Source organism: Rhizobium sp. BK212 (assembly GCF_014197475.1).
GTDB lineage: Bacteria > Pseudomonadota > Alphaproteobacteria > Rhizobiales > Rhizobiaceae > Rhizobium > Rhizobium anhuiense.
Genome location: NZ_JACIFS010000010.1, coordinates 113,251 through 168,493, shown reverse-complemented (window position 1 = coordinate 168,493; position 55,243 = coordinate 113,251). Strand labels below are relative to the sequence as shown.

Annotated in this window: 60 protein-coding genes and 1 tRNA gene (1 of these 61 cut by a window edge); 31 read left to right on the top strand and 30 right to left on the bottom strand. The window is 61.7% G+C overall.

The window, feature by feature from the left end; translation table 11 throughout:
- Positions 1–70 precede the first annotated feature (70 nt).
- The 3 genes from FHT79_RS26720 to FHT79_RS26710 form a co-directional block, all read right to left on the bottom strand.
- Positions 71–802, bottom strand: coding sequence for a FadR/GntR family transcriptional regulator (locus FHT79_RS26720; protein WP_047615671.1), 732 nt, complete (start codon positions 800–802; stop codon positions 71–73).
- A gap of 210 nt (positions 803–1,012) precedes the next feature.
- Positions 1,013–2,455, bottom strand: a complete 1,443-nt coding sequence (locus tag FHT79_RS26715; protein ID WP_028757767.1) for a M81 family metallopeptidase — start codon at positions 2,453–2,455, stop codon at positions 1,013–1,015.
- Positions 2,456–2,727: 272 nt separating this feature from the next.
- Positions 2,728–3,456, bottom strand: a complete 729-nt coding sequence (locus FHT79_RS26710) for an NIPSNAP family protein (RefSeq protein ID WP_183904487.1) — start codon at positions 3,454–3,456, stop codon at positions 2,728–2,730.
- 96 nt (positions 3,457–3,552) lie between these two features.
- On the opposite strand from FHT79_RS26710, the gene FHT79_RS26705 reads away from it, so the two are divergent.
- The gene (locus FHT79_RS26705) at positions 3,553–4,167 is read left to right on the top strand and encodes a TetR/AcrR family transcriptional regulator (RefSeq protein ID WP_028757769.1); all 615 of its coding nucleotides are present in this window, start codon (positions 3,553–3,555) and stop codon (positions 4,165–4,167) included.
- A 95-nt stretch (positions 4,168–4,262) separates the two neighbouring features.
- On the opposite strand, the gene FHT79_RS26700 is transcribed toward FHT79_RS26705, so the two are convergent.
- Positions 4,263–4,337 (bottom strand) — tRNA-Gly (locus tag FHT79_RS26700).
- Positions 4,338–4,593: 256 nt separating this feature from the next.
- Between FHT79_RS26700 and FHT79_RS26695 the strand changes: the two genes are divergently transcribed.
- From FHT79_RS26695 to FHT79_RS26680, 4 genes are all read left to right on the top strand, one after another.
- Positions 4,594–5,103, top strand: coding sequence for a prolyl-tRNA synthetase associated domain-containing protein (locus FHT79_RS26695; protein WP_028757771.1), 510 nt, complete (start codon positions 4,594–4,596; stop codon positions 5,101–5,103).
- 160 nt (positions 5,104–5,263) lie between these two features.
- The gene (trxA, locus tag FHT79_RS26690; protein ID WP_028757772.1) at positions 5,264–6,238 is read left to right on the top strand and encodes a thioredoxin; all 975 of its coding nucleotides are present in this window, start codon (positions 5,264–5,266) and stop codon (positions 6,236–6,238) included.
- A 169-nt stretch (positions 6,239–6,407) separates the two neighbouring features.
- The gene (locus FHT79_RS26685; protein ID WP_025554693.1) at positions 6,408–7,094 is read left to right on the top strand and encodes an LON peptidase substrate-binding domain-containing protein; all 687 of its coding nucleotides are present in this window, start codon (positions 6,408–6,410) and stop codon (positions 7,092–7,094) included.
- A gap of 9 nt (positions 7,095–7,103) precedes the next feature.
- Complete coding sequence (locus FHT79_RS26680; RefSeq protein WP_017962471.1) at positions 7,104–7,292, top strand: Trm112 family protein; 189 nt, start codon at positions 7,104–7,106, stop codon at positions 7,290–7,292.
- 15 nt (positions 7,293–7,307) lie between these two features.
- Here the strand turns inward: FHT79_RS26680 and FHT79_RS26675 are convergent, their stop codons facing one another.
- A complete protein-coding gene (locus FHT79_RS26675) occupies positions 7,308–8,522 on the bottom strand; it encodes a ubiquinone biosynthesis hydroxylase (protein ID WP_183904486.1) in 1,215 nt (404 codons plus the stop codon).
- 84 nt (positions 8,523–8,606) lie between these two features.
- Between FHT79_RS26675 and tesB the strand changes: the two genes are divergently transcribed.
- From tesB to FHT79_RS26645, 6 genes are all read left to right on the top strand, one after another.
- A complete protein-coding gene (gene tesB, locus FHT79_RS26670; RefSeq protein WP_183904485.1) occupies positions 8,607–9,491 on the top strand; it encodes an acyl-CoA thioesterase II in 885 nt (294 codons plus the stop codon).
- A gap of 210 nt (positions 9,492–9,701) precedes the next feature.
- Complete coding sequence (locus FHT79_RS26665) at positions 9,702–10,052, top strand: P-II family nitrogen regulator (protein WP_003543684.1); 351 nt, start codon at positions 9,702–9,704, stop codon at positions 10,050–10,052.
- A gap of 27 nt (positions 10,053–10,079) precedes the next feature.
- Positions 10,080–11,507 (top strand): ammonium transporter, encoded by a 1,428-nt coding sequence (locus FHT79_RS26660; RefSeq protein ID WP_028757775.1) that lies wholly within the window; start codon positions 10,080–10,082, stop codon positions 11,505–11,507.
- Positions 11,508–11,787: 280 nt separating this feature from the next.
- Positions 11,788–14,478, top strand: coding sequence for a DNA translocase FtsK (locus FHT79_RS26655; RefSeq protein WP_028757776.1), 2,691 nt, complete (start codon positions 11,788–11,790; stop codon positions 14,476–14,478).
- A gap of 139 nt (positions 14,479–14,617) precedes the next feature.
- A complete protein-coding gene (locus FHT79_RS26650) occupies positions 14,618–15,286 on the top strand; it encodes an outer membrane lipoprotein carrier protein LolA (RefSeq protein WP_028757777.1) in 669 nt (222 codons plus the stop codon).
- Between the two features lie 133 nt (positions 15,287–15,419).
- Positions 15,420–16,223, top strand: coding sequence for an exodeoxyribonuclease III (locus FHT79_RS26645; RefSeq protein ID WP_028757778.1), 804 nt, complete (start codon positions 15,420–15,422; stop codon positions 16,221–16,223).
- Positions 16,224–16,256: 33 nt separating this feature from the next.
- On the opposite strand, the gene FHT79_RS26640 is transcribed toward FHT79_RS26645, so the two are convergent.
- Both FHT79_RS26640 and FHT79_RS26635 read right to left on the bottom strand, forming a co-directional pair.
- On the bottom strand, positions 16,257–16,712 hold the full coding sequence (locus FHT79_RS26640) for a cyclic nucleotide-binding domain-containing protein (RefSeq protein ID WP_028757779.1): 456 nt from the start codon (positions 16,710–16,712) through the stop codon (positions 16,257–16,259).
- A gap of 97 nt (positions 16,713–16,809) precedes the next feature.
- Complete coding sequence (locus FHT79_RS26635) at positions 16,810–17,493, bottom strand: response regulator transcription factor (protein ID WP_003582964.1); 684 nt, start codon at positions 17,491–17,493, stop codon at positions 16,810–16,812.
- A 166-nt stretch (positions 17,494–17,659) separates the two neighbouring features.
- On the opposite strand from FHT79_RS26635, the gene FHT79_RS26630 reads away from it, so the two are divergent.
- Positions 17,660–18,181 (top strand): L,D-transpeptidase family protein, encoded by a 522-nt coding sequence (locus FHT79_RS26630; RefSeq protein ID WP_028757780.1) that lies wholly within the window; start codon positions 17,660–17,662, stop codon positions 18,179–18,181.
- Between the two features lie 131 nt (positions 18,182–18,312).
- Entirely contained in the window at positions 18,313–19,143 is an 831-nt protein-coding gene (locus FHT79_RS26625; protein ID WP_028757781.1) for an aldo/keto reductase, read from the top strand.
- A gap of 81 nt (positions 19,144–19,224) precedes the next feature.
- Here the strand turns inward: FHT79_RS26625 and FHT79_RS26620 are convergent, their stop codons facing one another.
- The 11 genes from FHT79_RS26620 to ffh form a co-directional block, all read right to left on the bottom strand.
- A complete protein-coding gene (locus tag FHT79_RS26620; RefSeq protein ID WP_028757782.1) occupies positions 19,225–19,575 on the bottom strand; it encodes a hypothetical protein in 351 nt (116 codons plus the stop codon).
- Positions 19,576–19,887: 312 nt separating this feature from the next.
- Complete coding sequence (gene leuC / locus FHT79_RS26615) at positions 19,888–21,297, bottom strand: 3-isopropylmalate dehydratase large subunit (protein ID WP_028757783.1); 1,410 nt, start codon at positions 21,295–21,297, stop codon at positions 19,888–19,890.
- A gap of 71 nt (positions 21,298–21,368) precedes the next feature.
- Complete coding sequence (locus FHT79_RS26610) at positions 21,369–21,596, bottom strand: hypothetical protein (RefSeq protein ID WP_168333341.1); 228 nt, start codon at positions 21,594–21,596, stop codon at positions 21,369–21,371.
- The gene (locus tag FHT79_RS26605) at positions 21,578–22,390 is read right to left on the bottom strand and encodes an amino acid ABC transporter permease (RefSeq protein WP_028828302.1); all 813 of its coding nucleotides are present in this window, start codon (positions 22,388–22,390) and stop codon (positions 21,578–21,580) included. Before FHT79_RS26605 ends, FHT79_RS26610 begins: the two co-directional genes overlap by 19 nt.
- A gap of 21 nt (positions 22,391–22,411) precedes the next feature.
- Positions 22,412–23,209, bottom strand: a complete 798-nt coding sequence (locus FHT79_RS26600; protein ID WP_028757785.1) for a basic amino acid ABC transporter substrate-binding protein — start codon at positions 23,207–23,209, stop codon at positions 22,412–22,414.
- 163 nt (positions 23,210–23,372) lie between these two features.
- Positions 23,373–23,927: a 50S ribosomal protein L19 gene (gene rplS, locus FHT79_RS26595; protein ID WP_028758031.1), complete on the bottom strand. Its 555-nt coding sequence runs from the start codon at positions 23,925–23,927 to the stop codon at positions 23,373–23,375.
- Between the two features lie 214 nt (positions 23,928–24,141).
- Positions 24,142–24,843: a tRNA (guanosine(37)-N1)-methyltransferase TrmD gene (trmD, locus tag FHT79_RS26590; RefSeq protein WP_028758032.1), complete on the bottom strand. Its 702-nt coding sequence runs from the start codon at positions 24,841–24,843 to the stop codon at positions 24,142–24,144.
- Between the two features lie 4 nt (positions 24,844–24,847).
- Complete coding sequence (gene rimM / locus FHT79_RS26585; RefSeq protein WP_028758033.1) at positions 24,848–25,417, bottom strand: ribosome maturation factor RimM; 570 nt, start codon at positions 25,415–25,417, stop codon at positions 24,848–24,850.
- Positions 25,418–25,532: 115 nt separating this feature from the next.
- Positions 25,533–25,904: a 30S ribosomal protein S16 gene (gene rpsP / locus FHT79_RS26580; protein WP_028756609.1), complete on the bottom strand. Its 372-nt coding sequence runs from the start codon at positions 25,902–25,904 to the stop codon at positions 25,533–25,535.
- Positions 25,905–25,953: 49 nt separating this feature from the next.
- A complete protein-coding gene (locus tag FHT79_RS26575; protein ID WP_027682490.1) occupies positions 25,954–26,274 on the bottom strand; it encodes a chorismate mutase in 321 nt (106 codons plus the stop codon).
- A 16-nt stretch (positions 26,275–26,290) separates the two neighbouring features.
- A complete protein-coding gene (gene ffh, locus FHT79_RS26570) occupies positions 26,291–27,874 on the bottom strand; it encodes a signal recognition particle protein (RefSeq protein WP_028758034.1) in 1,584 nt (527 codons plus the stop codon).
- Positions 27,875–28,366: 492 nt separating this feature from the next.
- Here ffh and FHT79_RS26565 point away from each other — a divergent pair, with 492 nt between their 5' ends.
- From FHT79_RS26565 to FHT79_RS26540, 6 genes are all read left to right on the top strand, one after another.
- Positions 28,367–28,591, top strand: coding sequence for a hypothetical protein (locus FHT79_RS26565; RefSeq protein ID WP_028756611.1), 225 nt, complete (start codon positions 28,367–28,369; stop codon positions 28,589–28,591).
- A 78-nt stretch (positions 28,592–28,669) separates the two neighbouring features.
- A complete protein-coding gene (dapF, locus tag FHT79_RS26560; protein ID WP_028758035.1) occupies positions 28,670–29,575 on the top strand; it encodes a diaminopimelate epimerase in 906 nt (301 codons plus the stop codon).
- Positions 29,572–30,846 carry a tRNA (N(6)-L-threonylcarbamoyladenosine(37)-C(2))-methylthiotransferase MtaB gene (gene mtaB / locus FHT79_RS26555; RefSeq protein ID WP_028758036.1) on the top strand — a complete coding sequence of 425 codons (1,275 nt, stop codon included), beginning with the start codon at positions 29,572–29,574 and terminating at the stop codon, positions 30,844–30,846. Before dapF ends, mtaB begins: the two co-directional genes overlap by 4 nt.
- A 16-nt stretch (positions 30,847–30,862) precedes the next feature.
- Entirely contained in the window at positions 30,863–32,428 is a 1,566-nt protein-coding gene (gene ftsY / locus FHT79_RS26550; RefSeq protein WP_028758037.1) for a signal recognition particle-docking protein FtsY, read from the top strand.
- A gap of 78 nt (positions 32,429–32,506) precedes the next feature.
- Positions 32,507–33,151, top strand: coding sequence for a septation protein A (locus FHT79_RS26545; protein WP_028758038.1), 645 nt, complete (start codon positions 32,507–32,509; stop codon positions 33,149–33,151).
- A complete protein-coding gene (locus tag FHT79_RS26540; protein WP_028756580.1) occupies positions 33,148–33,735 on the top strand; it encodes a DUF2585 domain-containing protein in 588 nt (195 codons plus the stop codon). The genes FHT79_RS26545 and FHT79_RS26540 overlap by 4 nt, the downstream gene beginning before the upstream one ends.
- A gap of 12 nt (positions 33,736–33,747) precedes the next feature.
- Here the strand turns inward: FHT79_RS26540 and FHT79_RS26535 are convergent, their stop codons facing one another.
- The 5 genes from FHT79_RS26535 to ccmA are packed head-to-tail and all read right to left on the bottom strand — an operon-like array spanning position 33,748 to position 36,693.
- Positions 33,748–34,356 (bottom strand): DsbE family thiol:disulfide interchange protein, encoded by a 609-nt coding sequence (locus tag FHT79_RS26535; protein ID WP_028758039.1) that lies wholly within the window; start codon positions 34,354–34,356, stop codon positions 33,748–33,750.
- Positions 34,353–34,520, bottom strand: a complete 168-nt coding sequence (gene ccmD / locus FHT79_RS26530) for a heme exporter protein CcmD (RefSeq protein ID WP_028758040.1) — start codon at positions 34,518–34,520, stop codon at positions 34,353–34,355. Before ccmD ends, FHT79_RS26535 begins: the two co-directional genes overlap by 4 nt.
- A 3-nt stretch (positions 34,521–34,523) precedes the next feature.
- On the bottom strand, positions 34,524–35,285 hold the full coding sequence (locus FHT79_RS26525) for a heme ABC transporter permease (RefSeq protein ID WP_028756583.1): 762 nt from the start codon (positions 35,283–35,285) through the stop codon (positions 34,524–34,526).
- A gap of 48 nt (positions 35,286–35,333) precedes the next feature.
- Entirely contained in the window at positions 35,334–35,993 is a 660-nt protein-coding gene (gene ccmB, locus FHT79_RS26520) for a heme exporter protein CcmB (protein WP_028756584.1), read from the bottom strand.
- A 52-nt stretch (positions 35,994–36,045) separates the two neighbouring features.
- Positions 36,046–36,693 carry a heme ABC exporter ATP-binding protein CcmA gene (gene ccmA, locus FHT79_RS26515; protein ID WP_028758041.1) on the bottom strand — a complete coding sequence of 216 codons (648 nt, stop codon included), beginning with the start codon at positions 36,691–36,693 and terminating at the stop codon, positions 36,046–36,048.
- 262 nt (positions 36,694–36,955) lie between these two features.
- On the opposite strand from ccmA, the gene acnA reads away from it, so the two are divergent.
- The 3 genes from acnA (at position 36,956) to FHT79_RS26500 (ending at position 41,496) form a co-directional block, all read left to right on the top strand.
- Positions 36,956–39,646: an aconitate hydratase AcnA gene (gene acnA, locus FHT79_RS26510; RefSeq protein ID WP_028756586.1), complete on the top strand. Its 2,691-nt coding sequence runs from the start codon at positions 36,956–36,958 to the stop codon at positions 39,644–39,646.
- Between the two features lie 324 nt (positions 39,647–39,970).
- Positions 39,971–40,711: a thioredoxin family protein gene (locus FHT79_RS26505; RefSeq protein WP_028756587.1), complete on the top strand. Its 741-nt coding sequence runs from the start codon at positions 39,971–39,973 to the stop codon at positions 40,709–40,711.
- Between the two features lie 383 nt (positions 40,712–41,094).
- Positions 41,095–41,496, top strand: coding sequence for a DUF2794 domain-containing protein (locus FHT79_RS26500; RefSeq protein WP_003582910.1), 402 nt, complete (start codon positions 41,095–41,097; stop codon positions 41,494–41,496).
- 6 nt (positions 41,497–41,502) lie between these two features.
- On the opposite strand, the gene FHT79_RS26495 is transcribed toward FHT79_RS26500, so the two are convergent.
- From FHT79_RS26495 to FHT79_RS26480, 4 genes are all read right to left on the bottom strand, one after another.
- Positions 41,503–42,060: a GNAT family N-acetyltransferase gene (locus FHT79_RS26495; RefSeq protein ID WP_028758042.1), complete on the bottom strand. Its 558-nt coding sequence runs from the start codon at positions 42,058–42,060 to the stop codon at positions 41,503–41,505.
- 107 nt (positions 42,061–42,167) lie between these two features.
- Positions 42,168–42,896: a Bax inhibitor-1/YccA family protein gene (locus FHT79_RS26490; protein ID WP_028758043.1), complete on the bottom strand. Its 729-nt coding sequence runs from the start codon at positions 42,894–42,896 to the stop codon at positions 42,168–42,170.
- Positions 42,897–43,076: 180 nt separating this feature from the next.
- Complete coding sequence (locus tag FHT79_RS26485; RefSeq protein ID WP_183904484.1) at positions 43,077–45,620, bottom strand: ABC transporter permease; 2,544 nt, start codon at positions 45,618–45,620, stop codon at positions 43,077–43,079.
- Positions 45,617–46,324, bottom strand: a complete 708-nt coding sequence (locus tag FHT79_RS26480; protein ID WP_028758045.1) for an ABC transporter ATP-binding protein — start codon at positions 46,322–46,324, stop codon at positions 45,617–45,619. The genes FHT79_RS26485 and FHT79_RS26480 overlap by 4 nt, the downstream gene beginning before the upstream one ends.
- A gap of 72 nt (positions 46,325–46,396) precedes the next feature.
- On the opposite strand from FHT79_RS26480, the gene FHT79_RS26475 reads away from it, so the two are divergent.
- Positions 46,397–47,041 (top strand): arylesterase, encoded by a 645-nt coding sequence (locus tag FHT79_RS26475; RefSeq protein ID WP_028758046.1) that lies wholly within the window; start codon positions 46,397–46,399, stop codon positions 47,039–47,041.
- A 68-nt stretch (positions 47,042–47,109) separates the two neighbouring features.
- The gene (gene thpR / locus FHT79_RS26470) at positions 47,110–47,703 is read left to right on the top strand and encodes an RNA 2',3'-cyclic phosphodiesterase (RefSeq protein ID WP_028758047.1); all 594 of its coding nucleotides are present in this window, start codon (positions 47,110–47,112) and stop codon (positions 47,701–47,703) included.
- Here the strand turns inward: thpR and FHT79_RS26465 are convergent.
- Positions 47,610–48,110 carry a low molecular weight protein-tyrosine-phosphatase gene (locus FHT79_RS26465; protein WP_183904483.1) on the bottom strand — a complete coding sequence of 167 codons (501 nt, stop codon included), beginning with the start codon at positions 48,108–48,110 and terminating at the stop codon, positions 47,610–47,612. The genes thpR and FHT79_RS26465 overlap by 94 nt on opposite strands.
- Positions 48,111–48,145: 35 nt before the next feature.
- On the opposite strand from FHT79_RS26465, the gene FHT79_RS26460 reads away from it, so the two are divergent.
- Both FHT79_RS26460 and FHT79_RS26455 read left to right on the top strand, forming a co-directional pair.
- Positions 48,146–48,451: a 4a-hydroxytetrahydrobiopterin dehydratase gene (locus FHT79_RS26460; RefSeq protein WP_028756595.1), complete on the top strand. Its 306-nt coding sequence runs from the start codon at positions 48,146–48,148 to the stop codon at positions 48,449–48,451.
- A 66-nt stretch (positions 48,452–48,517) separates the two neighbouring features.
- Complete coding sequence (locus tag FHT79_RS26455) at positions 48,518–48,910, top strand: YkvA family protein (protein ID WP_018072065.1); 393 nt, start codon at positions 48,518–48,520, stop codon at positions 48,908–48,910.
- A gap of 21 nt (positions 48,911–48,931) precedes the next feature.
- Here FHT79_RS26455 and FHT79_RS26450 read toward each other — a convergent pair whose 3' ends face one another.
- Positions 48,932–49,492: a sigma-70 family RNA polymerase sigma factor gene (locus FHT79_RS26450; RefSeq protein ID WP_028758049.1), complete on the bottom strand. Its 561-nt coding sequence runs from the start codon at positions 49,490–49,492 to the stop codon at positions 48,932–48,934.
- A 336-nt stretch (positions 49,493–49,828) separates the two neighbouring features.
- On the opposite strand from FHT79_RS26450, the gene FHT79_RS26445 reads away from it, so the two are divergent.
- The 5 genes from FHT79_RS26445 to FHT79_RS26425 all read left to right on the top strand — a co-directional run bounded on the left by FHT79_RS26445 (position 49,829) and on the right by FHT79_RS26425 (position 54,753).
- A complete protein-coding gene (locus FHT79_RS26445) occupies positions 49,829–50,338 on the top strand; it encodes an invasion associated locus B family protein (protein WP_028756598.1) in 510 nt (169 codons plus the stop codon).
- A 349-nt stretch (positions 50,339–50,687) separates the two neighbouring features.
- A complete protein-coding gene (gene rlmN / locus FHT79_RS26440; protein ID WP_028758050.1) occupies positions 50,688–51,914 on the top strand; it encodes a 23S rRNA (adenine(2503)-C(2))-methyltransferase RlmN in 1,227 nt (408 codons plus the stop codon).
- Between the two features lie 93 nt (positions 51,915–52,007).
- Positions 52,008–52,961 carry an ABC transporter substrate-binding protein gene (locus FHT79_RS26435; protein ID WP_028758051.1) on the top strand — a complete coding sequence of 318 codons (954 nt, stop codon included), beginning with the start codon at positions 52,008–52,010 and terminating at the stop codon, positions 52,959–52,961.
- Between the two features lie 122 nt (positions 52,962–53,083).
- Positions 53,084–53,962, top strand: coding sequence for an ABC transporter permease (locus FHT79_RS26430; RefSeq protein WP_028758052.1), 879 nt, complete (start codon positions 53,084–53,086; stop codon positions 53,960–53,962).
- A complete protein-coding gene (locus tag FHT79_RS26425) occupies positions 53,959–54,753 on the top strand; it encodes an ABC transporter ATP-binding protein (RefSeq protein WP_028758053.1) in 795 nt (264 codons plus the stop codon). The genes FHT79_RS26430 and FHT79_RS26425 overlap by 4 nt, the downstream gene beginning before the upstream one ends.
- Positions 54,754–54,811: 58 nt before the next feature.
- On the opposite strand, the gene FHT79_RS26420 is transcribed toward FHT79_RS26425, so the two are convergent.
- Positions 54,812–55,243 carry the 3' portion of a LysE family translocator gene (locus FHT79_RS26420; RefSeq protein WP_028756603.1) on the bottom strand. The gene runs 210 nt beyond the window's last position, so only the last 432 of its 642 coding nucleotides appear in the window; its start codon lies beyond the right edge, outside the window; its stop codon occupies positions 54,812–54,814.

The window sequence follows — 55,243 nt, the reverse complement described above, 5'->3', positions numbered from 1 at the left end:
TTTTGCTTGGTTTTTGCTTCCAACCGGCGGTTATGGCCCGCTCTGCTTTTTTCTCTGCTCACCTCCCTGTTCAGGCGAGGGTCTTGTCGACCTCCGTTTCGCTGTGATCGAGCGAGGTGATGCGGATGAGGCTTTCCTGCAGCGTCAGCAGATGCTGGCGCATGGCTTCGCCCGCCCTGGCAGGATCATGGGCGGCGATGGCATCGACGATCGCCGTGTGCTGGCCGAAGGTGACGGACCGCGTCCGGCTGGCGCTGCGGGCGCGCTCGCGGATCGTCTGCCAGGCCTCGTCCTGCCGCACCCGGTTGATGACGTCGAAGATGGTGAGGAAGAAACCGTTGCCGGCGCATTGGGCAATCTGGCGGTGCAGCGCCCCGTCCCAGAGTTCGCGCCCGTCGGCATCGGTGCTTTCGTAGATCTTCTTCACCAGATCATACATGCGCTCGATATCGGCGGCCTTGGCGCGCATGGCGGCAAGCTGGGCGAGCTGCGGCTCGATGCGCAGGCGCACTTCCATGACTTCCATGAGATCGGTGCCGGCGACGATGGAGCCGACATGATCGCTCCAGCCGTCGGGGCGCGGGCCGGCATAGGTGCCGGAGCCCTGGCGGCGCCAGATGCGGCCCTCGGCCTCCAGCACTTCGAGGGCGCGGCGGACGGCGCGACGGCCGACGCCAAGCATTTCCGAAAGGGCGCGCTCGGTCGGCAGCTTGCCGTCGGCGTCGAGACTGTCGGACTGCAGGAGGGCCCGCAGCTTCTCCAGCGCATAATTCGAATTGCCCTGCGTCTCATCCATCGGCATTCGCTAAATGGTCCGTACCAATTTTCTATTGGTTCAGTGCAAACCAAATCGCCCCGACCGTCAAGCGCTTTTTTGTGCAAATCGAAGTATGCCCATTTTTTGCTCAAACACGGCCATTGCCGCGATACGGAAAAACAGTCGCTCGTGGCGACAGGGCGGTGCCGCGATCGACAATATCATCCAGAAAAACGCAATTGGTTCAGGCGAACTTCAGGCCTGCGCTGAGCGTGCGGAGATGAAGACCTGCGGCTCGAAGGCAAAATCCTTGTCGAACGGGTAGGTCGGGTGCTGCTTGCGCAGCCGCGGCAGGCGCTCGACGAACTGGTCGACGACACCGGTCGATAGCGCCATCAGGTTCGGATTGGCGATCGGCGCCAGTTCCGGCGAGAGATAGCCCGATTTGACGACGATGATGCGCGCCAGATGCGGGTCGAGGCCGAGCCGGGTGAAATCGACGATGTTGTGATAGGGCCGGCGCTTGGCGGAAAGCACAAGATCGATGCCACTGACCGAAACCACCGCCTGACGGTCGGCGGCATCCGATGTTTCGTGCAGGAATTTGACCGTGAAGCGGGCGGCAACCGGTTTGCTGCCCTTGGTGTCGAGCGAGGCGCCGACGCTGAGTTCCAGTTCCGCGCCGATGCCGGCGGCATAACAGGCCTCGGTTGCCGCCTTGTCGGCAATGCCGGCGAAGACGACGCCGGTGGCGCCTCTGGCGATCAGTTCGGCCAGCACGTCGGCCCGGTCCCCGACACCGCCACCTGTGGGGTTGTCGCCGGATTCGGCCAGCACCACGGGGGCGGTCGCGCTTGCGATTGCTCTCGCGACGCATTCCTCGAGCGAGCCGGTCTCGCAGCCGAAGACGAAGTCTTCGCGCACATCCCAATAGGCCTTGGCGAGGCGTTTGGCCTCGCGCTCCAGCACGGTGCGGTCGGTGCCAGTCATGATGGCAGCGGCGGTGGCGCGCGGTTCATCGGCCCAGACATAACCGACCATCAGCGATGCATCCCAGACGCCGTCGATCGCATCGATCCCAGGCAGCATATCATAGAGGCTCTTTGCCGGCTCATCGACGGTGCTGGTGCGCTCGCCGGGCAGCACCACCGGGATCGGCGCCCAGAGAACGATCGGCCTCTCGCCGGTTTTCAGGCTCTTGACCAGCATAAAGACCGAGCGGCGCATCGTCTCCTCGACATCGATATGCGGCGCAGTGCGATAGGTGGAATAGATGTCGAGCGCATCGATGATGCGCTGCGTGACGTTGCCGTGCAGGTCATAGCTGGCCGAAACCGTGCAATCCTCGCCGACCAGCGCGCGCGCCGCACTGATCCAGTCGCCTTCGGCATCCTCCATGCCTTCGACATACATGGCGCCATGCATGGCGAGATAGAGACCGTCAAGCGGCAGCAACGGCTTCAATCGCTCGAGGAATTCGCCCTTGAAGGCCTCGTAGGTGGCGCGCGAAACCGGGCCGCCGGCAATGGCGCGCGCATGGATCGTCGGCAGGAACTCGGCATCGTAATCCCTGAGGAAGGCGAAATACGGCGCTTCCAGCAGCGCCGCGCCGCGCAGCACGCGAAAATCCTTCTCCTCGTTCAGGACGGGATTGTATGTGCTGCATTCGATATGAATGCCACCGACGGCGATGCGCATGGGATACCTCAGGAGTTGGGAGCAATCAGGACGTTATGGGCGGCGATGCTGGCGGCGTCCCCTGATCGATGATCCGCAGAAGCTCGCGCTGCGATGAACTGAACATAAAGGGTTTTGATCCGAAGACGCGCCGTCGCTATCTGATCGATGATAGTTCGCAAAATGAATCGATCAACGGCAATAAATTACAAAATCGATCCAGATCGGCCTGGTAGACTATCCGAAAGCAGCCGAGGCGGACATTTTTTGTGTAGACGAGTTGGTAACGTCGCTTACCAAGCGCAAAGCGACCGCGGAGTCGGCGTCAAGTGGGAGACCTCGATCCTACGCCAGCACCGGCTGTCCATCCGTGGATAAATCTCGCGTCCCCAGATGAGACTGCGCCGCAAGCGGCGCTCGTAGTCGGTGGCACGGTCTTGATCTTCGTGACATTCAAACCAGACAAATACGGTTTCTCCCTCGCGAACCGGCAGCCTGGGAAAATCGTTCTTACTTCGCTCCGTCACAAACAGAGCATCGATGCGCGCACCGGCATCCCGCATGGCCGGGAGTGCATCGTCGCGGAAAAACCTGGCAAAATCCTCCTCTGTCCCAGGGGCGAGCGAGCAGATATTCAGCCTGATAAGACCCTGCACCTTGGAGCGGCTCACCTCCTTGTCCCTTGGCGGATTATGCACGAACGGGTGGACGCCTACCGCCGGCTTCAAGAGCAGGACATTATCCGAATTGAGCATCGTCGCGTTGGCTGCCGGCCCATGTTCTTTCCAGGTCGGGCTTGAATAAAAGGATGCGAGAGCCTCCGTTCGAGTTTCCATATCCTTGAAAGAGCGAACCCACACAAAGGAATCAGGATCGTCAAGATCGCGGAACTCCCCTTCGACGCGCATGCCCAGGGCCTCCTGAGGTTCAACAAATTCCCTGTCAAACAGATCGATCAATGATTCTCTGCCTTCCGGGAGAAGCCGATAACGGCGAAGTTCGAATACGGAATGCGGATTCATGGCTTCCTCAACAGGTCAATTGTCCTGTATTCATAACAGGACAATTGACCTGTTATGTCAAGGTGCTAATGTGCGCGCAGGACGAGTTGAGAAACCATGACCGAAAACAAAAGAACCAATGATCCCGAAGGCGTACGTCGCCGGATCATTGATGCCGCCTACGACGCCTTCGTTACCCAGGGTTATCTCGCAACCGGCATGCTGGAATTGCGCGAAAGGGCTTCAGTATCCGGTGGTGCCATGGCGCATCATTTTCCGGCCAAGCGCGACCTCGGACTTGCGGTCATTCGCGATCGCGTGGCTGAAGCCGTTCGGCAAACATGGATCGCGCCGCTCCACACAAGTGCAGATGTGCCGGCCGCCATAGACTTGATCTTTGAGAACATCATCAATGAACTGATGCATAACGGCCGGGTCTCCGGTTGCCCGCTCAACAACATGGCAATGGACGTATCCCATCATGACTCGGAGATGCGCGAGGTTGTCAGCGCGGTATTCGGCGCCTGGCACGAGGCACTGTCCGCCAAGTTTGCGAGAGACGCGGAGGAAAAACACGCGAGCGAGCTCAATCCGCACAGCCTCGCCACGCTTGTCATCGCAGCCTATTCCGGCGCCATGGCGATGGCAAAGGCACGACAGGATGTCAGCCCACTGATCGATTGCCGCATGGAACTGGCGGCGTTGCTCGCGGCGAAATATCGCCTGCGTTGACGACGGACATTCTTCTCGGAAGGATTGGTAAAAGTTGCAGGTAGATCTCGGCAAAGACGCTGAGATCGCATGTGCCTGACCTGACAAGGAAGAACTGGAGCGGGCGAAGGGATTCGAACCCTCGACCCCAACCTTGGCAAGGTTGTGCTCTACCCCTGAGCTACACCCGCTCAATCCACATCGGTCCGGGGTAGTTGTTGGACCGTGGGTGCCGCCTCGTGGCGACGGGCGCTATATGGCCTAACGGGTTTTCAAATGCAACAGGGAAATGACGGAGAAGCGAAGAAAAAATTCTGGTCTCAGAGGAGGACGGGCGGAAAGGCCGCAAATGTGGGGGTAGAGCGTCGGTTCCGACGATTGCCAAACGATGTGGACGGACTTAAGCAGGGCGCCTCGATTTTGTTATTCCGCCGAATGGATTGCCCGATGTCCGAAAATACCCCCAAGACAAGAGAAGATTTGTTTGCCTTTCTCGACGGCCTCGGCATTGCCCATAAGACGGTCGATCATGCGCCGGTTTTCACCGTCGCCGAATCGGTTGCCCTTCGTGACGAGATCCCCGGCGGTCACACCAAGAACCTCTTCATCAAGGACAAGAAGGACAGGTATTTTCTGCTGACCGTGGAGGAAAATGCCGAGGTCGACCTCAAACAGGTGCACAATCTGATCGGCGGGTCCGGCCGGGTTTCCTTCGGCAGGGCGGAAAAGCTGATGGAATATCTCGGCGTCATTCCCGGGGCCGTCACCGCGTTCGGCGCGATCAACGATACCTCGGAGAATGTCACCTTCGTGCTCGATGCCGATCTGATGCGCGAAGAGATCGTCAACTGCCATCCGCTGTCCAACGATGCGACGACCTCGATTGCGAGCAGCGATCTCATCCGTTTCATGGAGGCGACCGGGCACAAGCCGCTTGTCTTGAAAGTGACGTCCTGACATACGATTTTAGCGCTAAAGCGCGTCGTGATCTTTCAGATTGGCTTGCGGCGCTTTAGTCTTTGGTTTTGCGCATGTCCTTGTCGTAAAACCGCACCACAGTTTTGCGCGACATGCTTTGGCAAAGACGCCGGCAGGATCGGCGCGGCGGGAGATACCTATGAGCGGCAGCGACAACCCCTATAACGGTTCCTTCGGAAATCAGATGACGGCGACGACAAGCTTCGGCGCAGCAACGGCACCCGCAGCTGCGGCCGGCAGCTACATCACGGAAACGACGACCGCGAATTTCGGCAAGGACGTCATCGAGGAATCGCGCAAGCAACCGGTGCTGGTCGATTTCTGGGCGCCCTGGTGCGGTCCGTGCAAACAGCTGACGCCGGTCCTGGAAAAGGTGATCAACGAAGCCAAGGGCCGGGTCCGGCTGGTCAAGATGAACATCGACGATCATCCCTCGATCGCCGGCCAGCTCGGCATCCAGTCGATCCCGGCCGTCATCGCCTTCGTCAACGGTCGTCCGGCCGACGGCTTCATGGGTGCGGTGCCGGAAAGCCAGATCCAGCAGTTCATCGACCGCATCGCCGGTCCGGCCGGCGCCGATGAGGCGGCCGAGATCGAAGCCGTGCTTGCGGAAGCGGCAGAACTGCTTGCCGCCGACAATATCGACGAAGCCGCCCAGCTCTATGGCGCCGTCATGCAGGCCGATCCCGAAAATGCCAAGGCGCTCGCCGGCATGGCCGAATGCATGATTGCCGCAAACCAGCATGAGCGGGCGCGCCAGGTGTTGACCGAGTTGCCGGAAGAGCTGTCGAAAGATGCCGGCATCCAGGCGGTGCTGAAGAAGCTCGAGCAGATCGAGGAGGCCCGCAAGCTCGGCGACCCCATTGCGCTCGAACGCGACCTTGCCGCCAATCCCGATGATCACGCGGCGCGGCTGAAGCTCGCCAAGATCCTCAATGTCGAAGGCCGGCGCGACGAAGCGGCCGAACATCTGCTTCTGATCATGCGCAAGGATCGTGCCTTCGACGATGATGGCGCCCGTCGGCAACTGCTGCAGTTCTTCGAGGTCTGGGGCTTCAAGGATCCGGCGACGGTTGCCGCCCGCCGCAAGCTTTCGGCGATGCTGTTCTCCTAGGGCGGCTCGGCTTTCCTGGAATTGCTTTGGAGCGCGGCGTGTCCGGCAGGACGCGCCGGGCAATATCGACCCCGATTTTTGGGGTTAGCGCTAAGTTTCGAGTATCTGCCCTTGCGTTTTCGGACGGGGGCACCACATTCTCGTCAGAACGGGCATGCCCGTTACAAGAATGCGGGACGGTTTCATGCAAGTCGGGAATGCCAGATACCTGAAGCCGGGCGATCTGCCTGATTCAATCGCCGTCTTCCCCCTGACCGGCGCCCTTCTCCTGCCGGCCGGGCAGCTTCCCCTCAACATTTTCGAGCCGCGCTATCTGGCGATGCTGGATGCGGCGCTGACCGGAAACCGGCTGATCGGCATGGTGCAGCCGGCGCTCGGCGAGCACGAGGACAAGGGCGGCGAGCCCAATCTTGCCGCTGTCGGCTGCCTCGGCCGCATCACCTCCTTCGCCGAGACCGGCGACGGGCGCTATATCGTTTCACTGACCGGTGTCTGCCGCTTCCGGCTCTTGGAGGAGAAAGCCACCAGCGATCCCTTCCGCACCTTCCGGATCGCCCCGTTCATCGCCGATCTCTCGGCCGCGAACGAGGAGGACGCGGTCGACCGCGCTGCGCTTCTGACTGCCTTCAAGGCCTATCTCGATGCCAACAAGCTGGAGGCCGACTGGGAGAGCGTCGAGCGGGCGAGCAATCTGACGCTCGTCAATTCTCTCGCGATGATGTCGCCCTTCGGGCCGGCGGAAAAACAGGCGCTGCTCGAGGCGCCCGACCTGAAGACGCGGGCCGAGACGCTGATCGCCATTACCGAAATCGTGCTGGCGCGTGTCTTCGGTGACTCCGACACGGTTCTGCAGTAGACTTCAGGCATGGACGAAAAACTCAGCCGCGTCGATCCGAAGCTGCTCGATCTCCTGGTCTGCCCGCTCTCCAAGGGGCGGCTTTCCTATGATCGCGAGCACAATGAGCTTGTCTCGGAAAAGGCGCGGCTGGCCTATCCGATCCGCGACGGCATTCCGATCATGCTGGTGTCCGAAGCCCGCCGCCTCGACGACTAACGTTTCTTCAAATCGTCAAATCGTCTCGCCGGCCAGCAGGCGCGGATTGTCCTTTGCCGTCGTTCCGGCCGCCTGGCCGATGAAGAAGGATTTGAGGCGGGGCAGCCGGTCGACGAGACCGAGGCCGACGTCGCGGGCGATGCGGATCGGCATTGCATCGTTGGAAAAGAGCCGGTTCAGCACGTCGGTGGTCACGCCCATGCGGAACGTGTCGAAGCGCCGCCAGGTCTGGTAGCGTTCGAGGATGTTGATCGAGCCGATGTCGAGGCCGAGGCGATCGGCGTCGACAATGGTTTCGGCAAGTGCCGCCACATCCTTGAAGCCGAGATTGAGGCCCTGGCCCGAGATCGGATGGATGCCGTGGGCGGCGTCGCCGGCCAGCGCAAAACGCGGCGCGACGAAGGAGCGCGCCAGGGTGAGGCCGAGCGGGAAGGCACGCTTGTCGCCGATGACTTTCAAGCTCCCAAGTTTGTGGCCGAAGCGGCGTTCGAGCTCTTCCTCGAAGATCAGATCGTCGGCGGCGACCAGCCGGTTGGCATCCGGCGTCCGCTCCGTCCAGACGAGAGAGGAGCGGTTGTTCTTCAGCGGCAGGATGGCGAAGGGGCCGGCCGGCAGAAAATGCTCCTCGGCGCATCCGTCATGCGGCCGCTCGTGTTCGACGGTCGCGACGATGCCAGACTGGCCGTAGTCCCAGGTGACGGTCCTGATGCCGGCGAGATCGCGCAACGTCGAGCGCACGCCGTCGCAGGCAACCAGCAGCCGGGTCTCCAGCGCGCTGCCGTCCGAAAGCGTGACGGTGGCATGGGTGTCGTGGGTCTTCAGCTCGGTGGCGCCGAGCCCGTGGCGGATGTCGATGCCGAGCCGCTCGCAGGCGCCGCGCAGCGCTGCGACCATTGCGACATTCGGGATCATGTGGGCGAAGGGCCGGCCTTCGGCGACTTCGCCGTCGAAGGTCAGAAAAACCGGGCGCACCGGATCAGAAGTCCTGGAGTCGGTGACGATCATTTTGGTGATCGGCTGGGCCTCCGGCTCGATCTCGTCCCAGATGCCGAAGACCTCGAGCATCTTTGCCGCCGACGCGATGATGGCGGAGGCGCGCGTATCGTTTTTCCAGACATGCTCGGGAGCCGCCTCGACGACCGCGACATTCAGATGGGGTGCTGCCTGTTTGACCGCGACAGCAGCGGACAGGCCGACATAACCCCCGCCCACAACCAGCATGTCCAGCATCGCGCCGCTCCCGTACCTTGTGCCTCAGATGTGATCTATATAGATCATCGCAACTTCACTTCCTACCGCCGGGAGACATAGAAAATGACGCGCGAGACATCAGGACCTTCGGCGATGGAGACGTTGCTTTCGACGCTCGACCTTGAGCCGATCGAGGTCGATATCTTCCGTGGTCGCAGTCCCAAGGTCGGCTGGCAGCGGGTCTTCGGGGGGCAGGTGATCGGCCAGGCGCTGATGGCGGCGCAGCGCACCATCGAAGGCGAGCGTTTCGTCCATTCGCTGCATGCTTATTTCATGCGCCCCGGCGATCCCTCGGTGCCGATCGTCTACCAGGCGGAGCGCATCCGCGACGGATCGAGCTTCAACACGCGGCGTGTCGTCGCCATCCAGCACGGCAAGGCGATCTTTGCGCTGTCGGCCTCCTTCCAGGTGGAGGAGCCGGGCTTCGAGCACCAGATCGCAATGCCCGAGGTCGAAATCCCCGAAGCGCTGCTCGGCGAACAGCAGATCAAGGAAGAATATCTTGCGCATGCGCCGGAGGCGATCCGAAAATACTGGCAGCGCGAGCGGCCGATCGAGATCCGCCCGGTCTCACTGACGCATTATTTTTCCGACAAGAAGCTCGATCCGAAGCAGGATGTCTGGGTGCGCGCCACCGGCCCGGTTCCCGACGACCGACACTATCAGGCGGCGGTGCTTGCCTATCTTTCGGATATGACTCTGCTCGATACGTCGCTCTATGCCCACGGCACGTCCATCTTCGACCAGAGCCTGCAGGTGGCGAGCCTCGATCATTCCATGTGGTTCCACCGACCCTGCAAGCTCGACGACTGGCTGCTCTATACGCAGGATAGCCCGTCGGCCTCGGGCGCCAGGGGGTTGACCCGGGGCTGCCTGTTTACCCGAACGGGTGAGTTGATCGCCTCCGTCGCGCAGGAAGGTCTGATTCGGAAAAAGGCAAATGAATAAATAATATGCATATTTGTAAATTTGCGCATTATTTGTGCGCTTATTGGCCGGTCAATTGCCTGTTTATTGGCATTCCTTATTATAATCTTTATTTTTCAATAACTTATAAGTTGCCTCGAATCTGGCACGCCCCTTGAATGTATATCGCCGGTCGCTGTTCAGGAACGTCAGCGGCAAGGAGAGTCGGCTCCGCGCCGAGGATAACGAAGGATGGGAAACCAGATGAAAATTGTGATGGCCATTATCAAGCCGTTCAAGCTCGATGAGGTCCGCGAAGCTCTTACGGCGATCGGTATTCAGGGGCTGACCGTGACCGAAGTGAAGGGCTACGGGCGCCAGAAGGGACATACCGAAATCTATCGCGGCACCGAATATGCGGTCAGCTTCCTGCCGAAGCTCAAGATCGAAATCGCCGTTGCATCGGAACTCGTCGACAGGGCGGTCGAAGCCATCGCGGCATCGGCCAAGACCGGTCAGATCGGCGACGGCAAGATTTTCGTCTATTCGATCGACCATGCCGTGCGCATCCGTACGGGCGAAACCGATTCAGAAGCGCTGTAAGAACGGCAGATCAAGGAGCTTTTTCCAATGTCACTTTCGAAGTTTTCTTCCGCCTTTGCGCTGACTTGCGCAGCAACGGCTGCCCTTCTGGCGCCGGCTGTGGCTTTTGCGCAGGAGGCTGCGCCAGCCGCTGCCGCTGCTGCCGCTCCTGCTCTCACCATGGACAAGGGTGACAATACCTGGATGCTCGTCTCCTCGGCGCTCGTCCTGCTGATGACCATCCCCGGCCTTGCGCTTTTCTACGGCGGTCTCGTCCGCGCCAAGAACATGCTCTCCGTGCTGATGCAGGTCTTCATGATTACCGCCGTCGTGGCGCTGATCTGGGTGACCTACGGCTATTCGCTCGCCTTCACCGATGGCGGCTCGCTGAACAGCTTCGTCGGCGGCTTCTCCAAGGCGTTCCTGGCCGGCGTCAACACCACGTCGCTCGTCGAAACCTTCTCGAAGGGCGTCGCCATTCCGGAATACACCTTCATCGTATTCCAGATGACCTTCGCCTGCATCACGCCCGGCCTGATCGTCGGCGCATTCGCCGAGCGCATCAAGTTCTCGGCCGTCATGCTCTTCGTCGTGCTTTGGGTCACCTTCATCTACTTCCCGATGGCGCACATGGTCTGGTTCTGGGGTGGTCCGAGCTCCTACACGTCGCCAGCCGGCCTGATCTTCTCCTATGGCGCAATCGACTTTGCCGGCGGCACGGTCGTTCACATCAATGCCGGTATCGCGGGCCTCGTCGGCGCCATCATGCTCGGCAAGCGCACGGGCTATAAGAAGGAAATCATGGCTCCGCATTCGATGACGCTGACCATGGTCGGCGCCTCGCTGCTCTGGGTCGGCTGGTTCGGCTTCAATGCCGGCTCCAACCTCGAAGCCAATTCCTATGCCTCGCTTGCCTTTATCAACACCTTCGTCGCAACGGCTGCCGCCGCTGTGTCCTGGTGCATCGTCGAAACCCTCACCCGCGGCAAGGCTTCCATGCTCGGTGGTGCTTCCGGCGCCGTCGCCGGTCTCGTCGCCATCACCCCGGCGGCAGGCTTTGCCGGCCCGATGGGTTCGATCGTTCTCGGCCTCATCGTTTCGCCGGTCTGCTACTTCTTCGTCGACGTTGTAAAGAACAAGTTCAACTACGATGACAGCCTCGATGTCTTCGGCGTCCATTGCGTCGGCGGCATCATCGGCGCTCTCGGCACCGGTATCCTCGTCAACCCGGCGCTCGGCGGTGCAGGCATCGTCGATTATTCGACAGCCGATTTCGCAGCCTCCTATGCCGGTACGGCAACCCAGGTCTTGAACCAGGCCAAGGGCGTGCTGACGACGTTGCTGTGGTCGGGTATCGGTTCGGCGATCCTCTACAAGATCGTTGACGTCGTCATCGGCCTGCGCGTCACCGTCGAAGCCGAGCGCGAAGGTCTCGACCTTTCGACCCACGGCGAAGCCGCCTACCACTCTTCCTGATCACAGGGTTTGCGGCGCCCGGCAAAAGGGCGCCGCTGCATGGCCCGTCGCGGCCTATCTAGAGCTTTTCCGGGTTAGACCCGGAAAAGCTGCCATAGACCGCATTTGGCCCGAACCTTCCAAGGTTCGGGTCTTTTTCATTTCCCTGTCCGGAATTGTCGTCCAGGCATGCATGGTTAACATCGCTTTAACCCGGCTCTGATTAGGTAGAGCGGACGCATTTTGGCACGACGAAGCTTCAGCGATTCGCGTGTCCTCAGGCATTGGACGGGTTAGACACATGGCAAGAAGCACGTCGCCGGCAATGGATGGCCGTCCGGATCGGTTCTCCTTCTCGGCATTCATGCTGCGGCAGATCCAGGCGCTCATCGGCTTTGCGATCTTTCTGCTGCTGGCGTTCTGCGTCGCGGCGCTGGCGACATGGAATGTCGCGGATCCGAGCTATTCCTACGCGACCGCCAACCTGCCGACGAATATTCTCGGTTATAGCGGTGCGGCCTTTGCCGATATCGTCATGCAGTTCCTCGGCCTTGCCAGCGTCGTTTCGATGCTGCCGATCGTCGCCTGGGCGCTGACGCTGATCTCGGGCCGTCGCTTCAGCCGTATTCCCGCCCGTGCCGGCGCCTGGTTCGGCGGTTCGGTGCTTTCCTGCGCCGTCCTCGGCTGTTTTCCGCCGCCGCTCACCTGGCCGATCCCGAACGGCATCGGCGGTGTCGTCGGCGATATGATCCTGCGTTTTCCCGCACTTTTCGTCGGCACCTATCCCACAGGCACCTTCGCCATGGTCGTCGGCTGCATCTTCGCCGCGCCGACCGCCTGGCTGATGCTCTTTGCATCGGGCCTTGTCGGCCGCAGCGACGTCGACGAGGAAATCGAGGAGGATTACGTCGAAACGCGTAGCAAGGCCCGCGTCGTCGGAGACGAGGACGAGGAGGACGACGAGTCCCGCTGGGTGGCTTTCAGCGGCGCCATGACGCATGCCTGGTACATGAGCCAGGGCCGGCTGCGCCGGCTCTTCGGCATGGGGCCGCGCAAACGGCGCCAGGGTGATTACGAATCACCCTATGATTTCAACGATGACGAGTTCGGCACGCTGAACGAACCCGTGCGCGCCAAGGCGCCAACCGTCCGCGGCGAGCGTATGGAACCGTCGATGGAGCCATCGATGGGGGCAAGGGCGGCATCACCGCGCCGCATCGTCTCTGCGCCGTCGCTCTCCATCGATGACGACGATGATGACGACGATCTGCCCTTCGATGCCGACATGCCGCCGCGCCCGGCCGATATCCTGCCCGACGACGATGACGACGACTGGATGATCCGCGCCCCGGCAAAACCCGCCGGCAAGCCGGAACCGCGCGTCGTTCCCGTGGTGGCGCGTCCGAAGCCCAGCGCCCGCATCGAACGGGAGGCACAGGGCTCGTTCATCCGTCCCGAGGGTTTCCAGCTTCCCTCGATGCATCTGCTCGCCGAACCGAAGAATGTCGTGCGCGATTCCACGCTCTCGGCCGACGCGCTGGAGCAGAATGCCCGCATGCTCGAAGGCGTGCTCGAAGATTTCGGCGTCAAGGGCGACATCATCCATGTCCGCCCCGGCCCTGTCGTAACACTCTACGAACTGGAGCCGGCGCCCGGCATCAAGTCGTCGCGGGTCATCGGCCTTGCCGACGATATCGCCCGCTCGATGAGCGCCATTGCCGCCCGTGTCGCCGTCGTGCCCGGCCGCAACGCGATCGGCATCGAATTGCCCAACCAGACGCGCGAGACCGTCTATCTGCGCGAACTCATTGCCTCCCGGGATTTCGAAGGCAGCAAGGCGAAGCTCGCCATGGCGCTGGGCAAGACGATCGGCGGCGAAGCCGTCATCGCCGACCTCGCCAAGATGCCGCATCTGCTTGTTGCCGGCACCACCGGCTCGGGCAAGTCGGTCGCCATCAATACGATGATCCTGTCGCTGCTCTACCGCATGACGCCGGAACAGTGCCGGCTGATCATGATCGACCCCAAGATGCTCGAACTCTCCGTCTATGACGGCATCCCGCATCTGCTTTCGCCTGTCGTCACCGATCCGAAGAAGGCCGTCGTCGCGCTCAAATGGACCGTGCGCGAGATGGAAGAGCGCTACAAGAAGATGTCGAAGATCGGCGTACGCAACATCGACGGCTTCAACACCCGCGTCGAGCAGGCGCTGTCGAAGGGCGAGGCGATCTCGCGCACGGTGCAGACCGGCTTCGACCGCCATACCGGCGAGGCGATGTACGAGACCGAAGAATTCGATCTCAGGCCGATGCCCTATATCGTCGTCATCATCGACGAGATGGCTGACCTGATGATGGTCGCCGGCAAGGACATCGAAGGCGCCGTGCAGCGGCTGGCGCAGATGGCGCGCGCCGCCGGCATCCACGTGATCATGGCGACACAGCGCCCATCGGTCGATGTCATCACGGGCACGATCAAGGCAAACTTCCCGACCCGCATTTCCTTCCAGGTGACCTCGAAGATCGACAGCCGCACCATTCTCGGCGAACAGGGCGCCGAGCAGCTGCTCGGCATGGGCGACATGCTTTATATGGCGGGCGGCGGGCGTATCCAGCGCGTGCACGGCCCGTTCGTTTCGGATGTCGAGGTGGAAGAGATCGTCTCCTACCTGAAGACCCAGGGCTCGCCGCAATATCTCGACGCGATCACTGCCGATGACGATGACGACGGCGATTACGGCGGCGGTGGCGGCGGTCCGGCCGGCACCTCCAACCTGTCCGATTCGGAAGATCCCTACGACCAGGCGGTCGCCATCGTGCTACGCGACGGCAAGGCCTCGACCTCCTACGTCCAGCGCCGGCTCGGCATCGGCTACAACCGTGCCGCCTCGCTCGTCGAGCGCATGGAGAAGGAAGGCATCATCGGACCGGCCAACCATGCCGGCAAACGCGAGATTCTCGTTCCCACCGAAGGCGACATCCTCGACCGCTGACAGAACAGCCATATATTTCCGATGCAGCCGCTTTTGCGGAAACCTGACAGCATCGAAGCCGTTACCTCTCGCAGGCCGATCGCAACGCCTTGAAGACGCCGCCTTTCGGCAGCATGCAGATCGCATAAAGGAGATTTAGATGAGTCACTCCGATACCTTCCTCTCCGGCCTGACGGTAACGCGCCGCGATCTGCTCGGCGCCTTTGCCGTCGCTGCGGTGGCGAGCGCCATTCCCCTCGGCGCTTACGCTCAGGCGGCGGCTCCCGCCTCCGGCACCGCGCAGGCGATCGCCGACCATTTTTCCGGCGTCACGACGATGCAGGGCGAATTCGTGCAGTTCGGCCCGCGCGGCGAGCAGACCGGCGGCAAGTTCTTCATCCAGCGCCCAGGCAAGCTGCGCTTCAACTATGACGACCCGTCGCCGATGCGGGTGATCGCTGACGGCAAGAACGTCGCCATCGGCAATACGAAGCTCAAGACCTGGGATCTCTATCCGCTCTCCAAGACCCCGCTCAGCCTGCTCCTGGCGCAGCGCATCGACCTGTCGGCCGGCATGGTGAAGGGCGTGAAGGAAGAGTCGGACCTGACGACGATCGCGCTCGGCAACAATACGGTGTTTGGAAACTCGACCATCACCATGATGTTCGACCCGAAGACCTACGACCTGCGTCAATGGACGATCACCGACAATCAGGGCAAGGACACCTCGGTGATGATCTTCAACGTCAAGACGGGCATGCAGTTCGACGATCGCGTCTTCCGCGTGCCGTATGAGAGCATCCCAGGCACGCCTCAGTCGCGCGACTGAGCTTTTCGGTTGCTTTCGCACGCGGCCAGTTCCCTCGCGTCCGCGTTTATTCTAAAGCCCTTTCATGAAAGCGCGTCGCGTCGAGCTGCAGCTCGGCCGACACGCGGGCATTGGACGCGAGAGGGCATCGGGCATGGGTTTTTCGATCACCACCTGGAACATCAACTCGGTGCGGCTGCGCATGCCGATCGTCGAGCAGCTCGTCCTCAAGCACAGGCCCGATATCCTGTGCCTGCAGGAAACCAAGGTGACGAACGAGCTGTTTCCGGCGGCACCGCTGCGGGCGATGGGCTATAACCACATCATCATCCACGGTCAGAAGGGCTATCACGGCGTGGCGATCGCTTCGCGCATTCCGCTGACCGAGGATCACCGGCAGGATTATTGCGGCGTCGGCGATGCCCGCCACATCTCGGCAATCTTCGAGCACGGCAATCGCCGCGTCCGGCTGCACAATTTCTACGTCCCGGCCGGCGGCGACGAGCCTGATCGGACGATCAATCCGAAATTCGGCCACAAGCTCGATTTCATCGAGGAGATGAAGCTGCTGAAAGCCAATGGCGAGGCCAATACCTCGGCCATCCTCGTCGGCGACCTCAATATCGCGCCGCTGGAGCACGACGTCTGGTCGCACAAGCAGCTTCTGAAGATCGTCAGCCATACGCCCGTCGAAACCGAGGGGCTGCTCGAGGTGATGAAGCGCGGCGCCTGGCTCGATCTCATGCGCCAGCATGTGCCGGCCAGCGAGAAGCTCTACACCTGGTGGAGCTACCGCGCCAAGGACTGGGAGGCCGCCGATCGCGGCCGCCGTCTCGACCATATCTGGTCGTCATCGGATCTCGGGCCGCATCTGAAGCGGATCGAGATCCTGAAGGAGGCGCGTGGCTGGGACCGGCCCTCCGACCACGTGCCGGTGACGGCGCATTTCGATTTCTAGCGCGTCCTTTCGGACGCGCTGTCTCTATCAGTCTTAGCTGAAGCGGTAGAACTGGCTTGCGGCCTTTGCCGCAAGTTCGGCGAGATTGTCGCGGATGCGGTTCTCGATCAGTCGGGCTGCGTCCGGATATTCCTCGATCAGCCGGTGGAAGAGGGCACGGGTGATGCGGATGATGCTGGTGTCCTCGCGCGCGATGGCCGTGAACTTGCGCTCCACCAAGGTGACCAGTGCCAGCTCGGAAACCAGCGTTCCGGGACCGGCGACCCCCTCTGTCCTCTGCATGCCGTCGCTGCTCGTCGCGCTCAGTTCCAGGCTACCGCTGAGGATGACGTAGGCGCTCTCGGCGGGCGAGCCCTGGCGAAACAGCATCTGGCCGGCGGCGATCATGCGCCGGTCGGCGCCGAAGGCGATCAACCGCAGCTGATCCTCGTTCATGTCCTTGAACAGAGGAAGCTGCGCGAGCAGGTTGATATCGTCGGTCAGCGCCATGCGGGCTTTTCGCCTTAGTACGGAGCGATTTTGCGTCCGGAATTGCGTGAAACGCAGAGATAGAGCATTTCGGTGATTCGGAGAAAACGGAAATGCTCTAGGGTATGATCTTGTAGCCGCCGTTTTCCGTGACGAGGATTTCGGCATTGGAGGGGTCGCGCTCGATCTTCTGGCGCAGGCGGTAGACGTGGGTTTCCAGCGTATGCGTCGTTACGCCGGAATTATAGCCCCAGACTTCCTCGAGAAGCACGTCGCGGGTGACCACCTTCTGTTCGGCACGGTAGAGATAGCGGATGATCGCCGCTTCCTTTTCCGTCAGCCGGATCTTCTGACCATTGTCGGTGGTGAGCAACTTCTGGCTCGGCTTGAAGAGGTAGGGGCCGACGGTGAAGGTCGCATCCTCGCTCTGCTCGTGCTGGCGCAGTTGCACCCGGATACGCGCGAGCAGAACGGCGAAACGGAAGGGCTTGGTGACATAGTCGTTGGCGCCGGCTTCGAGGCCGAGGATCGTGTCCGAATCGGTATCGTGGCCGGTCAGCATGATGATCGGCGCCTTGAAGCCGCCCTTGCGCAGCAGTTTCACCGCCTCGCGGCCGTCCATATCGGGCAGGCCGACATCCATGATCAGCAGATCGACCGGTGTCGAGCGGGCGGTCGCAACACCCTTGCCGGCGTTGGCTTCCTGCAAAACCGAAAATTCCTCATACAGCGACAATTGCTCCGTCAGGGTCTGACGAAGGTCATCGTCGTCATCCACCAGAAGAATGGTGCGTGCGGTCATGCCCTTGCTTTCCTCATGTTAAGTCCCCTAGTCCTACGCCAAATTCCTGGTTTGGCAAGGATCGGGCGCAGGCTGTTGCCGCGCAGGTTTTCATATGATTTCAATCAAAGCCCCAGACAATGCAAGACATGCGAGAAAAATGGAAAAAACAAGGCAGGGTCGGGGCATGACGCCATCGACGATCGTGGTGCGCCCTGCGCCGGGGCGTAAGAGCCGGGCGATCGTCCGGCTTGGCGCGATCACCGTGCCTGCCGCGATCGGCCGTTCCGGCCGCACGGTCATGAAACGCGAGGGCGACGGCGCCACGCCGATCGCCTCGATGAGGCTGATATCAGGCTTCCGGCGGGGCGAGCGGAACGGCCGGCTCGTCACGCCGCTTCCCATCCGCCGCATACGTGCCGACATGCTCTGGTGCGATCAGTCCGGCAATGCCAGCTACAACCGTCTCGTCAGGGCGCCGTTCGGCGCAAGTCATGAGGAGATGCGGCGCAGCGACGGGCTCTACGATATCTGCCTGGTGATGGACTGGAACATTTCCTCGCGTGCGCGCAATCGCGGCTCGGCGATCTTCTTCCATCTGATCCGGCCAGGCTATGAGCCGACGGCCGGCTGCGTCGCGTTGAGCCTGCGCGACATGCGCCGCCTGCTGCCGCACCTTCGAAAGGGAACGATTGTCCGGGTCGTCTGATTGTCTTCCGGATGCGGCCGCCTATATGTTTTCGGTGACCGAACGCTCCGGCTGAAATGCGTTCAGGGACGCCCGCAGGTGCGGACGCAATTCATGCCTCGTCCAATTCTTCAAACTCCCGGAGACATAGTGTGACCGCTCAACCCATCATCACTTTCCATGACGGACATTCCATTCCCCAGGTCGGCCTCGGTGTCTGGCAGACGCCGCAGGAGATCGCCGCTCCGACGGTGCGGACGGCGATCGCCGAGGGCTACCGCCATATCGATACGGCTTCCGGCTACGACAATGAAGAGGGCGTCGGCGAAGGCATTCGCTCCTCCGGCCTCGACCGCAAGGACATCTTCGTCACCACCAAGCTCAGGAATACCGACCAGGGTTACGACAATGCGCTGCGCGCCTTCGACGGCAGCCTGAAGAAGCTCGGTTCGGAGTATGTCGATCTCTATCTCATCCACTGGCCGTCGCCGCATCGCGGTCTTTATACCGAGACCTGGAAAGCCTTCGTGCGCATCCGGGAAGAGGGCCGCGCCCGTTCGATCGGCGTGTCGAATTTCTATCCCGAACATCTCGAGCGCATCATCGGCGAAACCGGCGTCGTTCCCGTCATCAACCAGATCGAGCTGCACCCCGACTTCCAGCAGGAGGCGGCGCAGGAGGCTCATCAGAAACTTAACATCGTCACCGAATCCTGGAGCCCACTCGGCCAGGGCAAGTTCATCTCGAACGCCATGATCGTCGAGATCGCCAAAAAGCATCAGAAGACGCCGGCCCAGGTGATCATCCGCTGGCACATCGACACCGGCCTCGTCGTCATCCCGAAATCGGTGACGCCATCGCGCATCAAGGAGAATTTCCAGGTGTTCGACTTCAAGCTCGATGCCGATGACATGGCGGCGATCGCCAAGCTCGACAGCGCCGGCGCCCGCATGGGACCGGACCCGCACACAGCAACCTTCTGATCGCCGTCCCAATCATTGCCAAGCCAGTCAGCGGCCGCCCCGGGAGAGATCGCCCGCGGCGGCCTTTGTATGGCGGCCGCATCAATAATTACATTTGGACGAGCCGTTGGTCGGGGTAAAACCGAAGTTGCAGGCATTGTTCAGGCGCTGCGGCCGTCCGATCGAGCCGGTATATTCGTTCGAACTGAAGGCGCGCGCGGGATACCAGTAGCCGTTCGAGCTCCTGATATAGCCAGCCCGGGCGCTGCTGTAGCCGCGATACCCGTTGAGGGACGGTATCTTGCTTTGCGCGACCTGTTGCAGCAGGGCGGAAGAGATCACCGGCGGCGGTGTCGGATGGATCGGCGCGGCAGCAGCGACATCGATCGATGCCAGCGATACGAATACGCCCAGGATGGTTCGCGGCAGGCGTCCTGCCATTTTCGGTCTCATGGCTATTCTCCCAGATCACACAACGCGGAGCTTTCCTGGTGCAGCCAGGCCAGTTGATCGCCGAGGCCGGTAACGGACGCCCGAAAGCGGTGCCTGTCGAACGTCGCGCGAGTTGCGCCTGAAAGCGCCATGTCGATGAAGCCACAGGCATTCTTCGATGTCGATTGCCCGAACGGGTGAAATCGGGAACTCGGGTCATGCACTGACACGGATATGGGGCATCGCCCGATGAGACAGGGTACCATAAAATGCGAAGCCCCCGATGCCTTCAGGAGGCATCGGGGGCTTCGGACTGTCATCCGTTTTGACGGATCAATTCCACTCGCGGATATCGACGAAGTGTCCGGCGATCGCGGCTGCCGCTGCCATTGCCGGCGAGACGAGATGCGTGCGGCCCTTGAAGCCCTGACGGCCTTCGAAGTTGCGGTTCGAGGTCGAGGCACAGCGTTCGCCCGGCTTCAGGCGGTCGTCGTTCATGGCAAGGCACATGGAGCAGCCCGGCTCGCGCCAGTCGAAACCGGCGGCCTTGAAGATCTTGTCGAGACCTTCGGCTTCCGCTTGTTCCTTGACGAGGCCTGAGCCCGGAACGATCATCGCGTCGACGGTCGGGGCAACCGTCTTGCCTTCGACGACCTTGGCGACTTCGCGCAGATCCTCGATACGGCCGTTGGTGCAGGAGCCGATGAAGACGCGGTCGAGCGTGATGTCGGTCATCTTCGTGCCCGGCTTCAGGCCCATATAGTCGAGCGCGCGCCACTTGGAGGTGCGTTTGGTTTCGTCCTGGATATCGTCGGGGTTCGGAACGATGCCCTGGACGGAGATGACGTCCTCGGGCGAGGAGCCCCAGGAGACGATCGGCGGCAGGCTGGCGGCGTCGAGGACGACGACGCGGTCATAGTGAGCGCCTTCGTCGGTCTGCAGCGTCTTCCAATAAGCGATCGCCTGTTCCAGCGCCTCGCCCTTCGGCGCGCGCGGCTTGCCCTTGATGTATTCGAAGGTCTTTTCGTCAGGCGCGATGAGGCCGGCGCGGGCGCCGCCTTCGATCGTCATGTTGCAGATGGTCATGCGGCCTTCCATCGACAGCGCGCGGATCGCTTCGCCGGCAAATTCGATGACGTGGCCGGTGCCGCCGGCAGTGCCGATCTCGCCGATGATGGCGAGGATGATGTCCTTGGCGGTGACGTGCGGCGGAAGCAGGCCATCGACACGCACCAGCATGTTCTTCGCCTTCTTCTGGATCAGCGTCTGGGTCGCCAGAACATGCTCGACCTCGGAGGTGCCGATGCCATGCGCCAGCGCGCCGAAGGCGCCGTGCGTCGAGGTATGGCTGTCACCGCAGACGATGGTCATGCCGGGCAGGGTGAAGCCCTGTTCCGGGCCGACGATGTGGACGATGCCCTGGCGTTTGTCGCTTGCCGAATAATATTCGACGCCGAATTCGGCGGCGTTGGTGGCGAGCGCCTCCACCTGGATGCGGCTTTCCTCGTTCTTGATGCCGAGGTGGCGATCGGGCGAGGTCGGGACGTTATGGTCGACGACGGCGAGCGTCTTCTCCGGGGCGCGAACCTTGCGGCCGGTCATGCGCAGGCCTTCGAACGCCTGTGGCGAGGTCACTTCGTGGACCAGGTGGCGGTCGATGTAGAGAAGACAGGTGCCGTCTGCCTGTTCGTCGACCAGATGATCGTCCCAGATCTTGTCGTAGAGGGTACGCGGTGCGCTCATGGCGTTAAGTCCGTTTTTTGGAAGCTTTGGAAAATCGAGAATGCGGATCAGGCTCCGCGGCCGTCATTCGATCAACGAAGTCGGCTGTTGAGCGCACCGGACACGCAGGCAAAAAACCGCGCCGGCAGGCGATAATGGTCCTGCAGCACGAAAATATGCGCGCCAATGCATCTGAACTTGGATTCCATCGCCTGCATATAGCGATTTTTCGCGGCGGCTTCAATTTGAATCATCAGGAGGCGCTCTGAGCCTCTCCGCGCAGTGGCCGCTGTTGAAGCATTCACCGCGATTTCAGCCACTTCTCCGTCCGCCGCAGCGCCAGCGATAGGCCGATCGTCAGGATCAGGTAGATATAGGTGACGATCGAATAGGTCTCGAAGAAGCGGAAGGAGCCGGCGGCATAGACCTTGCCCATCTGGGTGATGTCGGCGACGCCGAGCACGGAGACGAGCGAGCTGTCCTTGACCATCGAAACGAAATCGTTGGAGAGCGGCGGGAAGATCACCCGGATCGCCTGCGGAAAGACGACGGAGCGGAAACGCCGGTAGCGCGAGAGACCGAGCGCCTTGGCCGCCTCGATCTGGCCGATATCGACCGACTGGAAACCGGCCCGAAAGATCTCGGCGATGAAGGAGGAATAACCGATCGTCAGCGCGATGACCGCCCGCCACATCAGTGAGAGATCGCGCACCAGGATGGGCTCGGCCATGCCTGACGTCACCAGCGGCGAAATCAGGAAATTATAGGCTGCGACCAGTGCCGGCGCACCGACGAAGGCGACATAGAACAGCAGCACGAGGATTGGGATGCCGCGGATGATCTCGATGTAGAACCGTGCGATCTGGCGCAACACCGGGCTGTCGGCCATGCCGAGCAGGCAGATGCCGAGGCCGAGCACGGTGGCGAGCACGAAGGCGACCAGCGTCACGAAGACGGTGATGCCGACACCGTTGACGACGGTGCGAAAGACCTGAGCATAGATATCGTTGGTGATGATGACAACGGCAAGGACGATGCCGATCGCGACGAGCGCGACCAGCCACCAGGGATAGTCGTCCTTGACGGGTCTGTGGGAAGATGTTTGCAGGGCCATTCGTCTAGCGGCTGCTCGGCATCATTCGCCCATCTTGTAGTCGAGGAACCACTTCTTGTTCAGCCCATCCAGCGTGCCGTCGGCCTTGAGTGCTGAAATGGCGGCGTTGACGGGGGCGACGAGATCGGACCCCTTCGGGAAGATGAAGCCGAAATCCTCGGTGCCGAGCGGCTCGCCGATCAGCTTCAGGGCGCCGCCTGAAGCATCGACATATCCTTTGCCGGCGGTGCCATCGGTCAGCACGACGTCGACGTCGCCGGCCTTCAATGCCTGGACGGTGGCGCCGAAGGTTTCGAAGAGCTTGATGCGCGGGTTCTGCTCGTTGCCATCCAGCACTTCATAGACAGCGGTGTAGAAGGGCGTGGTGCCGGGCTGCGCGCCGACCAGGCCATCCTTGAATTCGCCGAAGGACTTGGCATCGGTGAAACGCTTCTCGTCGCCGCGCACCAGCATGAACTGCTGCGAGCGCATATAGGGGTCGGAGAAATCCACCTTCTGCTTGCGGTCTTCCTTGATGGTGATGCCGGTCATGCCGATGTTGTACTGGCCGTCGGACACTGCCTGGATCATCGCGTCCCAGCTGGTGTTCTGGTATTCGACCTTGAAATTCAGCCGCTTGGCGATCTCGTTCATCGCATCATATTCCCAGCCGATCGCCTTGCCCGATTTCGGATCGACGAATTGCAGCGGCGGATAGGCATTCTCGGTCACGACGACGACACTCTTGCCGCCGAGATCAGGCAATTCGGCGGCCGATGCGGCCAAGGGGGCAAGAGCAAGGGCGGCGAAGCTCGCAAGAATGGTACGACGAAACAACATTGAATGGTTCCTAAAAATTGAACGACAAAAACTGTCACGGAAGATAGGCCCGAGGCAAGGCCGCCGGCTGCGTGACCAAACAAAAAATAGAAAAGGCGACCCGAAGGCCGCCTTTCCAAGCGAAGAATTTTGCTTCAAGCAAAGAATTTTGCGTGGCCAGATCTTATTCTGCTGCCGGTTCCGCTGCAGCGGCTGCTGCTTCTGCGGCGGCCTTTTCAGCTGCGGCCTTGGCTTCCGCAGCTTCTGCTGCTGCCTTCTCGGCGGCGAGCGCCTGGGCTGCTGCAACCTTTTCAGCTTCGATGCGTGCCTTTTCCTCGGCAATGGCGGCGCGCTCGGCGTCGTTGAGCTTGCGGGCGCGGACGCCGGTGTCTTCAACGATACGGGCAGACTTGCCGCGACGGTCGCGCAGGTAATAGAGCTTGGCGCGACGGACCTTACCGCGGCGAACGACGTCGACGCTTTCGATCATCGGCGAGTAGACCGGGAATACGCGCTCGACGCCTTCGCCGTAGGAGATCTTGCGGACCGTGAAGTTTTCCTGCAGGCCGCCGCCGGAGCGGGCGATGCAGACGCCTTCATAGGCCTGAACGCGGGTACGGTTGCCTTCCGTGACCTTGACGTTGACGCGGACGGTGTCGCCCGGGGAAAATTCGGGAAGCGTGCGCTTGGCTTCGATCTTGGCGGCCTGTTCGGCCTCAAGCTGCTGAATGATGTTCATCGTCTTAACCTTTGGTTCTTCTGAAACAGCCAGAGCGCTCGACACTGATCCTTCGGAACTGGCCTCAGGACTTTGCCCGTCAAGGGCGGGAGCGGATTCGCCATTCTTTGTTTGCTGGCAGACGGGGATAAACCCCATTTCCGCGTGCGCCAATACACGAAAGGTCAGGGCTTGTCATCCCTTGGCGGACATTTTTGTGAAAAGGGCTGCGAAATCAGCCGTTTTTCTCGTTTCTGGCCGCTTCGAGCAGATCCGGCCGCCGCTCCCGCGTCAGCTGGACCGCCTGCTCGCGCCGCCATTTCTCGATGGCGCCGTGGTTGCCCGAGGTGAGGACGGAGGGAATTTCGCGGCCTTCCCACTCCTGCGGCCGGGTATAATGGGGATGTTCCAGCAGTCCGCCTTCGAAGCTTTCGTGCAGGCCGGAAAGATCGTTGCCCATGACGCCTGGCAGGATGCGGATGATCGCATCGAGGACGATCAATGCGGCCGGCTCGCCGCCTGACAGCACATAGTCGCCGATCGAGACCTCTTCCAGTCCGCGCGCCTCAATCACCCGCTGGTCGACACCCTCGAAACGGCCGCAGACGATGATGACGCCGTCGCCTGCCGCGAGCGCGCGCACACGCTCCTGTGTCAGCGGCCGGCCGCGCGGGCTCATCAGCAGCCGCGGGCGGGTATCGTTTTCCGAGACGCTGTCGATCGCACGGGCGAGAACGTCGGGTTTCAGCACCATTCCGGCGCCGCCGCCGGCAGGGGTGTCGTCGACGCTGCGGTGCCTGTCGGTGGCGAAGTCGCGGATCTGCACCGCGTCCAGCGACCATTGCCCGCGCTCCATCGCCTTGCCGGCGAGCGAGAAGCCCAGATGTCCCGGAAACATCTCCGGATAGAGTGTCAGCACGCTCGCCCGGAAAGCCATGGCGTCACTTCTTCTTTTTCGGCTTGTCCGCGGTGAATTTCGAAAGCTCTTCGGGATCGTCGACCAGTCCCGCCGCCAGCGGATCGATCAGCAGTGTGCCGGCCTCGAGATCGATCTCCAGCACCGAGGCTTCGGAGAAGGGGATCAGCACTGGGCGCTTGCCCGGGCCTTTGAGTTCCAGGAGATCGCCGGCGCCGAAATCGAAGACGCCGGTGACCGTGCCGTAGCTGACACCCTTGTCATCTAGCGCTTCGAGCCCTTCGAGATCGGCATAGTAGAACTCGTCGTCCTCCAGTTCCTCGTCCGGCAGGTTGTCGCGTTCGATATAGAGCTCAAGTCCGTTCAGCGCCTCGGCGGCATTGCGGTCGTTGACGCCGCGGAAACGGACGACGACGACATTCTTGGTCTCGCGGATTTCGAGGACTTCGAAACTGCGGCCGTCCATGCTGTGGAGATGGCCGTAGTCGCCAAGCGCGCTGGGATCGGCCGTATAGGCCTTGGCGCGCACCTCGCCCCGGAGGCCCTGCGCGCCACCGATCGTCGCCATCAGAACGGGGTTTTCAAGCTTTGTCATGGGTTCCTTCATGTGAAGCCGAAAGACAGGTTTCTCATAAACGAAGTGCGCAAGATTGGAAACGAAAACGGGCGGCATGTCGCCATGCCGCCCGCTCGATCGAGGGAAGTCCCGATTATTCCGCGGCGTCGGCAGCAGCAGCGGCTGCGTCGGCAACCTTCTGAGCCTTTTCGGCGGCGCGCTCCTGGGCGCGCTTGCCCGGCTTTGCCTTGATCGGGTTGTTCTTGGTTTCGCGCTTGGCAACGCCGGCTTCATCGAGGAAGCGCAGAACACGGTCGGTCGGCTGGGCGCCGTTTTCGATCCAGTGCTTGATGCGCTCGGCGTTCAGCTGAACGCGCTTCTCGTCGTCCTTGGCAAGCATCGGGTTCCAGGAACCGAGGTTTTCCAGGAAGCGGCCGTCACGCGGGCTGCGCGCATCGGCGAGAACGACGTGGTAGTACGGGCGCTTCTTGGAGCCACCGCGGGCGAGACGAATTTTCAGTGCCATGTTCTTTACTCCTTAGGCTTTTCTTGACCACCTGGTTCGGTGGTACGGGTTATCGGGCTGCAGCGCTCTGTTCAGCGTGATCCGCAGCGATCTGCTCATGATGCCGGATGACTTCCTTGATGACGAAGTTCAGGAACTTCTCAGCGAAATCCGGATCCAGATTGGCGGTTTTCGCCAGCTGGCGAAGGCGTTCGATCTGGTATTCCTCGCGCGCCGGGTCGGCCGGCGGCAGATTGTATTTGGCCTTCAGCACGCCGACCTCTTTGGTGCAGCGGAAGCGTTCGGCCAGCATGTGCACGAGAGCGGCATCGATATTGTCGATCGACTGACGATAGCTCGCGAGCTGGGCTTTGACGTTTGGATCAATCATGGGGCAAGCGATCCTTTCACTTCTTCTTCGGCAATCCGGGCAATCCCGGGAAACCACCGCCAAGGCCCGGCAGCTTGGCGCCGCCGAGGCCTGGCAAACCACCCGGCAGACCGCCGAGACCGGGCATACCCCCACCCGGCTTTCCAAGTCCCGCCGCTTCCGCCTGCTTCTGCAGGGCCTCGAGCTGCCGGGGATCGATATTCGAGAGATCGGGCATGCCGCCGCCCATGCCGCCTAAGCCGCCCAGCCCCATCTTGCCGGCAAGGCCGCCCATCATCTGCTTCATCATGCCGCCTTTGCCCTTGCCGCCCATCATCTTCATCATGTCCGCCATCTGACGGTGCATCTTCAGAAGCTTGTTGATGGCGGCGGCATCTGTGCCGGAACCGGCGGCGATGCGCTTCTTGCGCGAATGCTTGAGCAGGTCGGGATTGGCGCGCTCAGCCTTGGTCATCGACTGGATGATGGCGATCTGGCGGCCGAACAGCTTGTCGTCGAGGCCGGCCGCGGCCATCTTGTCCTTCATGCCGGCCATGCCGGGCATCATGCCCATGATGCCGCCCATGCCGCCCATCTTCTGCATCTGGCGCAGCTGATCGGCGAGGTCGTCGAGGTCGAACTTGCCCTTGGCCATCTTGGCGGCCATGGCGGCCGCCTTCTCGGCGTCGATATTCTCCGCCGCGCGCTCGACGAGCGAGACGATGTCGCCCATGCCGAGGATGCGGTCGGCGATGCGGCGGGGATGGAATTCCTCCAGCTCGCTCATCTTCTCGCCGACGCCGATCAGCTTGATCGGCTTGCCGGTGACGGCGCGCATCGAAAGGGCCGCACCACCGCGGCCGTCGCCGTCCATACGGGTCAGCACCAGACCGGTGATGCCGACGCGTTCGTCGAAATTGCGGGCGAGGTTGACGGCGTCCTGGCCGGTGAGGCTGTCGGCGACCAGCAGGATTTCATGCGGGTTCGAGCGCTTCTTGATGTCGGCCATCTCGACCATCAAGGGCTCGTCGATATGCGTGCGGCCGGCAGTATCGAGGATGACGACGTCATGGCCGCCGAGCTTGGCCGCCTGAACGGCGCGCGCGGCGATATCCGTCGGCGACTGGCCTGAAATGATGGGCAGCGTATCGATATTGGCCTGGGCGCCGAGCTGGCGAAGCTGCTCCTGGGCTGCCGGACGGCGCGTGTCGAGCGACGCCATCAGCACCTTCTTCTTCTCGCGCGTCGACAGGCGATTGGCGATCTTCGCCGTCGTCGTTGTCTTGCCGGAGCCCTGCAGACCGACCATCATGACGACGACGGGGGCGGGCGCATGCAGGTCGATGCCGACCCCTTCGCCGCCCAGCATCTCGATCAGTTCGTCATGGACGATCTTGACGACCATCTGGCCGGGCTTGATCGACTTCAGGATCTCGGCGCCGACGGCCTTTTCACGCACGCGGTCGGTGAAGGAACGCACGACGTCGAGCGCGACGTCGGCCTCCAGCAACGCACGGCGAACCTCGCGCAACGCTGCGGAAACATCGGTTTCCGAAAGCGCGCCACGGCCTGTCAGTCCATTCAGAATGGATCCAAGACGGTCCTGGAGGTTTTCAAACATCGGCTCTTCCTTGATACGTTTCGGGCGGGTTGGGATATGCCCGGAAACGTCGTGCTTTTCCTTGACGAAAACAAGACGCAAAGCCAAAAAGCACCCGAGGGCGCATCGCGCTGTCGGGTGTTGACCTCCGGGATCTCAGGGTCCCGGTCGGCGGCTCGGAGTCATGCGGCTCGTCGCGGATTGGGCGCGATAAACAGGAAAGCCGCGCGAAAGTCAAGGTGAATGCGGACAAATGACCGCGTGGCGGCTTTTCAAAGGCTGTTTGACGTGGGCGCGGCGGATGTGCCGGCGGACAGGGCATGAAAGTACATGTTCAAGTCGACTTGTGTATAGGATTGCACATTCCGCCCGGTTCTTCCGGTTTTGCCGGCAAAAATTCCGCTTGTCGGCCTGAATTCCCTGGGCGGGCCAGTTGCAAAATATTCCGCTTATGATTCTATTTTCTACTTAAGTGCCTCCTGTAAAATGATTCGTGAATATCCTTGATGCCGAATGAATCGGCGGAGATATCGAATGATAGATCCTGATATTGAGAGCTGGGCGCTGGCGCGGGCTCATCACATTGTTCTGAACGAAGGCTTGAATCTGGCGAAGGCGGCACAGGATCTGGATCGCAAACGGTCCCGCTCGCTGGTCTACGAGTTGAGGAAGGTCATCACCGCAGCCATCGTCGAAGCCCATGCTGCGTCCTTCGATCGCGACGGTGTGCAGCGGTAACGCCTGCCCGGCACTCACCCACTGGTAATTCCCGCGCATTTCCGCCATATACACCGGAAAGACAGACGGAACGATACCATGAGTGCAACGGTCGAATTCGCGAGGATGAACGGGCTTGGCAACAAGATCCTGGTCGTCGACATGCGCGGCCGGCCGGACAAGGTGACGCCGGCGGCGGCAGTCGCGCTCAATGCCGATCCGCAGACCGAGTTCGACCAGATCATGGCGATCCATGATCCGAAGGCCGAAGGCACCGATGCTTTCATCGATATCCTGAATTCCGATGGTTCGAAGGCGCAGGCCTGCGGCAACGGTACACGTTGCGTCGTGCAGGCGCTTGCCGCCGAAACCGGCCGGAAGGTCTTCACCTTCCAGACGGTGGCCGGCATCCTCAATGCCGTCGAGCACGAGGACGGGACGATCTCGGTCGATATGGGCCGGCCGGTCTTTGATTGGGACAGGATTCCGCTGGCGGAAGAATTCCACGACACCAGCCGCATCGAACTGCAGATCGGCCCGATCGACAATCCGGTGCTGCATTCGCCATCGGCGATGTCGATGGGCAATCCGCATGCGATCTTCTGGGTCGACAGGGACGTGATGTCCTATGATCTTGCCCGTTTCGGACCGCTGCTCGAAAATCATCCGATGTTTCCCGAGCGCGCCAATATCACGCTGGCGCAGGTGACCTCGCCGACATCCCTGACGACGCGCACCTGGGAGCGGGGCGCGGGACTGACGCTCGCCTGCGGCTCGGCCGCCTGTTCGGCTGCCGTCAGCGCTGCGCGCACCGGCCGCACCGGCCGCAAGGTGACGATCAATGTGGCAAGCGCCAAGCCGCAGGCCGCACTTTCCATCGAATGGCGCGAGCGCGACGATCACGTCATCATGACCGGCCCGGCCGAATGGGAATGGTCGGGCAGGCTCGATCCTTCGACGGGTCTCTGGTCGCGCGATGGTACCCGAGAGGCGGAGGCGCAGTGAGCGGTATCGAGGTCATTACCTTCGGCTGCCGCCTCAACACATATGAATCCGAAGTGATGAAGGCGCAGGCTGAAAAGGCCGGGCTCAACAATGCCATCCTGGTCAATACCTGTGCCGTCACCGGCGAGGCCGTGCGCCAGGCCCGCCAGGCGATCCGCCGGGCGCGGCGCGACAATCCGCATGCCCGCATCATCGTCACCGGCTGCGCCGCGCAGACGGAAAAGCAGGCCTTTGCCGAAATGGCAGAGGTCGATGCCGTGCTCGGCAATGAGGAGAAGCTGACCAGCGCCTCCTATCGCAGCCTGCCGGATTTCGGCGTCTCGGCCGAAGAGAAGCTCCGCGTCAACGACATCATGAGCGTCAAGGCGACGGCGCCGCAGATGGTCAGGCATATCGACGGCCATGTGCGCGCTTTCATCCAGGTGCAGAACGGCTGCGATCACCGCTGCACCTTCTGCATCATTCCCTATGGTCGCGGCAATTCCCGCTCCGTGCCGATGGGCGCCGTCGTCGACCAGGCCCGCAATCTCGTCGCCGGTGGTTATCGCGAGATCGTGCTGACCGGTGTCGACGCCACCAGCTATGGCGGCGATCTGCCCGGCGCCCCGACGCTCGGTCTCCTGGCCAAGACACTGCTGAAGCAGCTCCCCGATATCCGCCGCCTCAGGCTTTCCTCGATCGACAGCATCGAGGCCGATGCCCACCTGATGGATCTGATTGCCGACGAGCCGCGTTTCATGCCGCATCTGCATCTGTCGCTGCAGCATGGCGACGACATGATCCTGAAGCGCATGAAGCGGCGGCATTTACGCGCCGACGCGCTGCGTTTCATCGAGGATGCGCGCCGTCTCCGACCCGAGATGAGCTTCGGCGCCGATATGATCGCCGGTTTTCCCACCGAAACCGAAGAGATGTTCGACAATGCCGTGCGACTGGCTGAAGAGGCTGATATCGCCCATCTGCACGTCTTCCCCTACAGCCCGCGTCCCGGCACGCCGGCCGCCCGCATGCCGCAGCTCGACCGCTCGCTGGTCAAGGATCGCGCCGCCAGGCTGCGCGCCGCTGGACATATGCTGCATCAGTCCCATCTCGATCGGATGATCGGAACCCGGCAATGGCTGCTTGTTGAAAACAACGGCCTGGCGCATACGGAGAACTTCACGCTGGTTGCCGCGCCCGGCCTTCGTCCCGGCGAACTTGTGCCGGTCACGATCACCGGCCACAATGGCAAGCATCTCGACATGCAATTGACGGCCGCCGCTGCGGCCTGACTTTCACGGAATCCCCATGGCGCTCAGTTTCATCAAAAAGGTCTTCACCTTCGGCAAGCCGGCTGAAGAAGCTGTGCCTGCGGCCGTGGAAAGGGAGCTGGAGCCGCATTCGCGCGACGAAGATCTGCCGATTGCTGACGATCCGGTGCTGGCCGAGGAAATGGATACGGCCGGCGGGCCGGCTGCCGATATCGACGAGGGCGGGGTCGAGGCGCCGGTTGCTGAAGATGATGACGAATCCGCAATCCTGCCCGCCGCCGACCAATTGAGCGATATGGGTGTCGTGCCGCTGTCATTGCTGGAAGCCGAGGCGGCCGAGGAAGCGGAGACGGAAACCCGGCCGGCCGCCGGCAACGTTGCGGAAGCCCCCCCCTCAGTCCCTTCGGGATATCTCCCCGACAAGGGAGGAGATCATCCGGAGACTGACGCGCCGGCTTCGATCGAAGAGATCGCCGAAGTGCTTCCCGAAGAGATTTCACCTGAGACCGACGTAGAGCAAGACATCTCCGTTCAGCCGATCTCCTCCCCTGTGGGGGAGATTCCCGGCAGGACAGAAGGGGGAAACCCCGCGGCAGAACCGCAGACCGGCTCTCCCATCCTCCCAAAAGGCTTTGCCACCGGTCCGAAGGTCGTCGAGCCGGAGCCGATTGTCCCGCAACTGAGGCTCAGCTGGTTCCAGCGCCTGCGCAACGGTCTTGCGCGCACCTCCTCGCAGCTGTCCAGCCAGATCACTGCGCTCTTCACCAAGCGCAAGCTCGATGACGAGACGCTGCAGGATCTCGAAGACCTGCTGATCCAGGCCGATCTCGGCGTCGAGACCGCGATGCGCGTCACCGATACGCTCGCTTCCGAGCGTTATGGCAAGGATGTCACCGGCGAGGATGTCAGCCGCATCATGGCGTCCGAAATTGCCAAGGTCCTGAAGCCGGTCGCCAAGCCGCTGCAGCTCGACCTATCGCACAAGCCGCATGTCATCCTCGTTGTCGGCGTCAACGGCACCGGCAAGACGACGACGATCGGCAAGCTTGCTGCGAAGCTTTCAGGCGCCGGGCTGAAGGTGATGCTGGCTGCCGGCGATACTTTCCGTGCGGCGGCAATCGAACAGCTGAAAATCTGGGCCGACCGGACGAAATCCGAATTCATCGGCACCAAGCTCGGGGCCGATGCCGCAGGCCTCGCCTATGACGCCTTCGAACAGGCAAAGGCAAAAAAATGCGACGTGCTGATCGTCGATACCGCCGGCCGCCTGCAGAACAAGGCCGAGCTGATGGCCGAGCTCGAGAAGATCGTGCGCGTGCTCGGCAAGCTCGATCCCGATGCGCCGCACACCGTGCTGCAGACGCTCGACGCCACGACGGGGCAGAATGCGCTGAGCCAGGTCGAGATCTTCCGCAACGTCGCCGGCGTCAACGGGCTGATCATGACCAAGCTCGACGGCACGGCGCGCGGCGGCATTCTCGTCGCCATCTCCGCCAAGCATAAGCTGCCGGTCTATTTCATCGGCGTCGGCGAGGGTGTCGAGGATCTGGAGCCGTTCGAGGCCGAGGATTTTGCCCATGCCATTGCCGGACTTGGGCAATGATGCCACAGATATGCCGCCGAAAGCCTGCAGGGCACGGCCGGGAAACAGGTTCCCAGGAAAAACAGGTTTGAAGAACGCATGAGCACAGAGAGCGATATCACCCCGAGCGCCGCCGACCGGCATTATCCGCTGCTGAAACTGGCGCTGGAACTCGGGCCGCTGATGATATTCTTCTTCGCCAATCTGCGCGGCCAGTGGCTGGTAGAGAAGTTTCCCGCTCTTTCCGAACTCGGCGGACCGCTGTTCGTCGCGACCGGGCTCTTCATGGCGGCGACGATCCTCTCGCTGATCGTTTCGAAGATCGTGCTCGGCCATCTGCCGATCATGCCCTTCGTATCCGGCATCGTCGTCGTCATCTTCGGCTCGCTGTCGATCTGGCTGCAGAACGAGACCTTCATCAAGATGAAGCCGACCATCGTCAACGCGCTTTTCGGAGTGGCGCTGCTCGGCGGGCTGGCCTTCGGCAGGTCGCTGCTCGGTTATGTCTTCAACGCCGCCTTCCAGCTCGATGCCGAAGGCTGGCGCAAGCTGACCATCCGGTGGGGCATCTTCTTTCTCTTCCTCGCCGTGCTGAACGAAGTCGTCTGGCGCAATTTTTCGGACGATACTTGGGTCGCCTTCAAGGTCTGGGGCACGATGCCGATCACCATCATCTTCACGCTGGCGCAGATGCCGCTGGTGCTGAAGCATAGCGTCAACCTGGAAACGGACGGCGAAAAGTGAGCGCTGCAGAGGCCGAATATCGCGTAAAGCACCAGACCTTCTGGTTTGTCGCCTGCCTTGCGGTGCTGATCATTCAGATCGCCGCTGAATATATGATGGGCCGCGTGCCGATCTGCGCCTGCGGTTACGTCAAGCTCTGGGAGGGCGGGGTCAATACCAGCGGCAATTCGCAGCATCTGTCGGATTGGTACACACCGTCGCATATCATCCACGGCTTCCTGTTCTACGGGCTCGCGCATCTCCTGCTGCGCGGCAAGCCGCTGGCGGCAAGGCTGCTGCTGGCGCTGTTGATCGAATCCGGCTGGGAGCTGCTCGAGAATTCGCCGCTTATCATCGACCGCTACCGCACCGCGACGATCGCGCTCGATTATTACGGCGACAGCATCCTGAATTCGGCGATGGACACCGTCTTCATGTGCATCGGCTTCTTCTTCGCGCGGCGCGCGCCGGTGGCGCTGACGGTGGCGATCGCCATCTTCTTCGAGATTTTCACCGGCTACATGATCCGCGACAACCTGACGCTCAACGTTGTCATGCTGATCTGGCCGGTCGAGGCGATCAAGGTCTGGCAAGGCGGGGTGTAAGGATAGACCCCGCTACGAAGCGGGCTTGCCGAGCGCCTTCTCCATCGCTGGAAACAGCCCTTCCTTCAGGCTGGTATCGTCGAAGGGGCCGACACGCTTGTAGAGGATCGTGCCGTCGGGGCCGACCAGGTAGCTTTCCGGAATGCCGTAGACGCCCCAGTCGATCGCCGCCTTGCCATTCGGATCGATGCCGATTGCCTTGTAGGGGTTGCCGAGCTCGCCGAGGAAACGCAGGGCGTTGTCGCTCTGATCCTTGTAGTTGATGGCGACGATGTTCAGCCGCCCGTCCTTCGCCAGTTCTTTCAAGACGGGGTGTTCGTCCCGGCAGGGGAGGCACCAAGAGGCGAAGACGTTGACGAGGGTCAGCTTGCCCTTGATGGCGGCATCGGTCAGCGCCGGCAGGTTGGCGCCGTCGAGCGGCGGAAGGTTCAGCGCCGGTGCCTTGGTACCGATCAGGGCGGAGGGGATTTCGGTGATGTTCTTGCCATGGAAATCCTGGTCGTAGAGCATCTTGGCGGCGGTGGCCGCAATGCCGCCGAAGACGATCAGCGGCAGAAGCGCCAAGGTGTAGCGACCAAGCGCCCGTGGCCTGTCGGTCGTCTTTTCCGGCGTGTCGCTCATTCGCCATCCCTTACACGCGCCGAGCGGCGGCGGATACCGGCGGCCTCGAGGGCAGCAAGTTCCCGGCGGCGGGCGCGACCGTCGGCCCAGGTCCAGGCCGTGACGGCGACCGTCACCAGAGCTGCGAAGCCATAGGAGGCGTAGACGTAGAAGGCATGCGTCACGGTCTATTCCTCCCGGCTGGCCATGCGGGCGGCAAGGCGGCGCTGGGCGGCGATGCGGCGGCGCCAGATCTCGTTCCTCATCGCCATGATATGCAGCGTGAAGAAGAGCAGCGTGAAAGCGATCGCCATGATGAAGAGCGGCCGCAGGAATTCCGGATCGATCGCCGGGCCGTCGAGGCGCAGCACGCTTGCCGACTGGTGCAAGGTGTTCCACCACTCGACCGAGAATTTGATGATCGGGATGTTGACGAAGCCGACGAGGATGAGCACGGCGCTGACGCGTGCGGCCTTCGACGGGTCGTCGATGGCGCGCCCGAGCGCAATCAGCCCGAGATACATCAGGAAGAGAACAAAGACGGAGGTCAGCCGAGCATCCCAGACCCACCAGGTCCCCCACATCGGCTTGCCCCACAGCGAGCCGGTGACGAGGGCGAGCAGGGTGAAGGCGGCGCCGAGCGGGGCTGCAGCCTTGGCAGAGACATCGGCCAGCGGATGGCGCCAGACCAGCGTGCCGATCGCCGAGACGCTCATGATCGTATAGCACATCATCGAAAGCCAGGCCGAGGGCACATGCACATACATGATGCGGACGGTCTCGCCCTGCTGGTAGTCGCCTTCGGTGGCGAAGCTCAGATAGAGGCCGACGATAAAACAGAGGGCGGTGATGCCGGCCAGCCATGGAATGGCGCGCGCCGCCAGCGCCAGAAACCGTGTCGGGTTGGCGAGATCGCTGAATTTGCTGATGGCAAGGCTCGTTTCGCTCATGTCCGCTTCCATACCTTGATCCGGCTCTTCCCGCAATCGAATGGCCCATCAATCCGCTGTGTTTCGCAGCGCCAGGGCGGCGGCGGCCGGACCGATGACGGCGAAGAAGAGCGTCAGCGCAATCAGGATGAGGAAGGGCGGCAGGAACGGGGCGGGATCCTCGACCGCGGCATAGGCGGCGCTGACGCCGAAGATCAGCACCGGAATGGTCAGCGGCAGCACGAGGATCGAGACCAGCAGGCCGCCGCGGGGCAGCGCCACGGCGACGGCGGCGCCGACGGCGCCGATGAAGGTGATGGCGGGCGATCCGACGAGCAGCGTCAGCATGGTGGCAGCAATCGCAGTCTCGTCCATATTCATGAAGAGGCCGAGCAGCGGCGAGGCGATGACGAGCGGCAGGCTGGTGGCCGTCCAGTGGGCGACGCATTTGACCAGCACGGTGAGGACAAGCGGCGTTTCCTGCATCAGCATCAGGTCGAGCGATCCGTCATCGCGCTCGGCCTGAAACAGGCGGTCGAGGCCGAGCAGGGCGGCAAGCAGTGCGCCGATCCAGACGATGGCGGGGCCGATTCGCGACAGCAGCTTGAGATCGGGACCGACGCCGAAGGGGATGACGGCGACGATGGTCAGGAAGAACAGCACGCCGATCAGCGCACCGCCGCCGGCGCGGATGGAAAGTTTCAGGTCGCGGAGGAAGAGAGCGGTCATGCGCGGCGGCTTTCTGCATGTGCGATGGATGAGGCACCCACGTCGAGAAACATCACCCCCATACCCCCGCATCCACGCCGGCAAAGCCCGTCATCTTCAATTCCCGCGCATTCTCCACCCCCAGCGGCTGATGTGTTGCCGCCAGCACGATGCCGCCCTTGGTCAGATGTGCGGCAATCAATTCGGCAAACAGCCGGTCGGCGCTGGCATCGAGCGCCGCTGTGGGTTCGTCGAGGATCCAGATGGGGCGGTGGGCGACGAGCAGCTTGGCGAAGGCCATCCGGCGCTGCTGGCCGGCGGAGAGATAACCGAAGGGAAGATGGGTGATTCCCGAAAGGCCGACGGCGTCGGCGGCGTCCTCGACGGAGAGGCCGGCAGCACCGCCTGGATTGGCGAGAAAGGCGCGCCAGAAGTCGAGGTTTTCTGCAACCGTAAGTTCATTCTTCATTGCGTTTCGATGACCAAGGTAGTGACTTACCTCGCCCGGATGGCGGTCTTCCCCGCCCTTTTCGTCGCGGAAGATGACAGTGCCTTTTTCCGGCCTCAGGAGGCCGGCGGCGACGCGCAGCAATGTGGATTTTCCCGATCCATTTTTTCCCGTGAGGACAAGCGCCTCGCCGGCCGCCAAGTGAAAGGAAATGTTTACGAAAATCAGATCCTCACCGCGCCTTGCAGCCAGATTTTCGGCGGTGAAATGCATGCGTCGGCTCTTTCTTGGTTTCGGCTTGCGGCGGCGTCAAAAAATGTCCGATTTTGACTGTTTTCGGGTATGGCAAGTTTTTAGGAAATTATCTATAAGACCTGCAACCACGCCAGCGGTCGGCGTGAATTTCATCCTTGCGCCGAACTTGGAGCGTCTGTTCCACGTGCGGACAGCGGAAATGGCCGTACCCGCATCCTGATGTGCATTAAGTGCATAGGCGTTCGCACGACTGTGTTGGCTATCAGAAACGGGGTCTCTCGTGTCTAAATCTCTTGACAGTTTCAATTGTCGTTCCACGCTTTCCGTGAACGGGAAGGACTATGTCTATTACAGCCTGCCCAAGGCTGAGGCAAACGGTCTGGCCGGCGTGTCGAAGCTTCCCTATTCGATGAAAGTGCTGCTCGAAAACCTGCTGCGCTTCGAAGACGGCCAGTCGGTCACCAAGCAGCACATCCTGGCCGTCGCCGAATGGCTGAACAACAAGGGTGCGGTCGAAAACGAAATCGCCTATCGCCCGGCGCGCGTGCTGATGCAGGACTTCACCGGTGTTCCCGCCGTCGTCGATCTTGCCGCGATGCGCGACGCGATGGTGTCGCTCGGCGGCGATCCCGAGAAGATCAACCCGCTCGTTCCCGTCGATCTCGTCATCGACCACTCCGTCATCGTCGACGAATTCGGCACGCCGCAGGCTTTCGCCCGTAACGTCGAGCTGGAATACCAGCGCAACGGCGAGCGCTACCGCTTCCTGAAGTGGGGCCAGCAGGCCTTCAAGAACTTCCGCGTCGTGCCTCCCGGCACCGGTATCTGTCATCAGGTCAATCTCGAATATCTCGGTCAGACCGTCTGGACCAAGGAAGAGGACGGCGAGACGATCGCCTATCCCGATACTTGCGTCGGCACAGACAGCCATACGACGATGATCAACGGTCTCGGCGTTCTCGGCTGGGGTGTTGGCGGTATCGAAGCGGAAGCGGCGATGCTCGGCCAGCCGGTCTCGATGCTGCTGCCTGAGGTCATCGGCTTCAAGCTGACCGGCAAGCTCAAGGAAGGCGTCACCGCGACCGACCTCGTTCTCACCGTCGTGCAGATGCTGCGCAAGAAGGGCGTCGTTTCGAAGTTCGTCGAATTCTTCGGCCCCGGCATGGACAACATGCCGCTCGCCGACCGTGCGACGATCGGCAATATGGGCCCGGAATACGGCGCCACCTGCGGCTTCTTCCCGGTCGACGGCGAAACGATCAACTATCTCAACATGTCCGGCCGCACCAAGGACCGTATCGCGCTCGTCGAAGCCTATTCGAAGGCGCAGGGCATGTGGCGTGAGGGCGATGGCTCCGAGCTCGTCTTCACCGACACGCTGGAACTCGATCTCGGTGACGTCGTGCCATCGATGGCCGGCCCGAAGCGTCCGGAAGGCCGCATTTCGCTGGAGAACATCGCTTCCGGTTTCGCCGGCTCGATGGACACGGACTACAAGAAGCCCGGTCAGCTTTCGAACCGCTATGCCGTCGAAGGCACGGATTTCGATCTCGGCCATGGCGACGTGGCGATCGCTGCCATCACCTCCTGCACCAACACCTCCAATCCGTCGGTCCTGATCGCTGCCGGCCTGCTTGCCCGCAACGCTGTTGCCAAGGGCCTGAAGACGAAGCCGTGGGTGAAGACCTCGTTGGCACCGGGAAGCCAGGTCGTCGGCGAATATCTCGCCAAGTCGGGCCTGCAGGCCGACCTCGACAAGCTCGGCTTTAACCTCGTCGGCTTCGGCTGCACCACCTGCATCGGCAATTCCGGTCCGCTGCCGGCGCCGATCTCGAAGACGATCAACGACAAGGGCCTCATCGTTTCCGGCGTTCTCTCCGGCAACCGCAACTTCGAAGGCCGTATCTCGCCCGACGTACAGGCGAATTATCTGGCCTCTCCGCCGCTCGTCGTCGCCTATGCGCTGGCCGGTACGGTGCAGAAGGATCTGACCAAGGAGCCGATCGGCGAGGACCAGAACGGTAATCCCGTTTACCTGAAGGACATCTGGCCGACCTCGAAGGAGGTCCAGGAGTTCATCCTGAAATACGTGACGCGCGAACTCTACGAAAGCAAATATGCCGACGTCTTCAAGGGCGACGTCAACTGGCAAGCCGTCCAGGTTCCGCCGGGCCAGACCTATGCCTGGGACGACAATTCGACCTATGTCCAGAACCCGCCTTACTTCGTCGGCATGGGCAAGAAGGGCACCGGCGTTTCCGACATCAAGGGCGCCCGCGTTCTTGGCCTGTTCGGCGACAAGATCACCACCGACCACATCTCGCCGGCCGGTTCGATCAAGGCGGCATCGCCGGCCGGCGCCTACCTGCTCGGTCACGACGTCGCCGTTGCCGACTTCAACCAGTACGGCACGCGCCGCGGCAACCATGAAGTGATGATGCGCGGCACCTTTGCCAATATCCGCATCCGCAACCACATGCTCGGCCCGAACGGCAAGGAAGGCGGTTACACCATCCACTATCCGTCGAAGGAAGAAACCTCGATCTACGACGCGGCGATGCAGTACAAGCAGGAAGGCGTGCCGCTGGTCATCTTCGCCGGCGTCGAATACGGCAACGGCTCTTCGCGCGACTGGGCTGCCAAGGGCACCAACCTGCTCGGCGTCAAGGCGGTGGTCGCCCAGTCCTTCGAGCGCATCCATCGCTCGAACCTGGTCGGCATGGGCATCATTCCCTTCGTCTTCGAAGAGGGCACGACCTGGCAGAGCCTCGGCCTCAAGGGTGATGAACTCGTCACCATCGAAGGTCTGGAAAAGATCAAGCCGCGCGAGAAGAAGATCGCCAAGATCACCTATGGCGACGGCACCGTGAAGGAGGTTCCGCTGCTGTCGCGCGTCGATACGCTCGACGAGGTGATCTACCTCAACAATGGCGGCATCCTGCAGACGGTTCTGCGCGATCTCGCTGCCTGATTTTCAGAGCATGATGCCGAAAAGCGTGAGCGGTTTTCGGACGACATCATGCTCTTCTTCTTTAATGTAGATCCGGATTCAGATTCATCCGGATTTAGGAGACTTGATTGATAATGGCCGCCGGAGAGCAGTTTCCGGCGGCTTTTCTGTGTGGCGACAGTATTCGGACGGGCTCACGATGATTTGTTTTTCGCAAGTTCCGGTGGAGCTCCGTCTCACCCGTTCGTGACTTTTCGTTTGGACCCGGAAGGATTATTCGTACGTTCATATGTCAGGGCCTGCGGTTCCAACACGCCGTCGGCGCTGAAAAAGAGGTGCAGGTGAATGTCCCCCCGTTTTTTGATTCCGCTGATCGCTGGCGTTGTTCTGTCAGGCCCGCTGCAGGCCGAAGACGGCACGCCGAAAGGTGTCGTTGAACTCTTCACGGCGCAGGGCTGCTCCTCCTGTCCTCCGGCTGATGCGGCTTTCCGCACGCTGGTGAATCAGGGCGATGTCATCGCGCTCGCCTATCATGTCGATTACTGGAATTATCTCGGCTGGGCCGATACGCTGAGCTCCAAGGAAAACACCGAACGGCAATATGGCTATGCCAGAACGATGGGCCGCAGCAACGTCTACACGCCGCAGGCGATCGTCAACGGACGCGGCCATCTGGCCGGCGCCGATCTCAACGGTATCAACAGCAAGATCGACACCTACAGCAGCGAAGGCAACGGGCTGACCGTTCCGATCAACGCCGCGATGCGCGGCGACGAGCTGGAGATCAAGATCGGTGCGGGACAGGGCAAGGCCAATGTCGTGATGGTCTATTTCGACAAGGAAAAGACCATCGACGTCGAAAAGGGCGAGAACAGCGGCCGGAAGCTTTCCTACCTGCACAGCGTCACCAATGTCGAAACCATCGGCATGTGGGACGGCAAGGCAACCAGTCTGACGCTGCCGGCCAGCGTGTTGCAGCGGCCGCAGCTCGAGGGCTGCGCGATCCTGCTGCAATCGGCGACCGCAGACGGCGATCCGGCTGCGATCCTGGGCGCGACCGTTGTCATGGCTGGCAAAAATATCTGAGATTTCATCCGGTTGTGGATGAAGTGCTGGGGCGGCCCGGCCGAGCGTATTCGGGGCTGGGGTTAAGGTCGATACGCTCCGCCGGGCCCTTTGGCGCGCTGGCGCCAAACTGGAATTCATAAATCTCCTGCAAATGAGGCGCTGTTTTGACTGAAATGCGGCGCTGCGGAGAAAGCGTGAGCCTATCCAGGGCATCATGCTTTCCGAATTCGGACCCAACTTTTAGAAGGCATGATGCGCAGATTCAAAGTGCTGCAGCGTCTTTGCCCGAGAGACGCGCGGCGCTGTGGTGCGGCCGAATGTGACGGCTGGCGCTCTTGCAATTTGCGGCGGCTCGGGCAAACTGTCACTCTCCTGTCACATGCGGAGGCCTTGGGAGACTGATGACAGATCAGCCGGATTTGCGACACGGCGAAAGCCGCTCCGTCGACAATAGTTCCTCAGTCGTCGTCGATCTCAGGGAATACAAGCAAAGCAAGGACCCGCTTCCGGTGACCTTCCACCGGCGCGAACTGGACGCGATCCTCTGGATTTACGGCCGCATGGTCGGCGACGGTGAATGGCGCGACTACGCCATTGATCACCTGAAGGACAGGGCGGTCTTTTCCGTCTTCAAGCGTTCCGGCGAAATGCCGCTCTTCCGCATCGAGAAAAACCCGAAGCTCGCCGCCAAGCAGGGCGCCTATTCCGTCATCAACGTCCACGGCACGATCCTGAAGCGCGGTCACGAGCTGAACCAGGTGCTGAAGGTGTTCGACAAGGCCCTGAAGCTCGTCGACAAATAAGCCGCATCAACCGGTAAACAGCGTGCCGGGATAGGCGGACGGATCCGGATCGGTCGCCATCCCCTCGCCGAGGCTGCGCTGCATCAACATCGTATCCAGCCAGCGGCCGTGCTTGTAGCCGGTGCCCCGCATCAGACCGATCTCCTCGAAGCCGGCCTTCCGGTGAAGCGCGATAGAGGCGGGGCTGGCGCCGCCGATGACGGCAGTCATCTGCCGAAAGCCGAGGCCGGTGCAGCGCTCGATCAGCTCGGCAAGCAACGCCTTGCCGACGCCCCGGGCGCGGGCCTCAGGCGCGAGGTAGATGGAGTCCTCGACCATCCAGCGATAGGCCGGACGCGTGCGAAAGGCCGAAGCATAGGCGTAGCCGAGCAGGGTTCCGTCCGTGCCGATGGCCGCGATATAGGGATATTGCTGGCTGACGATCGTTGAAAAACGCAGCGCCATCTCGGCCTCGGAAGGCGGCACGATCTCGTAGCTCGCGACGCCGTTGAGGACGGATTCGCGATAGATATCGGCAATGGCGGGGATATCGGCTTGGGAGGCATCGCGCAGGCGGAATGACATTCGGCGGCATCCATCGGGAAAAGTAAGGTTTCCTAAGACCACTCCGCGAAAGCCTGCGCAACAAAAAAGGCGGCCGAAGCCGCCTTTTCGATCTCTGTCTGCCCTGCTTATTTACGGTTGCCCATGAACTGCAGCAGGAACATGAAGAGGTTGATGAAGTCGAGATAGAGCGTCAGCGCACCCATGATCGCCTTGCGGCCGGCCACGGCAACGTCATCGGCTTCCAGGTACAGTTCCTTGATCCGCTGCGTATCGTAGGCGGTGAGGCCTGCGAAGATCAGAACGCCGAGCACGGAGATCGCGAACTGCACAGCCGACGAAGCCAGGAAGATGTTAACAAGCGAAGCGATGATCAGGCCGAACAGACCCATGATCAAGAACGAGCCCATCGCCGACAGGTCACGCTTCGTCGTGTAGCCGTAAAGCGACAGCGCGCCGAAGGAGGCGGCGGTGACGAAGAAGGTCTGAACGACGCTCTGGCCGGTGTAGATCAGAAAGATCGACGAGAGCGACAGGCCGACGAGCGCGGCGTAGACTGCAAAGGTCGTCTGGGCGGCGGCCACCGTCATGGTATGAATCCGGAAGCTCAGGAAGAACACCAGAGCCAGCGGCGCCAGAATGACCACCCACTTCAAGGGGCTCACATAGATCGCCTGACCGAAAGCGGTCAGCTCGCCATTGGCGAAGGCGAATTGGAACGACAGATATGCGGCCACACCGGTGATCGCCAGACCCAGCGCCATCAGGTTGTAGACCTTGAGCATATAAGCGCGCAGGCCTTGATCAATCATCTCGCCGGTCTGAGCGCGGCTTTGATAGTTACGGAGATCAGCCATAGTTTCCTCTTACAAGCTCCGATGGAAATACGGTGTCGGGGTTTTCGACCCGGGCGCCGCTGCGGAGCTCCAGCATGCCTGCGGATAATATGAGGCTTTCGCCCATTGCAAACAAGAGGCTTGCAGAGGCTCGGCCGGTTAAATCGCCGTAAGGTGAAGGGTTTGAGTGCCGCTGCCCGGTCAAAGCTCGCGCAAAACGGGGGCCGCCTTTTGCCCAAGTATGCGCCAAGTGCCGATCAGGCCGATGCCGACGGTGAGGACGAGCGCGGTCACAAGCGTCAACCCCGCCACGTCGGGCAGAAAGGTTGACGGCAGACGCATGATGCGGGCGACGATGAACCAGGCGGCGACGCTGCCGGCGATCAGCGCGAAGATCGCGGTCGCAAGCCCAAGGATCAGATATTCGTAGCTGAAGGCGCGGATCAGCATGGCGCGCGTGGCGCCGAGCGTCTTCAGCACCACCGCGTCGTGGGTGCGCGCCCGGTTTCCGGCAGCAAGCGCCCCGGCAAGGACGAGGATCGAGGCGATGAGGGCGACAGAGGCGGCGGCGCGGATCGCGGTCGCCAGCTGCGCGACCAGCTGGTTGACGATATCGATCGCGTCCTTGACCCGCACGCTGGTGATCGTCGGATAGGTGTTGGTGACTGATTTCAGGATTGCCGCATCTTCGGCGGGCGTCGACGAGGGATCCGTCAGCGTCGCCAGCCAGGCATGCGGAGCGCCGCGAAATGTGTTCGGCGAGAAGACCATGACGAAATTGATCGACAGCGATTCCCATTCGACGCGGCGCAGATTGGCGATCTTCGCCGTGATGTTGCGGCCGAGCACGTTGACGGTGACGGTATCGCCGATCTTCAGGCCGAGCTCATGCGCCTCTTCCGAGGAGAAGGAAACGAGCGGCTCGCCGCTGTAATCCTTGTCCCACCAGCTGCCTTCGGTGAGGGCGGCGTTCTCCGGCAGGGTCTCGGCATAGGTGATGCCGCGATCGCCGTTCAGCACCCAGCGGCCGGCCGCCGGCACGGTCAGTTTGCTGACGTCCTCGCCGTTGAAGGCGACGATCCGGCCGCGCAACATCGGCACTTCGACGAGCTTGCCCTGCGGCGCCTGCGCCTGGACGAGATCGCGGAATGCGCCGACCTCGGCGCTCTGGATATCGACGAAGAAAAAGTTCGGTGCGCCCTCGTTCATGCGGCCGGTCAGCTGCTGGCGCAGGTTGCCGTCGATCAAGGTCAGCGTCACCAGCAATGCCAGTCCGAGGCCAAGCGACAGCACGACCGAGGGCGTCAGTGCGCCGGGGCGGTGGATATTGCCGATCGCCAGCCGCAAGGCGGGTGAATTGACGCGCGGGCTGCGGCGCGCGAGCCAGGCGATCGCTGCTGCGACGAGGCGCAGGACGACGAAGGCGAAGACGATCGCACCGACGAAGACGACGGCGATGAAACGGTCATAGGCGGTCAGGATGGCAAGGCCGGCAAGAGCGGCCATGAAGACAGCGGCAAGCAGGATGTAGGGCCAAGAGGGCAGGCGGCGGGCCTCGAAGCCCTGCTCGCGGAAGAGGGCGGTCGCCGGCACTTCGCGGGCATGGCCGAGCGGCAGGATGGCGAAGGCCAGCGTCGTCAGGATACCGAAGAGCGTGGCGAGCAGCAGGGCGCCGGGATAGAGGGTCGGCGTCGTGGAGACCGGCAGGAATTGCGCCAGGAACTGCGCGGCGAAGATCGGCGACAACGCGCCGATGACGAGGCCGATCAGGATGCCGCCGAGGGCGATGATGGCGATCTGGAAAAGATAGATCAGGACGACGACCTGGGCCGGGGCGCCGAGACATTTGAAGGTGGCGATGGTCGTGCGCTTGGCATCGAGGAAGGCGCGCACGGCATTGGCGACGCCGACGCCGCCGACGATCAGGGCGGTGAGACCGACGAGCGTCAGGAACTGCGAGAAGCGGGTGATGTTTTCGGTGAGCGAGGGTGCTGCGCGGTCGCTGGTGCGGATCGCCCAGCCGGCGGAGGGGAATTCCTTGGAGGCGCGCGCCTGGATGCCCGACATCGCGCCCTTGTCTTCCAGCCGGATCTTGTAGGCATGTTCGACCAGGCTTCCCGTCTGGATCAGCCCGGAGGCCTGGAGCGCCTGGCGGCTGACGAGCAGACGCGGCGCGAAACCGAAGCCTTCCGACAGGGCATCCGGCTCGGTTTTCACCGTGCCGGTGATGCTGAGCTTGACGTTGCCGAGCAGCAGTTCGTCGCCGACCGCAAGCCCGAGCCGATCGAGAAGCAGGGGCGCTGCCACCGCACCATAGGTGCCGCCTTGGCCGGAAAGCAGCGCTGCAAGCGGATAATCCGGCTCGGCCACGAATCTGCCGTAGAGCGGATAGCCGTCATCGACGGCCTTGACCTCGACCAGCGCCTGATCGGAGCCGTCAGGCTTGCGGGCCATCGAGCGCAGGCCAGTTGAAACCGAAACGGTGCCGAGGCTTTCGAGGAAGCCCAACTCCTGAGGCGTGGCTTCGCGGTTGTTGAGTTCGAAGCGGACGTCGCCGGCCAGCAGTTCCTGCCCCTGCGAGGCGATCGTATCGGTGATCGACTGCGAGACGGAATTGACGGCGGCAATCGCGCCGGTGCCGAGCGCGATGCAGGCAAGGAAAATGTAGAAGCCGCGGATGCCGCCGCGCAACTCGCGGAGCGCCAGACGAAAAGCAAGCGAGACGCGCGGGGTGATCATTCTCATGCGATCGCCGCCTCGCTGTGGCGGGCGGCGCTGTCGCCCTCGATCCTGCCGGAGCGGACGCGGATCTGGCGTGAGCAGCGGTTTGCCAGCGAGACGTCGTGGGTGACGAGAAGCAGGGTCATGCCGCGTTCGGCCTGCTTGGAGAACAGAAGGTCGGCGATCTGGCGGCCGGTCTCGGTGTCGAGATTGCCTGTGGGTTCGTCGGCGATCAGCAGGGCGGGCGAGGGGGCGAGCGCCCTGGCGATCGCGACGCGCTGCTGTTCGCCGCCGGAAAGCTGACCGGGATAGTGGTTCAGCCGTTCGCCGAGGCCGACCGATTTCAGCTCACGGTGAGCGATCTCGAAGGCGTTGCGGACATTGGCGAGCTCGAGCGGCACGGCGACGTTTTCCAGCGCCGTCATGTTGGCGATCAGGTGGAAGGACTGAAAGACGATGCCGATGTTGCGGCCGCGGAAATCGGCGACCTGATCCTCGCTGAGGCTATGGAGGGGCGTGTCATTGATATTGATCTCGCCGCTGTCGAGCTTCTCCAGCCCGGCAAGCACCATCAGCAGGGTCGATTTGCCGGAACCGGAAGGGCCGACGATGCCGACGGATTCGCCGGCCGCGACATCGAGATCGATGCCCTTCAGCACATGGACGGAGGCGGCTGCGCTGCCGAGGGTCAGATCGGCGCTCTTCAACTCGATGATGGTTTTTGCCAACAGAAATCGCCCTATATAAATCCCTAACCGAATGGCCGCATAACGGCACTTCGCCAATCTAGGGAAGCCAGAATGAGATTTAAAGTTGCCGCCCTTCAATTCACCGTCATTGCCGTCTCGCTGATCTTTGCCGCTGCGGCCAATGCCCGGACGATCAATCTCGTCGGTTTTGGGGACAGTTTGATGGCGGGCTATCAGCTGCCGGCCGGCGACGGCTTTCCGGAAAAGCTGCAGGCGGCCCTGAAGGCGAAGGGGCTCGATGTCACCGTCGCCAATGCCGGGGTCTCCGGCGACACGACGACAGCGGGCCTTGCACGCATCGACTGGTCGGTACCCGACGGCACCGATGGCGTCATTCTGGAGCTCGGCGCCAATGATGCGCTGCGCGGCATCCCGCCGGAGGAGAGCGAGAAGAATCTCGATCAGATGATTACTCGGCTAAAGGAGCGCGGGATTGCCGTGCTGCTCGCCGGCATGGTGGCGCCGCCGAACATGGGGGCGGATTATGCCGCACGATTCAATCCGATCTATCAGAAACTTTCGGAAAAACATGGGCTTCCGCTCTATGCCTTCTTCCTCGACGGTGTGGCGCTGGAGGCCGGGTTGAAGCTCGAAGACGGCATGCATCCGAATGCGAGAGGTGTCGACGTCATGGTCGAAAAGATGGAGCCTGCTGTCACAAATTTCGTCGAAACGATTTCTTCTGTGAAGAAATAGGGGCTTGCGCGGTTGTTGATTGCGTGATTCCGTGTGAGCACCTGCAAAAGATTCGGGGAGTGCTCGTGATGCCGAGACTGTTTACCGCCCTCGAAATTCCGCGCAATGCGGCGATGAGCCTTTCATTGCTGCGCGGTGGCCTCCCTGGAGCACGATGGATCGATGTGGAGAATTACCACATCACCCTGCGCTTTATCGGTGACGTCGACGGCCGCACGGCCGATGAAATCGTTGAACGCCTCGACCGGATCGACCGGCCGGAATTCCAGTTCCGGCTCGAAGGAATCGGTTCCTTCGGCTCGAAGAAACCGCATTCGGTCTGGGCCGGCGTTTCGCAATCGCCTGAAATGTATGCCCTGCAGGGCGAGATCGAGCGCATCTGCCAGCGCATCGGCCTGCCGCCCGATCCCCGCAAGTTCATGCCGCATGTGACGCTGGCGCGGCTCAAATCCTCGCGGCTCGACGATGTCGTGCAATATCTGGCGGGACGCGGCAACTTCCACACCGCAACCTTCACCGCGCCGCGCTTCGTGCTGCTTTCGTCGCGCGAATCGGTCGGCGGCGGGCCCTACCTCACCGAGGAAGTGTTCCCGTTGCACGAGGCGCGCTCGACGCCCAGCGTTTCGAGCAGGCTGCTGCAGCCGGTCAAGAGCCTGGTGTAGACCAGCTCGAAACCGCCCGGGCCGCCATAATAGGGATCGGGAATATCCTCTCCGGTTCCAAGCGCGATATCGCCAAAAAGGCGGATATTCGCGCCAGGCGGTGCGCTCCTTTCGAGTGCCGCCAGATTGTCGCGGTCCATGGCGAGGATCAGATCGAAATCCCTGAAATCCCTCGATTGGATGCGGCGGGCGCGTTGTCCCGATATGTCGATGCCATGGGCTTTTGCGGTGGCGATCGAACGCCGGTCGGGTGGCTCGCCTTCATGCCAGCCGCCGGTGCCGGCGGAATCGATGGTAAAATCGCCGGTCAAACCCGCTTCGGCGACGAGATGGCCAAAAATTCCTTCCGCGAGCGGAGAACGGCATATATTGCCCATGCAAACGAAGAGGATGCTGATGCGTTTCATCGGTAAACCTGTCGGACAGAGAAGAGGACCATGGCATGAAAATGGAAAGACTGGAACGGACGGCGGCCGAGGCGCAACTGGCCGGACTTGCAGGCTGGGCGCTCAATGATGCAGGTTCTTCGATCTCGAAGACGTACAAGTTCGCAAATTTCATCGAGGCTTTCGGGTTCATGACGGAGGCAGCACTTGCGGCCGAGAAGCTCAATCATCATCCCGAATGGTTCAACGTCTATTCTAGGGTGGAGGTGACGCTGAACACACATGATGCCGGCGGACTGACGGAGCTGGATTTCAAGCTCGCCAAAGCCATGGAGAAGGCTGCGGCGCGCCGTATCGTTTGACAGCGGGGCCGATTGAAAGCCGGTCCGCCATCACCATATGTTCGCTTGGACGAAAGGGATGCAGGGATGGACGAGGTTAAATTCGGGGAAATCCTGTTGCCGGGCGACGAGGACACCCAGAGCCGGCGCGAGAAGACCGTAAGGCAGAAATTCTGGCCGACCTTCCGGCGGGCCGTGCGACAGATCCCGTTCTCGCGCGATGTGGTTGCCGGTTTCTATTGCGCGCTCGATCCGCAGACGCCGACGAAGGTGCGCGGCGTGCTGCTCGCGGCGCTCGCGTATTTTGTCATGCCGATCGACATGATCCCGGATGTTTTCGCCGTCATCGGCTTTTCCGACGACATCGCCGTGCTTTCGGCCGCCTTCGCTATGGTGCGTGGCCATATAAGACCGGGCCATTACGAAGCGGCCGACCGCGTTCTTGCCGACCGGCCGGAAGAAGCGATGAAGACGATCTGAATCCCGTTCTAAATTAAAGAGTCAGGCGATTTCGCGTTCCAGCACCTTGCGGAGCTTGCCAAAGGCAAGCCGGATGCGCGACTTCACCGTACCGAGCGGCAGCCCGGTTGATTCGGCGATCTCCGAATGCGATTGGCCGAGGAAGAAGGCGGCGCGCAGCATGTCGCGCTGTCCCTCTGGCAACTGCCCGACGGCGGCGCGTATCCTGGCGTCGCGATCGTCATTGGCGATAATTTCCTCCGCGCCGATATCGGCGGGCGGCTGCAGGGCCGGGTCGGTCTCGTCGAAGATGCGGGTATTGGCGCGGCGTTGCATGTCGATGCGGCGGTTGCGGGCAATGCGGAAAAGCCAGGTTGAGAGCGAAGATCGCGTGGCATCATAGAGATCCGCCTTGTGCCAGAGCACGATCATGATCTCCTGGACCAGTTCCTCGGCCTCGCCTGATGTCATCTTCTGGCGCATCAGCCAGGCCTTCAGGCGGGGCGCGAAATAATCGAACAGGATGGAAAAGGCCTGTTGGTCGCGATTGTCCGCGACGGCCTTCGCGAGGGCAGCGAAACGCTGTCTTTCCTCGGCATCCATGTCTCCTCACCAGCTCCCTGCGACAATAATTTCGTCCCGGATTTCCAAGTCTTAATGAGGTACAACGGATTTGGGAAAGGTCAAACTCTTGCCTGAATCTTTGTGTCTTAAATTCACCCGAACGGACGGCCAGTGCCATCGGGGCACGATGTCGCGGCCTATACCGTCAAAGGTGCGAAAATTGACACTCGAGCTGAAATGACACAGGCAGATACAAATCGCAGCTATTGTTGACCATTTGGTAACCTGAATTAAGTCAAAATAAAGCAGATCGTGATTATGCGGCGCCCGCTATGATCGCTTCGGGCCTTGAATCGCAAGAACCGGCAGGAATCCATGTTTGTAAAAAGTATCGTATCCGCTCTCGCACTCACCCTGACCATGGCCGGAGTTGCGGAAGCGCAGCAGGCCGCGCCGAACCGCATCCAGCAGTTCCAGGCATGGGGCGCCTATTCCTACAAGTCGGGCAAGAGCACCGTGTGCTACGTGTTGTCCGTTCCGACGGCAAAGCAGCCGGCAAGCGTCGATCACGGTGACAATTTCTTCATCGTCTCGCAGCGCCCCGGCCAGAACATCTCCTATGAGCCGCAGGCCATGATGGGCTATACGGTGAAGGAAAATTCGAAGATCAACGTCGTCATCGACAACAAGACCTTCGTGATGTTCACCAAGGACAAGGCCGGCTGGGTCGAGAATGCTGCCCAGGAGCCGGCCCTCGTCGCGGCGATGAAGACGGGTCATTCGATGACGGTGAATGCCGTTTCGCGCAAGGGCACCGGCACCTCCTACAGCTATTCGCTTTCCGGCATCTCGGCTGCGCTGAAGCAGATCGAAACCTGCAAGTAAGCGGTCCTTCAGGCCACAGAGTTTCAAGGGCCGGCCTTGCGCCGGCCTTCGTCGTTTCCATCTAAAGCGCGGCGATCTTTCAGATCTGCCTGCCGCGCTTTAGGTCTTTGATTTTAGCATGTCGTCGTCGCAAAACCGCTGCACCCTTTTGCGCGACATGCTTGATAGTGACGCGCGGGCAAAATGATGCTAAAGGGCGCGCAACAGCGGACAGATCGCGATTTCAGTCGCCGTTCCGCCATTCAATTTCTGCCAATGTGCCGTCATGCACCCGCCAGTCTTCCGGCTTAGTCCTGAAGTTCGCAGGGCTTGCGGGGCGGTTACGTGTTCGAATTCGGGATGAATGCCTATGTCCGTCATGGATGCGATAGATGTGACCAAGCCGCAGGCGCGCATGTCCGCCAGCCTCGAGAAGCCGTCGTTGATCGGGCTGTCGCGTGAAGAGATGGCGGCGGCACTCCGGGAAAAAGGGGTGGCTGAGAAGCAAATCAAGATGCGCGTCTCGCAGCTCTGGAACTGGATCTATGTGCGCGGCGTCTCCGATTTCGACCATATGACCAATGTCGCCAAGGACATGCGTGAGATGCTGAAGCAGCATTTCACCATCGCACGTCCCGAGATCGTCGAGGAACAGGTCTCCAATGACGGCACGCGCAAATGGCTGCTGCGCTTTCCCGCCCGCGGTGCCGGGCGTCCCGTCGAGATCGAGGCCGTCTACATTCCGGAAGAGGGCCGCGGCACGCTCTGTATCTCCAGCCAGGTCGGCTGCACGCTCACCTGTTCCTTCTGTCATACCGGCACACAGCGTCTGGTGCGCAACCTGACGGCGGAGGAAATTCTTTCCCAGCTGCTGCTTGCCCGCGACCGGCTGGGAGACTTCCCGGATCGTGAAGCGCCGCAGGGTACGATCATGCCCGCCGAGGGCCGCAAGGTCAGCAACATCGTCATGATGGGCATGGGCGAGCCGCTCTATAACTTCGATGCCGTCAAGCAGGCATTGCTGATCGCCACGGATGGCGATGGTTTGTCGCTGTCCAGGCGCCGCGTGACGCTGTCCACCTCCGGCGTCGTGCCGGAGATCTTCCGCACCGGCGAAGAGATCGGCGTCATGCTGGCAATCTCGCTGCATGCGGTGCGCGACGATCTGCGCGACATTCTGGTGCCGATCAACAAGAAGTACCCGCTGAAGGAACTGATCGAAGCCTGCCGGGCCTATCCCGGTCTTTCGAACGCGCGGCGCATCACCTTCGAATATGTGATGCTGAAGGACGTCAACGACAGCCTGGAAGACGCCAAGGGGCTGATCAAGCTCTTGAAGGGCGTGCCGGCGAAGATCAACCTCATCCCGTTCAATCCCTGGCCCGGCACCAATTACCAGTGTTCGGACTGGGAGCAGATCGAGAAATTCGCCGATTTCATCAACTCGGCAGGTTATGCTTCGCCGATCCGCACGCCGCGCGGCCGCGACATTCTTGCCGCCTGCGGCCAGCTGAAATCGGAATCCGAACGCATGCGCAAGACCGAACGTCTGGCCTTCGAGGCGATGATGATCGCCAATCACGGCGCCGACGACTGATCAGCAAGTTTGATCCTCGCTACAATTCTCCTGCATTGATTTAAGCATGCGCTTTTTCTAATAGTGCCGCCAAAATCATTCAGGAGGATACAAATGCGCCCGATTCTGCTCGCTCTTGCCGCCAGTTTGGCCCTTTCCCTGCCCGCAAAGGCGGACGACGTCACCGTCGCCGTGACGGCGATCGTCGAGCATCCGGCGCTTGACGCAGCGCGCAAGGGCGTTCTCGATGCGTTGACGGCCGCGGGCTACAAAGAGGGCGAGAACCTGAAATTCGTGTTCGAATCGGCGCAGGGCAATCCGGCCACCGCTGCCCAGATCGCCCGCCAGTTCGCCGGCGACGAGCCCAATGTCATCGTGCCGATTTCGACGCCCTCGGCCCAGGCGGTCGTCTCTTCGACGCGCGACATTCCCGTCGTCTTCACGGCAGTCTCCGATCCGCTCGGCGCCCAGCTGGTCAAGAACATGGACAAGCCCGGCGGCAATGTCACCGGCCTTTCCGACATGTCGCCGGTCGCCGAGCATCTGGCGCTGATCAAGGAAATCCTGCCTGATGTGAAAACCATCGGCTATCTCTACAATTCCGGCGAGGCGAATTCCGTTTCGCTGCTGGCCGTATTAAAGGCTGAAGCCGAAAAGGCCGGCCTGAAGGTGGTGGAATCAGCCGCCACCAAGTCGGCCGAGGTTCAGGGTGCAGCACGCGCGCTCGTCGGCCGTGCCGATGCGATCTACATCCCGACCGACAACACCATCATCTCCGCGCTCGAAGGCGCCGTCGCCGTTGCCGAGGAGAGCAAGCTGCCGCTCTTCACCGCCGATACGGACTCGGTTTCGCGCGGTTCGATCGCCGCCCTCGGCTTCAACTATTACGATGTCGGCAAGCAGACCGGCGAGATCGTCGTGCGCGTGCTGAAGGGCGAAAACCCTGGCGACATCGCGGTCAAGACCGCTGCCGGCAGCGACCTCGTCGTCAACAAGGCGGCAGCTCAGAAGATGGGCGTCACCCTGCCTGAGAGCGTGCTTTCGCGCGCCAATAAGGTCATTGAATAATCGGCCGTCACTTCAACGTTTAGTTGGATACAGCCGCTCCCGTTTGCACGGGGGCGGTTCTTCGTATTAAAAAGCTGCGGTTTCGCGACGGGCGGAACGGACAAAAAAAGGGGCTGAAAGCCTTGAGCCAAATCGCATTCTGGGGGGCCGTCGAGCTCGGCCTGGTCTATTCTTTCGTCGCTCTCGGCGTCTATCTCGCCTTTCGCGTTCTCGACTTTCCCGACCTGACGGTCGATGGCTCCTTTCCGCTTGGCGCGGCGGTCACGGCCGTGCTGATCATATCAGGCGTCAATGCCTGGCTTGCGGCGCTGGTCGCCATGGCGGCCGGCGCCGGCGCGGGCATGGTGACGGCGCTGCTCAACGTGCGCTTCAAGATCCTCAACCTGCTCGCCTCGATCCTGACGATGATCGCGCTGTTTTCCGTCAATCTCCGGGTGATGGGCAAACCCAATGTCGCCCTCATCAATGCCGATACGATGATCAGCCCGTTCTTCGGCCACGGCCTTCGCGATTTCTACGTGCGGCCGCTCTTTGTCGGCGTTCTGGTCGTCATCGCGCTCATCCTGGTCTGGCGTTTCCTGGAAAGCGATGCCGGGCTGGCGATGCGGGCGACTGGCGCCAATGCAAGGATGGCCCGCGCCCAAGGCGTCGATACCAGCCGGCAGATCTATCTCGGCATGGCGATCTCCAATGCGCTGGTGGCGCTCGGCGGCGCGCTGTTTGCCCAGACGAACGGCTTTGCCGACGTCACCTCGGGCGTCGGCACGATCGTCGTCGGGCTTGCCGCCGTCATCATCGGCGAGACGCTGCTCGGGCGGCGAGGTCTGTTGATCGCGCTCGTCGGTTGCGTGCTCGGGTCGATCCTCTATCGCATCGCGATCCAGCTGGCGCTTTCCAGTGACGTCATCGGTCTGCAGGCGTCCGACCTCAATTTCGTGACGGCCGTGCTGGTGACCGTGGCGCTCATCCTTCCCCGTCTTCGCGGAGGTGCCGCATCGTGATCAGCGTCAAGGACATCAAAGTTGTTTTCGGGCGCGGCACGCCCCTGCAGAAACAGGCGTTGAACGGCGTCAGCCTGACCATCGAGCATGGCTCCTTCGTCACCGTCATCGGCTCCAACGGCGCCGGCAAATCGACATTGCTCGGCGTGCTCGCCGGCGACGTCATTCCGAGCGAAGGGCAGGTGCTGATCGGCAAGAGCGACGTGACGCGCAAGTCGACCGCGGCGCGTGCCGGCCTGGTGGCACGCGTCTTCCAGGATCCGCTGACGGGAAGCTGCGGCGCATTGTCGATCGAGGAGAACCTTGCTCTGGCTGCCCGGCGCGGCGAGAAGCGCGGGCTGGCATCGGCGCTCGGGGGTGTCAGGCGCGACTATTTCAAGGAACGGATCGCCGAGCTCAATCTTGGGCTGGAGAACCGGTTGAAGGACCGTATGGATCTTCTCTCCGGTGGCCAACGGCAGGCCGTTTCGCTCGTCATGGCGACGCTTGCGGGATCGGAAGTGCTGCTGCTCGACGAACATACGGCGGCACTCGACCCCGGCATGGCTGAGTTCGTGATGAACCTCACGCAGAAGATCGTCGCCGAACGCAAGCTGACGACGATGATGGTGACGCATTCCATGCGCCAGGCGCTGGATTACGGCCACCGCACGATCATGCTGCATGGCGGCGAGATCGTTCTCGATGTCGCGGGCGACAACAGGAAGAACCTGCAGGTCGAGGACCTGATCGCCATGTTCCGCAAGATGCGCGGCCAGACGTTGGATGACGATGCGCTGCTGATCGGCTAACACTGACAGCGTGCTGATCGGCTGAGCCGACCGCGGCGGTTCGGTACCCGACCGCTGATTATTTCGCCTGGGTGAGCAGGATCTTGGCGGCGAAGATCGAGAAGACGCCCGCGAAGGTGTAGTCCATGCCACGCAGCACTTTCTTGTTGCTCTGCAACCATGAGGCCAGCCAGTCGGCGGCAAAGACCACGCTGGCATTGACCGGCATGCCGATCAGGATGAAGCAAAGCCCGAGGAAAAGCAGCTTGTGCGTGACGGCCGGATCGCCGGCGCTGACGAATTGCGGCAGGAAGGTCATGAAGAAGATGATGACCTTGGGGTTCAGGAGATTGACCCAGAAGCCCGACGAGATGTTGGAAAGTGCCGTGCCCTTCTGCTCCTCGACCTTGGCGACCGTAAGCTTGGAGCCGAAGCGGATCGCCTGCACCGCCAGCCAGAACAGATAGGCGGCGCCGCCGGTCTTCAGGATCAGGAAAGCGGTCGGCGAGGC

Coding starts and splice junctions, on each gene's coding strand:
- FHT79_RS26720 (WP_047615671.1), bottom strand. CDS start 802: ATGCCGATGGATGAGACGCAGGGCAATTCGAATTATGCGCTGGAGAAG.
- FHT79_RS26715 (WP_028757767.1), bottom strand. CDS start 2,455: ATGCGCATCGCCGTCGGTGGCATTCATATCGAATGCAGCACATACAAT.
- FHT79_RS26710 (WP_183904487.1), bottom strand. CDS start 3,456: ATGAATCCGCATTCCGTATTCGAACTTCGCCGTTATCGGCTTCTCCCG.
- FHT79_RS26705 (WP_028757769.1), top strand. CDS start 3,553: ATGACCGAAAACAAAAGAACCAATGATCCCGAAGGCGTACGTCGCCGG.
- FHT79_RS26695 (WP_028757771.1), top strand. CDS start 4,594: ATGTCCGAAAATACCCCCAAGACAAGAGAAGATTTGTTTGCCTTTCTC.
- trxA (WP_028757772.1), top strand. CDS start 5,264: ATGAGCGGCAGCGACAACCCCTATAACGGTTCCTTCGGAAATCAGATG.
- FHT79_RS26685 (WP_025554693.1), top strand. CDS start 6,408: ATGCGGGACGGTTTCATGCAAGTCGGGAATGCCAGATACCTGAAGCCG.
- FHT79_RS26680 (WP_017962471.1), top strand. CDS start 7,104: ATGGACGAAAAACTCAGCCGCGTCGATCCGAAGCTGCTCGATCTCCTG.
- FHT79_RS26675 (WP_183904486.1), bottom strand. CDS start 8,522: ATGCTGGACATGCTGGTTGTGGGCGGGGGTTATGTCGGCCTGTCCGCT.
- tesB (WP_183904485.1), top strand. CDS start 8,607: ATGACGCGCGAGACATCAGGACCTTCGGCGATGGAGACGTTGCTTTCG.
- FHT79_RS26665 (WP_003543684.1), top strand. CDS start 9,702: ATGGGAAACCAGATGAAAATTGTGATGGCCATTATCAAGCCGTTCAAG.
- FHT79_RS26660 (WP_028757775.1), top strand. CDS start 10,080: ATGTCACTTTCGAAGTTTTCTTCCGCCTTTGCGCTGACTTGCGCAGCA.
- FHT79_RS26655 (WP_028757776.1), top strand. CDS start 11,788: ATGGCAAGAAGCACGTCGCCGGCAATGGATGGCCGTCCGGATCGGTTC.
- FHT79_RS26650 (WP_028757777.1), top strand. CDS start 14,618: ATGAGTCACTCCGATACCTTCCTCTCCGGCCTGACGGTAACGCGCCGC.
- FHT79_RS26645 (WP_028757778.1), top strand. CDS start 15,420: ATGGGTTTTTCGATCACCACCTGGAACATCAACTCGGTGCGGCTGCGC.
- FHT79_RS26640 (WP_028757779.1), bottom strand. CDS start 16,712: ATGGCGCTGACCGACGATATCAACCTGCTCGCGCAGCTTCCTCTGTTC.
- FHT79_RS26635 (WP_003582964.1), bottom strand. CDS start 17,493: ATGACCGCACGCACCATTCTTCTGGTGGATGACGACGATGACCTTCGT.
- FHT79_RS26630 (WP_028757780.1), top strand. CDS start 17,660: ATGACGCCATCGACGATCGTGGTGCGCCCTGCGCCGGGGCGTAAGAGC.
- FHT79_RS26620 (WP_028757782.1), bottom strand. CDS start 19,575: ATGAGACCGAAAATGGCAGGACGCCTGCCGCGAACCATCCTGGGCGTA.
- leuC (WP_028757783.1), bottom strand. CDS start 21,297: ATGAGCGCACCGCGTACCCTCTACGACAAGATCTGGGACGATCATCTG.
- FHT79_RS26605 (WP_028828302.1), bottom strand. CDS start 22,390: ATGGCCCTGCAAACATCTTCCCACAGACCCGTCAAGGACGACTATCCC.
- FHT79_RS26600 (WP_028757785.1), bottom strand. CDS start 23,209: ATGTTGTTTCGTCGTACCATTCTTGCGAGCTTCGCCGCCCTTGCTCTT.
- rplS (WP_028758031.1), bottom strand. CDS start 23,927: ATGAACATCATTCAGCAGCTTGAGGCCGAACAGGCCGCCAAGATCGAA.
- trmD (WP_028758032.1), bottom strand. CDS start 24,843: ATGGCTTTCCGGGCGAGCGTGCTGACACTCTATCCGGAGATGTTTCCG.
- rimM (WP_028758033.1), bottom strand. CDS start 25,417: ATGACAAAGCTTGAAAACCCCGTTCTGATGGCGACGATCGGTGGCGCG.
- rpsP (WP_028756609.1), bottom strand. CDS start 25,904: ATGGCACTGAAAATTCGTCTCGCCCGCGGTGGCTCCAAGAAGCGCCCG.
- FHT79_RS26575 (WP_027682490.1), bottom strand. CDS start 26,274: ATGATTGATCCAAACGTCAAAGCCCAGCTCGCGAGCTATCGTCAGTCG.
- ffh (WP_028758034.1), bottom strand. CDS start 27,874: ATGTTTGAAAACCTCCAGGACCGTCTTGGATCCATTCTGAATGGACTG.
- FHT79_RS26565 (WP_028756611.1), top strand. CDS start 28,367: ATGAATCGGCGGAGATATCGAATGATAGATCCTGATATTGAGAGCTGG.
- dapF (WP_028758035.1), top strand. CDS start 28,670: ATGAGTGCAACGGTCGAATTCGCGAGGATGAACGGGCTTGGCAACAAG.
- ftsY (WP_028758037.1), top strand. CDS start 30,863: ATGGCGCTCAGTTTCATCAAAAAGGTCTTCACCTTCGGCAAGCCGGCT.
- FHT79_RS26545 (WP_028758038.1), top strand. CDS start 32,507: ATGAGCACAGAGAGCGATATCACCCCGAGCGCCGCCGACCGGCATTAT.
- FHT79_RS26535 (WP_028758039.1), bottom strand. CDS start 34,356: ATGAGCGACACGCCGGAAAAGACGACCGACAGGCCACGGGCGCTTGGT.
- FHT79_RS26525 (WP_028756583.1), bottom strand. CDS start 35,285: ATGAGCGAAACGAGCCTTGCCATCAGCAAATTCAGCGATCTCGCCAAC.
- ccmB (WP_028756584.1), bottom strand. CDS start 35,993: ATGACCGCTCTCTTCCTCCGCGACCTGAAACTTTCCATCCGCGCCGGC.
- ccmA (WP_028758041.1), bottom strand. CDS start 36,693: ATGCATTTCACCGCCGAAAATCTGGCTGCAAGGCGCGGTGAGGATCTG.
- FHT79_RS26505 (WP_028756587.1), top strand. CDS start 39,971: ATGTCCCCCCGTTTTTTGATTCCGCTGATCGCTGGCGTTGTTCTGTCA.
- FHT79_RS26500 (WP_003582910.1), top strand. CDS start 41,095: ATGACAGATCAGCCGGATTTGCGACACGGCGAAAGCCGCTCCGTCGAC.
- FHT79_RS26495 (WP_028758042.1), bottom strand. CDS start 42,060: ATGTCATTCCGCCTGCGCGATGCCTCCCAAGCCGATATCCCCGCCATT.
- FHT79_RS26490 (WP_028758043.1), bottom strand. CDS start 42,896: ATGGCTGATCTCCGTAACTATCAAAGCCGCGCTCAGACCGGCGAGATG.
- FHT79_RS26485 (WP_183904484.1), bottom strand. CDS start 45,620: ATGAGAATGATCACCCCGCGCGTCTCGCTTGCTTTTCGTCTGGCGCTC.
- FHT79_RS26475 (WP_028758046.1), top strand. CDS start 46,397: ATGAGATTTAAAGTTGCCGCCCTTCAATTCACCGTCATTGCCGTCTCG.
- thpR (WP_028758047.1), top strand. CDS start 47,110: ATGCCGAGACTGTTTACCGCCCTCGAAATTCCGCGCAATGCGGCGATG.
- FHT79_RS26465 (WP_183904483.1), bottom strand. CDS start 48,110: ATGAAACGCATCAGCATCCTCTTCGTTTGCATGGGCAATATATGCCGT.
- FHT79_RS26460 (WP_028756595.1), top strand. CDS start 48,146: ATGAAAATGGAAAGACTGGAACGGACGGCGGCCGAGGCGCAACTGGCC.
- FHT79_RS26455 (WP_018072065.1), top strand. CDS start 48,518: ATGGACGAGGTTAAATTCGGGGAAATCCTGTTGCCGGGCGACGAGGAC.
- FHT79_RS26450 (WP_028758049.1), bottom strand. CDS start 49,492: ATGGATGCCGAGGAAAGACAGCGTTTCGCTGCCCTCGCGAAGGCCGTC.
- FHT79_RS26445 (WP_028756598.1), top strand. CDS start 49,829: ATGTTTGTAAAAAGTATCGTATCCGCTCTCGCACTCACCCTGACCATG.
- rlmN (WP_028758050.1), top strand. CDS start 50,688: ATGTCCGTCATGGATGCGATAGATGTGACCAAGCCGCAGGCGCGCATG.
- FHT79_RS26435 (WP_028758051.1), top strand. CDS start 52,008: ATGCGCCCGATTCTGCTCGCTCTTGCCGCCAGTTTGGCCCTTTCCCTG.